The organism is Halogeometricum limi (assembly GCF_900115785.1).
Lineage (GTDB): Archaea > Halobacteriota > Halobacteria > Halobacteriales > Haloferacaceae > Halogeometricum > Halogeometricum limi.
In genome coordinates this window covers 333178-386805 of the sequence record NZ_FOYS01000002.1, presented here as the reverse complement: position 1 = coordinate 386805, position 53628 = coordinate 333178, and the positions used below count along the sequence as shown (strand labels likewise).

At 66.2% G+C, this 53628-nt stretch carries 60 protein-coding genes and 2 tRNA genes (1 of these 62 only partly in view); 30 read left to right on the top strand and 32 right to left on the bottom strand.

Going from position 1 to position 53628, the window contains the following annotated elements; genetic code table 11:
* The first annotated feature begins 166 nt into the window (after positions 1–166).
* Positions 167–238 (top strand) — tRNA-Ala (locus BM282_RS06885).
* A 285-nt stretch (positions 239–523) separates the two neighbouring features.
* On the opposite strand, the gene BM282_RS06880 is transcribed toward BM282_RS06885, so the two are convergent.
* On the bottom strand, positions 524–856 hold the full coding sequence (locus tag BM282_RS06880) for a hypothetical protein (protein WP_089878393.1): 333 nt from the start codon (positions 854–856) through the stop codon (positions 524–526).
* 124 nt (positions 857–980) lie between these two features.
* Between BM282_RS06880 and BM282_RS06875 the strand changes: the two genes are divergently transcribed.
* Positions 981–1226, top strand: coding sequence for a hypothetical protein (locus tag BM282_RS06875; protein ID WP_089878390.1), 246 nt, complete (start codon positions 981–983; stop codon positions 1224–1226).
* Between the two features lie 9 nt (positions 1227–1235).
* Here BM282_RS06875 and BM282_RS06870 read toward each other — a convergent pair whose 3' ends face one another.
* From BM282_RS06870 to BM282_RS06860, 3 genes are all read right to left on the bottom strand, one after another.
* A complete protein-coding gene (locus tag BM282_RS06870) occupies positions 1236–1967 on the bottom strand; it encodes a class I SAM-dependent methyltransferase (protein ID WP_089878387.1) in 732 nt (243 codons plus the stop codon).
* A gap of 19 nt (positions 1968–1986) precedes the next feature.
* Positions 1987–2637 carry a hypothetical protein gene (locus BM282_RS18140; RefSeq protein ID WP_139229695.1) on the bottom strand — a complete coding sequence of 217 codons (651 nt, stop codon included), beginning with the start codon at positions 2635–2637 and terminating at the stop codon, positions 1987–1989.
* Positions 2638–2765: 128 nt separating this feature from the next.
* Positions 2766–3938, bottom strand: coding sequence for a pyridoxal phosphate-dependent aminotransferase (locus BM282_RS06860; protein WP_089878385.1), 1173 nt, complete (start codon positions 3936–3938; stop codon positions 2766–2768).
* Positions 3939–4062: 124 nt separating this feature from the next.
* On the opposite strand from BM282_RS06860, the gene BM282_RS06855 reads away from it, so the two are divergent.
* Entirely contained in the window at positions 4063–4887 is an 825-nt protein-coding gene (locus BM282_RS06855) for a formate/nitrite transporter family protein (protein WP_089878382.1), read from the top strand.
* 6 nt (positions 4888–4893) lie between these two features.
* Here BM282_RS06855 and BM282_RS06850 read toward each other — a convergent pair whose 3' ends face one another.
* Complete coding sequence (locus BM282_RS06850; RefSeq protein WP_089878379.1) at positions 4894–5196, bottom strand: hypothetical protein; 303 nt, start codon at positions 5194–5196, stop codon at positions 4894–4896.
* A gap of 82 nt (positions 5197–5278) precedes the next feature.
* Between BM282_RS06850 and BM282_RS06845 the strand changes: the two genes are divergently transcribed.
* A complete protein-coding gene (locus BM282_RS06845) occupies positions 5279–6043 on the top strand; it encodes a DUF7289 family protein (RefSeq protein ID WP_089878376.1) in 765 nt (254 codons plus the stop codon).
* A 77-nt stretch (positions 6044–6120) separates the two neighbouring features.
* Here the strand turns inward: BM282_RS06845 and BM282_RS06840 are convergent, their stop codons facing one another.
* From BM282_RS06840 to BM282_RS06800, 9 genes are all read right to left on the bottom strand, one after another.
* The gene (locus BM282_RS06840; protein WP_089878373.1) at positions 6121–7602 is read right to left on the bottom strand and encodes a DUF7289 family protein; all 1482 of its coding nucleotides are present in this window, start codon (positions 7600–7602) and stop codon (positions 6121–6123) included.
* Positions 7599–8147: a DUF7266 family protein gene (locus BM282_RS06835; protein WP_089878370.1), complete on the bottom strand. Its 549-nt coding sequence runs from the start codon at positions 8145–8147 to the stop codon at positions 7599–7601. Before BM282_RS06835 ends, BM282_RS06840 begins: the two co-directional genes overlap by 4 nt.
* On the bottom strand, positions 8134–9117 hold the full coding sequence (locus BM282_RS06830; protein ID WP_245758320.1) for a DUF7261 family protein: 984 nt from the start codon (positions 9115–9117) through the stop codon (positions 8134–8136). Before BM282_RS06830 ends, BM282_RS06835 begins: the two co-directional genes overlap by 14 nt.
* The gene (locus BM282_RS06825; protein ID WP_089878367.1) at positions 9114–9725 is read right to left on the bottom strand and encodes a DUF7288 family protein; all 612 of its coding nucleotides are present in this window, start codon (positions 9723–9725) and stop codon (positions 9114–9116) included. The genes BM282_RS06830 and BM282_RS06825 overlap by 4 nt, the downstream gene beginning before the upstream one ends.
* Positions 9719–10246 carry a DUF7287 family protein gene (locus BM282_RS06820; protein WP_245758319.1) on the bottom strand — a complete coding sequence of 176 codons (528 nt, stop codon included), beginning with the start codon at positions 10244–10246 and terminating at the stop codon, positions 9719–9721. The genes BM282_RS06825 and BM282_RS06820 overlap by 7 nt, the downstream gene beginning before the upstream one ends.
* On the bottom strand, positions 10243–12285 hold the full coding sequence (locus BM282_RS06815; protein ID WP_089878359.1) for a type II secretion system F family protein: 2043 nt from the start codon (positions 12283–12285) through the stop codon (positions 10243–10245). Before BM282_RS06815 ends, BM282_RS06820 begins: the two co-directional genes overlap by 4 nt.
* Positions 12286–15576: an ATPase, T2SS/T4P/T4SS family gene (locus BM282_RS06810; RefSeq protein ID WP_089878356.1), complete on the bottom strand. Its 3291-nt coding sequence runs from the start codon at positions 15574–15576 to the stop codon at positions 12286–12288.
* A gap of 319 nt (positions 15577–15895) precedes the next feature.
* A tRNA-Arg gene (locus tag BM282_RS06805) sits at positions 15896–15968 on the bottom strand.
* Positions 15969–16035: 67 nt separating this feature from the next.
* Positions 16036–16299 (bottom strand): Sec-independent protein translocase subunit TatA/TatB, encoded by a 264-nt coding sequence (locus tag BM282_RS06800; protein ID WP_089878354.1) that lies wholly within the window; start codon positions 16297–16299, stop codon positions 16036–16038.
* A 281-nt stretch (positions 16300–16580) separates the two neighbouring features.
* Here BM282_RS06800 and BM282_RS06795 point away from each other — a divergent pair, with 281 nt between their 5' ends.
* Genes BM282_RS06795 through BM282_RS06785 form a run of 3 tightly spaced genes read left to right on the top strand, consistent with a single transcriptional unit; the run spans position 16581 to position 18371 of the window.
* A complete protein-coding gene (locus BM282_RS06795; protein WP_089878351.1) occupies positions 16581–16964 on the top strand; it encodes a DoxX family protein in 384 nt (127 codons plus the stop codon).
* Positions 16965–17007: 43 nt separating this feature from the next.
* Positions 17008–17505 carry a redoxin domain-containing protein gene (locus BM282_RS06790; protein ID WP_089878348.1) on the top strand — a complete coding sequence of 166 codons (498 nt, stop codon included), beginning with the start codon at positions 17008–17010 and terminating at the stop codon, positions 17503–17505.
* 59 nt (positions 17506–17564) lie between these two features.
* On the top strand, positions 17565–18371 hold the full coding sequence (locus BM282_RS06785; RefSeq protein ID WP_089878345.1) for an HD domain-containing protein: 807 nt from the start codon (positions 17565–17567) through the stop codon (positions 18369–18371).
* A gap of 23 nt (positions 18372–18394) precedes the next feature.
* Here the strand turns inward: BM282_RS06785 and BM282_RS06780 are convergent, their stop codons facing one another.
* The 3 genes from BM282_RS06780 to BM282_RS06770 form a co-directional block, all read right to left on the bottom strand.
* Entirely contained in the window at positions 18395–19318 is a 924-nt protein-coding gene (locus BM282_RS06780; RefSeq protein ID WP_089878342.1) for a mechanosensitive ion channel family protein, read from the bottom strand.
* Complete coding sequence (locus BM282_RS06775; protein WP_089878339.1) at positions 19315–19563, bottom strand: YhbY family RNA-binding protein; 249 nt, start codon at positions 19561–19563, stop codon at positions 19315–19317. Before BM282_RS06775 ends, BM282_RS06780 begins: the two co-directional genes overlap by 4 nt.
* 80 nt (positions 19564–19643) lie before the next feature.
* A complete protein-coding gene (locus BM282_RS06770) occupies positions 19644–19919 on the bottom strand; it encodes a ribonuclease P protein component 4 (RefSeq protein WP_089878336.1) in 276 nt (91 codons plus the stop codon).
* Between the two features lie 135 nt (positions 19920–20054).
* Between BM282_RS06770 and BM282_RS06765 the strand changes: the two genes are divergently transcribed.
* Together BM282_RS06765 and BM282_RS06760 are read left to right on the top strand one after the other, a co-directional pair.
* Complete coding sequence (locus tag BM282_RS06765) at positions 20055–21122, top strand: glycosyltransferase family 4 protein (RefSeq protein ID WP_089879476.1); 1068 nt, start codon at positions 20055–20057, stop codon at positions 21120–21122.
* Positions 21123–21170: 48 nt separating this feature from the next.
* Entirely contained in the window at positions 21171–22286 is a 1116-nt protein-coding gene (locus BM282_RS06760; RefSeq protein ID WP_089878333.1) for a glycosyltransferase, read from the top strand.
* Positions 22287–22314: 28 nt separating this feature from the next.
* On the opposite strand, the gene BM282_RS06755 is transcribed toward BM282_RS06760, so the two are convergent.
* The 4 genes from BM282_RS06755 to BM282_RS06745 all read right to left on the bottom strand — a co-directional run bounded on the left by BM282_RS06755 (position 22315) and on the right by BM282_RS06745 (position 24852).
* The gene (locus tag BM282_RS06755; protein ID WP_089878329.1) at positions 22315–22746 is read right to left on the bottom strand and encodes a hypothetical protein; all 432 of its coding nucleotides are present in this window, start codon (positions 22744–22746) and stop codon (positions 22315–22317) included.
* Positions 22747–22798: 52 nt separating this feature from the next.
* Entirely contained in the window at positions 22799–23545 is a 747-nt protein-coding gene (locus BM282_RS06750; protein ID WP_089878327.1) for a DUF2797 domain-containing protein, read from the bottom strand.
* Positions 23546–23628: 83 nt separating this feature from the next.
* Positions 23629–23805 (bottom strand): hydrogenase maturation nickel metallochaperone HypA, encoded by a 177-nt coding sequence (locus BM282_RS18135; RefSeq protein ID WP_139229694.1) that lies wholly within the window; start codon positions 23803–23805, stop codon positions 23629–23631.
* 96 nt (positions 23806–23901) lie between these two features.
* Complete coding sequence (locus BM282_RS06745) at positions 23902–24852, bottom strand: NAD-dependent epimerase/dehydratase family protein (protein WP_089878324.1); 951 nt, start codon at positions 24850–24852, stop codon at positions 23902–23904.
* A 166-nt stretch (positions 24853–25018) separates the two neighbouring features.
* On the opposite strand from BM282_RS06745, the gene BM282_RS06740 reads away from it, so the two are divergent.
* From BM282_RS06740 to BM282_RS06725, 4 genes are all read left to right on the top strand, one after another.
* Positions 25019–25618 (top strand): tRNA (cytidine(56)-2'-O)-methyltransferase, encoded by a 600-nt coding sequence (locus BM282_RS06740; protein ID WP_089878321.1) that lies wholly within the window; start codon positions 25019–25021, stop codon positions 25616–25618.
* An 81-nt stretch (positions 25619–25699) separates the two neighbouring features.
* The gene (locus BM282_RS06735; RefSeq protein WP_089878318.1) at positions 25700–26227 is read left to right on the top strand and encodes a transcription factor; all 528 of its coding nucleotides are present in this window, start codon (positions 25700–25702) and stop codon (positions 26225–26227) included.
* The gene (locus BM282_RS06730) at positions 26227–26907 is read left to right on the top strand and encodes a DUF2110 family protein (protein ID WP_089878317.1); all 681 of its coding nucleotides are present in this window, start codon (positions 26227–26229) and stop codon (positions 26905–26907) included. Before BM282_RS06735 ends, BM282_RS06730 begins: the two co-directional genes overlap by 1 nt.
* 16 nt (positions 26908–26923) lie before the next feature.
* Positions 26924–27727, top strand: a complete 804-nt coding sequence (locus tag BM282_RS06725) for a DUF5803 family protein (RefSeq protein WP_089878314.1) — start codon at positions 26924–26926, stop codon at positions 27725–27727.
* A 25-nt stretch (positions 27728–27752) separates the two neighbouring features.
* Here BM282_RS06725 and BM282_RS06720 read toward each other — a convergent pair whose 3' ends face one another.
* On the bottom strand, positions 27753–28835 hold the full coding sequence (locus BM282_RS06720) for a glycerophosphodiester phosphodiesterase (RefSeq protein WP_089878312.1): 1083 nt from the start codon (positions 28833–28835) through the stop codon (positions 27753–27755).
* Positions 28836–28975: 140 nt separating this feature from the next.
* Between BM282_RS06720 and BM282_RS06715 the strand changes: the two genes are divergently transcribed.
* The 3 genes from BM282_RS06715 (at position 28976) to BM282_RS06705 (ending at position 32162) form a co-directional block, all read left to right on the top strand.
* On the top strand, positions 28976–29674 hold the full coding sequence (locus tag BM282_RS06715) for a competence/damage-inducible protein A (RefSeq protein ID WP_089878309.1): 699 nt from the start codon (positions 28976–28978) through the stop codon (positions 29672–29674).
* 280 nt (positions 29675–29954) lie between these two features.
* Positions 29955–31028 carry an ATP-NAD kinase family protein gene (locus BM282_RS06710; protein ID WP_089878306.1) on the top strand — a complete coding sequence of 358 codons (1074 nt, stop codon included), beginning with the start codon at positions 29955–29957 and terminating at the stop codon, positions 31026–31028.
* A 102-nt stretch (positions 31029–31130) separates the two neighbouring features.
* Entirely contained in the window at positions 31131–32162 is a 1032-nt protein-coding gene (locus tag BM282_RS06705; protein WP_089878303.1) for a phosphate signaling complex PhoU family protein, read from the top strand.
* Positions 32163–32214: 52 nt separating this feature from the next.
* Here BM282_RS06705 and BM282_RS06700 read toward each other — a convergent pair whose 3' ends face one another.
* Both BM282_RS06700 and BM282_RS06695 read right to left on the bottom strand, forming a co-directional pair.
* Positions 32215–32661, bottom strand: a complete 447-nt coding sequence (locus BM282_RS06700) for a DUF7528 family protein (protein WP_175501441.1) — start codon at positions 32659–32661, stop codon at positions 32215–32217.
* A 148-nt stretch (positions 32662–32809) separates the two neighbouring features.
* Positions 32810–34027, bottom strand: coding sequence for an LEA type 2 family protein (locus BM282_RS06695; RefSeq protein WP_089878302.1), 1218 nt, complete (start codon positions 34025–34027; stop codon positions 32810–32812).
* Positions 34028–34127: 100 nt separating this feature from the next.
* Here BM282_RS06695 and BM282_RS06690 point away from each other — a divergent pair, with 100 nt between their 5' ends.
* The 3 genes from BM282_RS06690 to BM282_RS06680 are packed head-to-tail and all read left to right on the top strand — an operon-like array spanning position 34128 to position 35057.
* Entirely contained in the window at positions 34128–34310 is a 183-nt protein-coding gene (locus tag BM282_RS06690; protein WP_089878299.1) for a DUF7525 family protein, read from the top strand.
* Positions 34311–34369: 59 nt separating this feature from the next.
* Positions 34370–34594, top strand: a complete 225-nt coding sequence (locus BM282_RS06685; protein WP_089878296.1) for a DUF7123 family protein — start codon at positions 34370–34372, stop codon at positions 34592–34594.
* 40 nt (positions 34595–34634) lie between these two features.
* Positions 34635–35057, top strand: a complete 423-nt coding sequence (locus tag BM282_RS06680; RefSeq protein WP_089878293.1) for an SRPBCC family protein — start codon at positions 34635–34637, stop codon at positions 35055–35057.
* 451 nt (positions 35058–35508) lie between these two features.
* Here the strand turns inward: BM282_RS06680 and BM282_RS06675 are convergent, their stop codons facing one another.
* A complete protein-coding gene (locus BM282_RS06675; RefSeq protein WP_089878291.1) occupies positions 35509–37038 on the bottom strand; it encodes an aldehyde dehydrogenase family protein in 1530 nt (509 codons plus the stop codon).
* 125 nt (positions 37039–37163) lie between these two features.
* Here BM282_RS06675 and BM282_RS06670 point away from each other — a divergent pair, with 125 nt between their 5' ends.
* On the top strand, positions 37164–37892 hold the full coding sequence (locus BM282_RS06670; RefSeq protein WP_089878289.1) for a helix-turn-helix domain-containing protein: 729 nt from the start codon (positions 37164–37166) through the stop codon (positions 37890–37892).
* Positions 37893–37992: 100 nt separating this feature from the next.
* Here the strand turns inward: BM282_RS06670 and BM282_RS06665 are convergent, their stop codons facing one another.
* Positions 37993–38826: a proline dehydrogenase family protein gene (locus BM282_RS06665; RefSeq protein ID WP_089878286.1), complete on the bottom strand. Its 834-nt coding sequence runs from the start codon at positions 38824–38826 to the stop codon at positions 37993–37995.
* Positions 38827–39031: 205 nt separating this feature from the next.
* Between BM282_RS06665 and BM282_RS06660 the strand changes: the two genes are divergently transcribed.
* From BM282_RS06660 to BM282_RS06630, 7 genes are all read left to right on the top strand, one after another.
* Positions 39032–40342, top strand: coding sequence for an ABC transporter substrate-binding protein (locus BM282_RS06660; RefSeq protein ID WP_175501439.1), 1311 nt, complete (start codon positions 39032–39034; stop codon positions 40340–40342).
* 48 nt (positions 40343–40390) lie between these two features.
* Complete coding sequence (locus BM282_RS06655; RefSeq protein WP_089878283.1) at positions 40391–41338, top strand: branched-chain amino acid ABC transporter permease; 948 nt, start codon at positions 40391–40393, stop codon at positions 41336–41338.
* On the top strand, positions 41335–42420 hold the full coding sequence (locus tag BM282_RS06650; protein ID WP_089878279.1) for a branched-chain amino acid ABC transporter permease: 1086 nt from the start codon (positions 41335–41337) through the stop codon (positions 42418–42420). Before BM282_RS06655 ends, BM282_RS06650 begins: the two co-directional genes overlap by 4 nt.
* Entirely contained in the window at positions 42417–43253 is an 837-nt protein-coding gene (locus tag BM282_RS06645) for an ABC transporter ATP-binding protein (RefSeq protein ID WP_089878276.1), read from the top strand. The genes BM282_RS06650 and BM282_RS06645 overlap by 4 nt, the downstream gene beginning before the upstream one ends.
* A 74-nt stretch (positions 43254–43327) precedes the next feature.
* Positions 43328–44029 (top strand): ABC transporter ATP-binding protein, encoded by a 702-nt coding sequence (locus BM282_RS06640; RefSeq protein ID WP_089879469.1) that lies wholly within the window; start codon positions 43328–43330, stop codon positions 44027–44029.
* A 63-nt stretch (positions 44030–44092) separates the two neighbouring features.
* Positions 44093–44671: a cupredoxin domain-containing protein gene (locus tag BM282_RS06635; protein WP_089878273.1), complete on the top strand. Its 579-nt coding sequence runs from the start codon at positions 44093–44095 to the stop codon at positions 44669–44671.
* An 86-nt stretch (positions 44672–44757) separates the two neighbouring features.
* Positions 44758–45123 (top strand): DUF4112 domain-containing protein, encoded by a 366-nt coding sequence (locus BM282_RS06630; protein WP_089878270.1) that lies wholly within the window; start codon positions 44758–44760, stop codon positions 45121–45123.
* A 24-nt stretch (positions 45124–45147) separates the two neighbouring features.
* On the opposite strand, the gene BM282_RS06625 is transcribed toward BM282_RS06630, so the two are convergent.
* The 3 genes from BM282_RS06625 to BM282_RS06615 form a co-directional block, all read right to left on the bottom strand.
* On the bottom strand, positions 45148–46350 hold the full coding sequence (locus tag BM282_RS06625) for an alpha/beta hydrolase family protein (RefSeq protein WP_089878267.1): 1203 nt from the start codon (positions 46348–46350) through the stop codon (positions 45148–45150).
* A gap of 36 nt (positions 46351–46386) precedes the next feature.
* Positions 46387–47184: an RIO1 family regulatory kinase/ATPase domain-containing protein gene (locus BM282_RS06620; RefSeq protein WP_089878264.1), complete on the bottom strand. Its 798-nt coding sequence runs from the start codon at positions 47182–47184 to the stop codon at positions 46387–46389.
* 62 nt (positions 47185–47246) lie between these two features.
* The gene (locus BM282_RS06615) at positions 47247–47681 is read right to left on the bottom strand and encodes a universal stress protein (protein WP_089879466.1); all 435 of its coding nucleotides are present in this window, start codon (positions 47679–47681) and stop codon (positions 47247–47249) included.
* 161 nt (positions 47682–47842) lie between these two features.
* On the opposite strand from BM282_RS06615, the gene BM282_RS06610 reads away from it, so the two are divergent.
* Positions 47843–48985 carry an acyl-CoA dehydrogenase family protein gene (locus BM282_RS06610; RefSeq protein ID WP_089878261.1) on the top strand — a complete coding sequence of 381 codons (1143 nt, stop codon included), beginning with the start codon at positions 47843–47845 and terminating at the stop codon, positions 48983–48985.
* Here the strand turns inward: BM282_RS06610 and BM282_RS06605 are convergent.
* Positions 48960–49505: a DUF7500 family protein gene (locus BM282_RS06605; RefSeq protein WP_089878259.1), complete on the bottom strand. Its 546-nt coding sequence runs from the start codon at positions 49503–49505 to the stop codon at positions 48960–48962. The two genes, BM282_RS06610 and BM282_RS06605, sit on opposite strands and share 26 nt — an antisense overlap.
* A 280-nt stretch (positions 49506–49785) precedes the next feature.
* Here BM282_RS06605 and BM282_RS06600 point away from each other — a divergent pair, with 280 nt between their 5' ends.
* A complete protein-coding gene (locus BM282_RS06600) occupies positions 49786–51888 on the top strand; it encodes a histidine kinase N-terminal 7TM domain-containing protein (protein ID WP_089878256.1) in 2103 nt (700 codons plus the stop codon).
* Between the two features lie 2 nt (positions 51889–51890).
* On the opposite strand, the gene BM282_RS06595 is transcribed toward BM282_RS06600, so the two are convergent.
* Positions 51891–52277 (bottom strand): hypothetical protein, encoded by a 387-nt coding sequence (locus BM282_RS06595; RefSeq protein WP_089878253.1) that lies wholly within the window; start codon positions 52275–52277, stop codon positions 51891–51893.
* A 182-nt stretch (positions 52278–52459) separates the two neighbouring features.
* On the opposite strand from BM282_RS06595, the gene BM282_RS06590 reads away from it, so the two are divergent.
* Entirely contained in the window at positions 52460–53446 is a 987-nt protein-coding gene (locus BM282_RS06590) for a carbohydrate kinase family protein (protein ID WP_089878251.1), read from the top strand.
* 14 nt (positions 53447–53460) lie between these two features.
* Here BM282_RS06590 and BM282_RS06585 read toward each other — a convergent pair whose 3' ends face one another.
* On the bottom strand, positions 53461–53628 hold the final stretch of the coding sequence (locus BM282_RS06585; RefSeq protein ID WP_089878248.1) for a cell division FtsA domain-containing protein. Its footprint extends 903 nt past the window's final position; 168 of the gene's 1071 nt are visible here — the last part of the coding sequence; its start codon lies off the right edge, out of view; the stop codon is at positions 53461–53463.

Sequence of the window (53628 nt, the reverse complement as noted above, 5' to 3'; positions counted from 1 at the left end):
CACTTCCGCAATCCCAAGCCACGAGTCGTGGCGAGTCAGATTTGCGGCCGTGCTGTTCCCGTGTGTACCCACCTCCGACCGAGTGAAAAGGGTTGCGACACTCGCCGTGCGAAGTTCGAGTCGAAGGCCTTAATACCGGGACCGGGGAACGATTGAATGCGTTCGCGGGCTCGTAGATCAGTGGTAGATCACTCCCTTGGCATGGGAGAGGCCCCGGGTTCAAATCCCGGCGAGTCCACTCACATCCTTCCGTCGCTACGCTCCGTCAGTCGTTCGTGGACTCGCCGTAGTGCCACTCACTTCGCTCGCGGCACTCCCGACGAGTCACCGATGCTTTCTCTCGACACTATCGACGAGCGGTGCGAGTCGCGTGTGCCGAGTGAAATCGTGCCTGTCCGAGATTTGAACCGCAGGAGCGACCGAAGGGAGCGACGCCAGCCCAAGTCCGACCTAGCGAGTTCACAAAACGACAGTCTCTGCGGATCGCGCGAGAATCAGTAGCGAAGAAGGAGAGAGGCGCAGTTCAGACGTCAGCACACCATCCGCTCTGCGGGTTCGCCTCGGTGAACTTCGGGGAGTTCTCCCGTGCGGTGTCGTGGCAGCGCACTTGCGTTCCACGATTGGTGGGGACGCTCAGCTTGTCGTTCGCGGGTTTGTCCTCGTCCATCTCGACGGTGCCGCTGTCGCTACAGACCGGCTTCGTGATGAACTTCGACCCCTCCTCTGCACCCTCCGCACTGATGGTTCCTTTCGTCCCCTCACAAGCGGGATGTTCCTCGGCGGCCGCGGCTCCGACGCCGACGAAGGCGGCGACCAACAGTAACGCGAATGCCAGCACGACGTAGTGTATTTTCATTGGTATCTTGCCCCGAGGCAGTAATTGTTATTCAGTTAACATAAATGTTCGTAGGGGAGCAGGGAACTCATCCGTCGGATTTCGGCAACAACACTTACTGACGCCCGGCAATTCGGACGAGTCGATGAGTAGACACGACTCACGGTACGACAGACGAACGCTCCTCCGCGGCGTCGGAGCGACCCTGTTGGGCGTCGGACTCGCAGGCTGTACGTCCTCCGGCGGCGACGACGAAGAAGGCGGCGGAGAAGCGGGCGGCGAACAGGAAGGCGAAGAAGGCGACGAAGGTGGAGAAAAAGAGAGCGGCGGGCAGGAAGACGAAGAAGAAGAGAGTGGCCGCGTCGCGCCCTCGTCCGTCTCGGCGGACTGACGGACGCGGTCACGGTTCGGTCTGTTCTGGAAGGCGGAACGCGAGACTGTACATCTCGCCCGCCGACTCCGACCCGATGTCGTGGACGAGACGCGTGGTCTCTCTTCTGAACGGGTCGGCGAACTCGTCTGGGAGGCTGTCCGCCGCGTCGCGAACCATGTTCGCGTGGACGAGCACGTGGTGTCGGGTCCACGGGACGGGGTCTAACAACGTCCGTCGTCGGTCGAAGTGCCAACCGCGGCCGACGAAGAGGTCACGGACCGTCTCCGCGGCGTAGAAGGTGAGCGCCGGACGCCCGTCGGCCAACTCGCGGGCGGCGTTCGCGAGCGAGACGAGTTCGCGCATCGCCGCGTCGTCGGGAAGCGGTTCGTAGTCGTCGACGACGAGGCGGCTTCCGGGCGCGGCGACTCTGCGCAACTCGCCGACGAGCGACCCGAGCGATGAGGCGGGCACGACGTTCAGGAGGCCGTGCGCCGTGACGAGTTCGACGGCGTCGTCAGGGAGGGGAAGCGCGCGAATGTCGGCGCGGAGGACCGTCGTCCGCGTCGACTGCTCGGCGTCGAGTCGGTCGCGGACGAGTCGCGCGTGGTCGGCGTCGTTCGTGACGGCGAAGACGTGGCGCGCCCCCGCGTCTAACAGTCCGCACGTCGTGTTGCCGACGCCTGCACCGGCTTCGAGACAGACCGCACCCTCGACGGGTTGGTCTGCGAGCGCCGTCTTGACCGTGGTCGGAACGTCCATCCCGGTACTCCGTACGTCGCTATCGTAGGTTCTCCGGAACGGTGGCCCACCGGAGCGCCGCCGACGTGTTCGTCGGTGTCTCCGTCAGCGTCTCCGTTGGAGTCTCCGTCGCTGTCTCGGTCGCCGTCTCCGCTTCTGTCGCCGTCTCTGTGGCGGTTTGGGTCGCCGTCTCTGTGTTCGTCTGCGTCTCGGTCGCAGTCTCCGTCTCGGTGGCGGTTTCGGTCGCAGTCTCCGTCTCCGTCGGCGTCTCGATGGCCGTCTCGGTCGGTGCCACCGTCGGTGTCGGTCGTTCGGTCTCCGTCCGCGTATCCGTCTCTGTCCGCGTATCCGTCTCTGTCCGGGTGTCTCGCTCGGCGGTCGTCGTGCGGTCGCGGTCGGTCGGCGTAGACGCGTCGTTCTCGGTCGGGGTCTCCGCGTCGTTCGGTGGCGACGCCGTGTCCGCGTCGGACGTCTCGGTCTCGCTGTCGGACGCCGGCGTGGACGGTCGGTCGTCGGAGTCGGCGTCCGTGTCCCGCACGGTGAAGTCGTCTGTCGCTGTCGCGGTCACGTCGGCGACCTCCCCGGTGCTTGACTGAGTCACCGTCTCTCCCGAACTGACGGTCGACCCCGTCGAGACACATCCCGCGAGAAGGACGACGAGGAGGACGGCGACGGGCAGTGAGCGTCTCATTTGTCGACCGCGAGGGCAGCACCACCGAAGGTTACTCGGTCGATACCTCGGCCGTCGGACCCGTTCTGTCACCGTCTAACGTCGGGTGGCTGATTCGAATTCGTGGCGTGACGGTCCCTCGGCCGCGTTCAGCGTCGTGGCTCCGCGCGGACCATCGCCTCGAATCGGTCGAGGCCCGCGTCGATTCGTTCGACGTCGTTGGCGAAACTGAATCGGAGGTAGCCCTCGCCCGCGTCGCCGAAGGCGCTTCCGGGTGCGGCGACCACGTCGTAGTCGAACAGCAGTCGTTCCGCGACGTCCATGCTCGTCCCCGACAGCGCACTCACGTCGACGAACGCGTAGAACGCCCCTTCCGGTCGCGCCATCGAGACGCGCGGAATCTCTCCGAGGCGGGCGACGAACCGGTCACGCCGGCGTTCGAACGCCGACTTCATCTCGCGGGCGGGTTCCTCGGGACCGGTGAGTGCCGCGAGTGCGGCGTACTGCGCGGGCGAGTTCACACAGGAGGTGGTGCTCTCGTGAATCTTCGTCACCGCCGTCGTCACCGGTTCGGGGCCGGTCAGCCATCCGACGCGCCACCCGGTCATCGCGTACGTCTTCGAACAGGAGTCGACGGTGACGACGCGTTCGGGGTGGTCGGTGACGGCGGCGAGACTCGGTTGGGCGTCGTCGTAAGCGAGTCGGTGGTACACCTCGTCGGCGACGACGACGGCGTCGTAGTCGGCGGCCGCGGAGACGACCCGGTCCATCTCGTCGACGTCGAACACCCTGCCCGTCGGGTTCGACGGCGAGGTGAGGACGACGGCGGCCGTCCGGTCGGTGAGCGCCGCTATCACGCGGTCGGCGTCGAACGCGAAGCCGTCCTCCGCGGGCAGGGGCACTTCGACGGGAGTTGCGCCAGCCAACTCCGCCTGCGAGAGCGGGTTCGGCCACGCGGGCGTCGGGACGACCACCTCGTCGCCGGGGTCGGTCACCGTCAGGAGCGTCAGGTAGAGGGCCTCGACGCCGCCCGTCGTCACCACCACGCGGTCGGCGTCGGCGTCGATGCCGCGGTCGCGGAACTCCGCCGCGACGGCCTCGCGGAGGGGGTCGATACCGGCGTTCGGCGTGTAGTTCGTCTCGCCGCCGCGTGCGGCATCGACGGCGGCTTCGACGACGTGGTCGGGCGTCTGGAAGTCGGGTTCGCCGACTTCGAGGTGGACGGTGTCGTCGCCGCCGTGTTCGGCGGCGAGGTCGAACAGGCGTCGAATCTGCTGGGGTTCGATTCCGGCGACGCGGTCCGACACGGTGCGCTCGGTCATCGCTATCTGTCCGCACGGGAGCACCTTTGCTGTTGGGACGCGGCGTCGCCCGCGTTTCTCCCTCGGCACTCTCGTCGGCCGAAAGAGTGTACACGCGCCACCGAGAACAGCGCGAACACGACAGATGAGTTCTGACTCTCCGGACCCGTCGGGTGCTTCGCTCTCCTATCGGCGCATCCTCGAACGGGAGATGGAGAACGCGTTGCGGGAGATACACCGCCCCGTCGGCGGCGTCTTCCTCTCGGCGTTCGCCGCGGGACTCAACCTGAGTTTCGGCGCGCTGTTCATGGCGATGGCGCTGACGTTCTCCGGCGGGTTCGAGTCGACGTTCGTCCAGCAACTCGTCCTCGGCGGCGTCTCCTCCGTCGCGTTCCTCTTCGTCGTCGTCGGGCAGACGGAACTGTTCACCGCGCACTCGACGATGGCCGTCCTCCCCGTCCTCGACGGGCGCGCCTCGCTCTCGGAACTCGGGCGCGTGTGGGCCGTCACGTACGTCGGGAACCTCCTCGGATGCGGAGCGTTCTCGGTGCTCGCCGTCACCCTCGGCCCGGCGATGAACGTCGCCGAACCGTCGTCGTTCGGGACGCTCGCCGGCGCACTCGTCCCGTTCCCGTGGTGGGTGATTCTCCTCAGCGGCGTCGTCGCCGGGTGGCTGATGGGACTCGTGACGTGGTTGGCCGCCGCCAGTCGCGACACCGTCGGGCGCGTCCTGTTCGTCCTCCTCGTCACCGCGGCCATCGGGTTCGGCCCGTTCCACCACAGCATCCTCGGGACGACTGAGGTGCTGACGGCGGTGCTTCTCGGAGCGGGCGTCGGCGTCGGCGGACTCGGACACTTCCTGCTCTGGACGACGCTCGGCAACGTCGTCGGCGGGACAGTCTTCGTTGGCATCCTCAACTACGGCCACGTCACGCTCGGCGGCGAGGAACACGACGTGGAAGTCGAGTAAAGGATGTTACGTCTCGTCTCGCTCGGCGGCCGACTCTTCGACGACACCGCCGTCTCCGGCGACGAACGTCGGATTTTCTCGCTCTGCGATGGCTTCGAGCGCACTCGCGATTCGCTCGACGCCGCCGACGAACCGGGAGAACGCCTGCACGAGGTAGTACGCGAGGACGAGACTGTAGACGAACGCACAGAACATGACGCCCAAGAGAATCTGTCCCGCGATGACGACTGCGTACGCGAGGACGAGGAAACAGAGGAGGGCGAGGGCGATTTTCGTTCGACGGGAGAGCGTGGGGGGCGTCGAGGACATGACTGGCAAGTGAACTGTACGCGGTATCAATCTTGTTATCGCCGACACCACAGTTAATTACCCCCTCGCTGTACGAGTCGATGTGTCTCTGCAGGCAGACAGTCGTGGAGTCAGTGAGGTCATCGGGTTCGTCCTGATATTCGGACTCGTCCTCGCCTCCGTCGGAACGGTGTACGCCTTCGGGGTGGGGGAACTCCGCGACGTACGCGACTACGAACGCGTGAACAACGCCGAACGCGCCTTCGAGGTGTTCGCCGACAACGTCGCCGACGTCGCCCTCCGCGGCGCGCCCAGTCGGGGAACCGAACTCAAACTCGCCGACTCCTCGCTCGAACACGGCGAGACGACGATGAACGTCACGCTCGACGCGACACCGGGGCCGGGCGCGGACGTGAACAACTCGACGGGTCCCGTCTCGGTGTCGCCCGTTTCGATGACGCTTCACGACGGCAGCGAACTCAGATACGCCTCGGGCGCCGTCGTCCGAGTCGACGGCGACGGCCGACCCCGGATGGTTCACGAACCCGACTTCGTCCTCGAAGAGGACAGGGCCGTCGTCCAACTGATCCGGACCCTTCCGGGGGAGACCGGACAGGTCGGCGGCGAACGAATCGCCCGCATTCGGACGGTCCAGACGTCCCGTTCGACGCTGTTGGCCAGAGAGAACCCCGTGACGCTTCGGTTCAACGTCTCCTCGCCGTACGCCGCCGCGTGGGGCGACTACTTCGAGTCCGAGGGGTTCGACTGCGACCCGTACACCGCGTCCTCGACGAACGTCGTCTGCGACGCGGACGGCATCTCCCGGGTGTCCGTCGTTCGCGTCACCGTCGAGACGACGTTCGAGTGAGGTTGGTGTGACCGAGAGCGTCGCCGAGACGGCGTCGCGACGACGCCGCGGCCCCGTCCGTCTCTCGACTCGCGCCCTCAGTCGAGTTCGACGGTGACGTTGTTCTCCGTCACGTGCAGGTACGTGATGTACCGCGACGACGTGGTGGTGTCGTAGCGGAGTTCGCCCGTCGACTCGTCCACGTCGAGTCGCGCCTTCCCGCTGTTTCCGGGGCCGTGCCAGACGTTCAGCCCGAAGTCCGGCCCGAAGTAGCTGAGGTAGTGTCGCGTCAGGTGGCGACTCGTCGTCTGGTCGCCGGGCGCGAACGTCACGTTCTCGCCGTCGACGCCGGAGTGGTTGAACGACGGCGAGGGGTCGACGGGGTCGTCCCACGTCAGCGACGTCTCGTCGGTCGCACCCGACCCGTCGTAGGTCATCGCCATACTACTCGTGTAGTTGACCGCGATGGTGTCGTCGCTGCAGTCTATCTTGACCGGGCCGGTGCCCGCCGGGATGCTGTCGTTCGTCCAGACGTGCTGTGTGCCGGACCCGTTCCGATAGTAGACGACCATCGTCATGTCGGCGTCCTTCCCGTTCTTGCAGTAGTTCCCGATCCCATTCGGGACGTGCACCACCGTCTCGTACGCCCTCGAACCCTTCGTCGTGTAGAAGGAGAAGTCCATGTTGTTGTTGCCGCCGTTGGACTTCGCCAGCGACACCTCGAACTGTCTGATGGGGTGCTCTGGGGCCATCCCGCGAATCTCGACGCCCTTGTTCTTCGCCGGGAGGTCGAACGACCCGACCATCCCCACCGTCGCCAGTTCCAGCGTCGCCGTTCGTGCCGTGTCGTTCACCGTGACGTTCCCGGTGGTTCGCGTGCGGAAGTACTCCGCCCACCCGCGGTAGAACTCGCTGTGGACGGTGACGTTCACGGACCCGTTTCGGACGGGGTTGCGGTACTCCGTGACGCCGTTGTCGTACGTGTCCCATCCCGGTCCGGGGTCCGCGGGCTTCGGATACAGTCGCCGAACGTCGTCGCTGCGCGAGACGGTGGCGCGGACCCGACCCGACGCCGAGTCGGTGTTCTGCACGCGGACGATGGGAAGCGTGAGCGTCGCATCGCGGTAGTGGAACTCCGGCGGCGACACCATCGAGGTGCCGCCCTCGGTCTGTCGCCAGACGCCGCCGCCCTGATAGACGACGGTGGACTTCCCGGTTCGATACTCGACGGTGCCCAACGACGCGTTGTAGAGCACTTCGTCCGAGTCGCCGGAGTAGTTGTAGTGCGTGAGTCGTATCCACCCGTCGTCGTCCGACACCTCGTACTGGCCGTCCGACGAACTCTGCAACGACACCGACTCCCGGGACGTCTGTCCGAGTCCGACCATCGCCGCGACGGCGTCGAACTGCGTCATCGACTGTTCGGCGCGGTCCACGTCGACGGACTGCTGGGTCGCCGACAGCGCCGACGACCCGACGCCGACGACGATTCCGGTTCCGAGGAGCGTTATCCCGAGGAGGAGGACGACGGCGACCGTCGACGAGACGGCACGCCCGTCCGTCCGCCACGTCCGATTCATCGGCTCACACCTCTCTGGGAGACGACCGACGGCGCGAACGCCACGTCGGGTCCGACGAGTGACGCAGAGACCGACTCGTTCGATTCGAGACCGATTCGGTCGGTCGACGGGTCGTAGTCGATGACGACGGTTCCGCCCGAGACGCTCCCCTCGGCGATATCGACGCCGGTTCGAACCGTGACCGTCTCGCTGTCGCCCGCCGTCGTCGTGAGCGTTATCTCGTGCGTCCGCGGCGTCGTCACGGTCGGCTCCGACACCTCGATTCGGTACGACTGCCCGGCGATGGTCGGCGGTAACTCTGCGCGGACGCGCACCGTGCCGACCCCCTCGCCCGCCCGGACCATCCGGTCGACGTCGGCGGTTCGACCGGCGATTCGCTCGCCGACGACAGCCATCTCCTCGTGGCTCACCTGCCGTCGCTGGTCGTCGACGTACTGACCGGTGCCGACGAGGAGACCGGAGACGAGGATGGCCGTTATCGCAAGCGTGAGGACGTAGCCGAGGGTCGTCGAGACGCCCCGGTCGGCCCCTTCACGCGGTCGCATCCGGCACCCCCACCGTCGCGTTGTAGTTCGTGTTCGGACTGCGGTACGTGACGGCCACGTCCGCGTCGTATATCGCCGCCGTGTAGAACGGCGTCCCCGAGTCCAGCGATAGCGACGGGTCGACCGACGCCGTGTCCGCCCGTTCGTCGACGACGAACGAGTACGTTCCGACGGCGTTCTGCGCGTCGTCGAACCGGACGGCGAACGCGTTGTCCGCGTCGGAGAAGGCGGCGAGTGCGGGGCACGTCTCGCCTTCGAACGTCCCGGCGTGCGCGTCCAGCGACACCGCGCCGTCGTTCGCCGCCCCGCAGGTCCGAACGGTGCCGCTCGGTTCGACGACGGTGACGCCCACGTCGCCGTCGTCCCGTTCGTAGACGTACAGCGTGTGCCGCTCGCCGTCTATCTCGTCCGTCTCGACGTGGAACGCGTCGTCGTCTTCGAGTTCGGACACGTCGTCGCCGTCGTCGTCGACGGGCGCCAGCGACGCCGCGTCGAGCGTCATCGTCGGCCCGCGCACCGCGGTGACGCCGGAGACGGGCGTCCAGTACGTCGCACCGGCGGGACTCGACAGGTTCCGCGTCGACGCCTCCTGTGCGATTCGCGTCCCGTTCCGCACGTCAACCACCCACGTTCGCGTCGCCGTTCCCGACAGGGCGTCGTGTCTGGCGGCCTCGTCGCTCCAGTTTTTCACGCTCGACCGCAGAGACTCGTTCAACGCGACGTACGCGGCGTCCACGTCGGGGGTCGACTCGTTGTCGTTTCGATTGGCGTACCTCACCGTCTCGCCGGCGGCGAAAACCGCCTCGGAACGGTAGTTGACGACCTGTGCGGACTCGCTGACGTCCGACCGCGTCGCCACGTTCCCGGTGTAGATGGTCGTGTTCACGAGGAGGGCGAGGACGACGAACAGCGTCGCCATCACGAGGGCGGTGACGAGCATGAGTTGCCCGCGGTCGTCCCGCCGAATCACATCCGCCACGTCACCACCTCCACCACGACGACGGTACGAACCGGACCGCCCGGTTCCACGTCGGGGGCGAAGTAGCCGTCACCGGCGTCCGCGAGCGTCGTCCCCGTCGGGTCGCCGTCGGCGTCTCGCAACTCGTCGTCGTCGTACAGCGTCACGGTCCACGTCGCGACGGACGCGTGGTCGCTCGGTTCGCCGAGGTACACCACCTGTTCGCGGATTCGCTGGTCGTTGCGCCAGAAGTAGACGTTCAAGTTGTAGGCGACCCCCCGGTCGAGAAGCGCGTCGTTCAACGCGCGGCCGAGCGCCGTCGCCTCCGGTGCGCCGTCGTGGTAGCCGTCCCACGGCGCGCCGTGCCACTGTCGTCGCGTGTCGTTCCAGTACAGGAGGCCCGCGCTGAGCGTCTCGTTGGCGGCCTGCGAGGCGAGGACGTCTTCTGCGACGACGGCTTGGTGGTCCTCGATTCGTTGGTTCGACGTGCTGCCGGTCAGCGGCGTCACGGCCGTCACCTGCAGGGCGAAGGCGACGCTGGAGAGCAGCAGGATGCCGGCTGCGATGGCTTCGAGCGTGTGCGCCTGTCCGCGTCGGTCGGACGAAGCCGACGTCACCATGCTCTCACCACCAGTTGCCGGGTCTGTCCCTCCAAGAGGACGACGCGACGCGTCGTCACGACGGACCCCCGCGACGGAACGGGCGGCCCGGCCCGGAGTTCGCGCGCCGACCCGCCGACGCCGTCGGGAGCGTTCAGCGAGACGACCGCCCCGTCGTCGACGACGGTGACGTTCACGTCGAGTCGGTCGCTTCCGAGCGTCGCGGCCACGGTGTCTGTCCCGTCGTCGAATCGACAGGCTGCGGTCGTGTCGGTCCCCGTCTGCATCTGCCGGAAGAAGTGCCACGTACACGTCGCGTTCAGCGTCGCGGGCGTCGACGGGTCGCCGAGGACGTCGCTGGCCAACGTCGCGCCGTACCTGTCGACGGTCTGCGTCCGGTTCGTCTCCTCGAACGGGTCGAAGATTCCGGGGACGAACGCGAGGACGAAGACGACGACGAGGAGGAACACGCTGATTCCGATGACGAAGTCCTGCGTCGTCTGCCCGCGCCCGGATTCGCCGCCTCGCACGCTCGGACTCATCCGACCACCGCCCACACCGCGAGCGCGATGGTCTGGAGGATGACGACGAACTTGACGCCGGAGACGATGTCGGCGTTGCGGATGTAGCCGCTGATGAGACCCGACAGCGTCGCCTGCAGCGTCACCGCGTGCAGGAACAGAAGCGAGAGCATGTCGGTGTCGACGCCGCCGCCGAAGTCCGGGCCGCCCTGCACCGCCTGCGACCCGCCGGACGAACTCGCCTGCGAGGTGAGTCCGGCCATCACGTCGAGGAACTGCGTCTTCAGGATGGCCATCACGGCCAGAAGCGTCAGGTACGTCATGAGGATGATGGCGACTTGCATCATCGTCCGCGACTTCCGTTCGCGTTCGATGTCGTCTTGGTTCTCGGAGGCCTGCGCCGCCGTCGTCAGCACGTCCGTAATCTGACTCGACGCCTCCTGTGCCTTCGAGATGAGTTTGACCGTTCGCGCGACCCGCGGGATGTGGTACTTGTTGTTGAACTCCACGAGCGCGGACCGGAGACTCATGCCGTAGTTCACCTTCGCGTGCATCACGTCGAACTCGTCGGCGAGTTTCCCCGACGACGTGTCGGAGACGGTCTTCACCGATTCGAGGAGCGTCTGTCCGGTGTCGTTCGCGCTCGACAGTTTCCGGAGGTTCTCCGAGAGTTTGCCGACGACGGCCTTTCGTGACCGCGCGTTCCAACTGTGGAAGAACGCCAGCGGAATCCCGACGACGTAGACGGGGACGTACCACCAGACGAACGTGCCCCAGATGGGTTGGTTGAGCATCGCGTCCCACGACAGCGGTGCGCTCCCGCCGACGACGGCGGTGCCGACGAGGACGACGGCGGCGGGGACGGTGACGAACAGGGTGAAGAGCGGTTCGTCGCGGAAGAAGTGATGCGGGGCTTCGAGCAGTTTCTTCGTCTTGTACGTCCCCTCTCGCGAGCGGATGCGGTCGAAGACGCCGAACTCGCCGGTAAAACTCTCGACGAGGCCCATGTGTATCAGTCCCTCCTCGTGGCTCTGTTCGAGACGCTCCGACGCGCCGTCGGGTCGGAGGTAGCCGTCTCCGGGTTCGTCCTGCTTCACCGTCGAGACGAGGACGAGAAATCCCACGCCGGTCAGTGGAATCAGCCCGTACACCGTCCCGTAGAGAAGCGACTGCTGTGCCTGACCGAGCATGCTCATGATGACGAGGATGATGATGAGAAGGAGGGGAAACAGCGAGAGCGTCATGTACATCTCGCCGAACAGTTCCAGCGTCTCCAGCGTCATCTCCTGTTCCTGCTTTGCGGTGCGGAGGTGCTTGTCCTTCTTGTCGTCCAAGAAGCGCTCCATGTTCCCCCCGGAGTTGACGATAGAGAGCATGTCGGTGAGGAACTGCGAGAGTTCGTCGGAGGGCGTGACGACGGCCTGGTCGCGGATGGCGTTCCGGTAGTCGGTGCCGAAGTACTCCGTCTCCTGCACGATGCTCTGGAACTCGCGGGCGACTTCGCCGTAGGTGTCTTCGGCCTGTCCCATCGCCTCCAGAATCTCCAACTGGTTCAGTCCGCCCACCGAGAGCGCGTACATGAACGAGACGGCGTCGGGCAGGAGCATGTTTATCTCGCGCTTCCGACTCGACGCCGTCGAGTAGGGGATGGCGACGAGCGTTCCGAACCCCGCGCCGAACCCAAGACTGCCGAACACGAGTCCGGAGACGAGGACGGCGAACGGCATCGTCAGCGACTCGAACAGCGCGGCGGTCTGTACGTCCGGCGTCGGGAGGCCGATACTGACCGTCTCGGCCGAGACGACGCCGAACGCGAACAGCGCGTAACAGACCACCGACCCGACGAGCCACGACGCGCCGCCGACGAGGACGCCGACGGCGAGCGCACGCGAGAGGTACAACTCCACCGTCGCGGGCATCCGCGCCTGTTCGAGTTTCCGTTCGACGTCGCCGACGAACTCGCCGTCCTCGTCGAAGAGGAGACCGAAGAGCGGGTAGAACGCGTCGCCGAGGACGTCCGTCCCCTGGTCGAGTCCGCCCGCCGAGGAGTCGAGGCTCATCTACTCGTCTCCCTCGGCGTCTTCGGGGTCGGCGTTCTCGAACTCGCCGAACCCCCATCCGTCTTCTTCTATCTCTCTGGACGCCTCGTCGGAGAGGACGTCGTCGAGGGTCAGCTCTCTCCCCTCGCCCGTCTCGGAGGCGTCCCCGGACGTCGTCTCCGCGTCGGTAGCGTCCTCCGTGTCGGCGGAATCCTCGACGGTTTCAGCGTCGCCGCCGTCACCGTCGTCGGCCGCGACACCGTCACCGCCACCAGCGTCCTCGGCGTCGCCCGACCCTAACGCCGGCGCGTCGTCGCCCTCCAGTTCGCTCGGTCCGGGGTCGTCCCCCTCGTCCAGTTCCGCCGGTCCGTCCTCGCCCGCGGCGAGTTCGGGGTCGTCTCGCGTCGCTTCGTCCAGCGCGTCGAGTTCCGCGTGCTCCTCGTATCCCGCGTTCACGTCGGGGTCCTCCGCGATGTGACGCAGGGCGTCGGCGACCTCGTCGGCGTCGCGTCCGCGGTAGTCGGGGAACAGTTCCTCCTCGGCGCGGGCGAGTATCTCCCGGCAGAGTTCGAGGACGTCCTCGGGCGGGTCGGGGCGCGGGACCATCTTCTCCTTCTCGGGGTCGACGTTGATGTGGACCGACTCCATCTCGCGGAGGTCTTCGAGACTCCGTTCGAGGTCGTCTTGCGCCATCAGTGCGAGGATGGTGTCGGGGTCGTTGATGAACGCCTGCAGCGTCGCGGCCACCTGCGTGTACGTGTTGAGGCCGCGTTCGATGAGGTACGCGAGGACCACCTGTCGCACGAACAGTTCGCGTTCGAGCGTCTCGTGGGACCACCCGCGGTCGAACCGAATCTCCTCTAACGTGTTCGACGAACCCATCCGGAGGAACTCGTCGTCTTCGGCCTGCCACTGGAACACGTCCTGGACGTTTATCTCGTCGTTCTCGGCGTCGTAGTGGTTTATCTCGGTCAGCGACTTGTTCCGTCGGACCTTGTTCCCCTGCACGCGCGTCGAGGTCTGAATCGAGACCAGGTCGAGCGCGGAGAACATCGTCTTCGAGACGTTGATGGGGTCGGTCGTAAAGCGCTTCAGGACCTCGCCGACGCTGTCGGCGTGGAACGTCGTGTACGTGGTGTGGCCCGTCGACATGACCTGAAACAGCGTCCGCCCCTCCTCGCCCCGAATCTCGCCCATGACGATGTAGTCGGGTCGCTGGCGGAGTGCCGCTTCGAGGAGGTCGAACTCGTCGACGTCGCCCTTGTCGTCGTCGGAGAACGACGGACGGGTGACGGAGGCGATCCAGTTCCGTTGCGGCAGTTCCACCTCGCGGGTGTCCTCGATGGAGACGATTTTCGAGTTCGAGGGGATGAAGAGTGACACCGCGTTCAGCGAGGTGGTCTTCCCGGACGCCGTCCCGCCGGCGAAGATGAGCGACTTGTGGTTCTCGATGCAGAGCCACAGGAACGCCATCTCGTCGAGCGAGAACGTGTTCCAGTTCACCAGGTCGATGGGCGTGAACGGCACGTCCTTGAACTGGCGGATGGTGTAGTTCGTCCCGTGGTCCGAGACTTCGCGACCGAGCGTCAACTGCGCGCGTGACCCGTCGGGAAGCGTGGCGTCCACCTGCGGGCGACGCTTCGAGATACCCTTGCCGGAGCGCTGGGCGAGTTTGACGACGAAGTCGTCTAACTCCGTCTCCCCGTGGACGACGTTCGAGATTATCTGTTCGTAGTCCGAGTGGTAGACGAACACCGGCGAGTTGTAGCCGTCGCACGAGATGTCCTCGACGTTGATGTCGTGTTTGATGCCGTCGATGCGTTCGTAGCCGATGAAGTCCCGCCGGAGGTAGTAGAGCAGTTTCTCGACCTGGTACTCCGTCAGCGTGTCGGCGTCCTCTTCGAGGAGGGCGGGTTCGGGCCGGACGGCGATACCGTCGAGTCGGCCGTCGTCGCGCGGCGGTTTCGCGAACAGGCCGTCGAGTCGGCCGCCGAGCGACTCCTCGGACAGGCCGAGGCGACGCGCGAACGAGGCGAGTGCGCCGTCGCGGGTCGCCGACGTTTCGGCCTCCGAATCGGTCGCCGACCCGCCGCCGAGTCCGAAGCGGTCGAAGAGTCCGCCGCCGTCGTCTTCGCCGTCCGCGCCGTCGTCTTCGGCGGTCGTCCGCGGCGGTGCGAGCGAGAACGAGTCGGAGTAGCCGTCCGGGCCGGGGTCGAACAGGTCGTACCGTTCGAGGAGTTCGAGCGACTGCTGTTCGATGACTCGCCGTCGCGTCCCCTCTTCGGTCCCGACAGTGCTCTCGTCGTCGTACTTGATGGCCGTCCGCAACTTGCCGGTGAGAAATTCCGTCAGGTCCGCTTCGAGGCGGTTCTGGTAGGGTTCGATGACGTAGTACTTCTTCTCGTTCTCCTTGACCGAGTGGAAGACGACGACGAACGAGTGGGGCTTGTTCACCCAGTAGCGTTCGACTTCGCGGAAGTGCGTCTTCTTCTCCATCGGCACCGCCTTCTCCAGGTCGTAGCGGTTCGCGGCCGTCGTCACGCCCCGTTCGTCCGAGAAGAACGCGTCCTCGTCCATCTCTCCGTTCACGTCGACGGTCCGTTCGTCGACGACGTCGGCGAGTTCCTCGGCGCGTCGTCCGGCGCGCGCGAGGGCGTTCTCCGTCACCGACGGGTCGAAACCGAGGGCGTCTTCGGCGTCGAAGCGGTCTATCTCGCCGTCGTCGTCGCGCGGCCGACTGCCGTCGTCCTCGTAGTAGTACTCGCGCTTGTAGTGCTCCCACATCCAGACGTCCTTGACGACGGGCGTGGTCTCGGGGTCGCAGAACGCCTCGAACGCCGTCTGGATACGTTTCGCCTCGCTCGCGGCGTCCGTGAGTTCGTCTTCGGTGTCGACCGGATGGTGGCCGAGATACCGTTCCTCTGTCGGGTCGAGACTGACGTTCCGCCAGTCGTCGCGCGTCGGCCGCGTCGGAGGTGATGGGTCGTCGTCCCCGTCGTCCCAGCGCGAACTGCCGGGACGGTCACGGTCCACGCGTGGGTCGCGGCCGCGGTACAGCGACGTGACGTCGCCGTCCTCCCCGAACTCGTCGAGGAAGTGCGCCCACGTGTACGCTCCCACTGCGGCCGTCGGTCCGTCGTTGGAGTCCCCAGTCGGCGCGTCGGAGTCGCCCGCATCGGCCGTCGCGCCCCCCGGTGCGACGTCCCCTTCGAGAGCGACTCGGTCGCCGCCGACCTCCCCCTCCGACGCGTCTTCGGCGTCGCCGTCCGAGTCGTCCCGGACGGGTAAAGACGCGTCGTCGTCGGTAGCCATTGTTCCTCGGTGGTCGCCCCGCATCAAAAAGGCTTCTGGGGATTTAACGGCCTGTTTAACGAACCACTCCGAGCGATATATCCGACAGAATCGGACATGTCGGTGAAAATATTCGGGATATCTGGGCCTGATGAGAACTATCTCTCACGAAATCCGTGCGAGCTAGTAATTCTGCGAATACGGATTTTCATGTCGTCGAGACAACTCTTACACCGACGTTTAGTAGGTTGTTAATTACTTGAATCGCAACCCGAGCGCTGTCGGTTCAGGGTGGCCGGACGACGCCCGCGGGTGGGGCTACTCCGTCGGTCGCCGAAGACGAACGTGGCGGGATTCGAACCCGCGATCGAGAGGTTAGGAACCTCTCGCCCTATCCACTAGGCCACACGTTCCGTCGACCGTACGAGAGCGACCACTATATGTCGTCTGTTTTCGAGAAAGCTGGAGGAAGAAGACCGCTCAGTTCGTCTCCGAAGACGTGGTCGTGGACTTCGCCGTCTCCTCGTCCTCTTCGTCGTCGTCGGTGTCGTCTTGCCCCATCTGCTGCAGTTCTTCTTCGATCTCGCTGCGCCCGCGCTTGAACTCGCCCATGGCCTGACCCGTGGACCGAGCGAGCTTCGGAATCTTGTTCGCCCCGAACAGCAACACGAGGACGAGCAGGACGATGAGAAGCTCCGGCCCACCCGGAATCCCTGGGAACAGGGGGGTTATCGTCTGGAACATCGCTAACTGGCCCTAACCTACTCGCGACTATAGGCTTTTTGCATTTCACGGTGTCGCACGGGTGCGCACTTCGACCGTCTCACGTCAGCGTATCGGCCTTCTTCGGGCCGCTGCGCGACTCTCGGAGCGAAACAAACACGCTTCACACAATGTCTCTCTAGAGAGAGCGTACACCCCGTGATTTTCCGCGGGACGCCGAACGTCGTGTCAACGATGGTGAAACCAGTGGCGCCCGCCGGGGCCGTCAGACATTATCCTCGTCTCGCCCTGTACTCGACTGTATGATTAACCGCCTCCTACTCGTCGTCGCGCGAGTGGCGTTCGGTGCGAAGTTCGCCCGCGACGGCTACGACAACCTCTCGAATATCGACGACATGGTGGGCTACGCCGACAGCGTCGGTGTCCCGTTCCCCAACGTCCTCGTCCCCGCGGCGAGTGCGATGCTCTTGGTCGGTGGCGTGCTTCTCGCCGTCGGCCTCGCGCCCCTCCTCGGCGTCGCCGGCATCGCGGCGTTCCTCCTCGGCGTGACGCCGCAGATGCACGACTTCTGGAACATGGAGGGCGACCAGCGAGACGACGAGTTCGACGCCTTCGTGCGCAACGCGTCGTTCGTCGGTGCCGCCGCCGCCTTCGCCGTTGCGATTCGCGAACGCGGCGAGAACTGAGGCGTACAGTAAGCTTCAACCGACTCTCCTCCTACGACCCGCTATGGTCGACGTTGGCGACGAAGCCCCGGATTTCACCGTACCGCTCGCAGACGGTTCCGTCGAGACGTTCACGCTGTCGGAGAACCTCGACGACGCACCACTCGTCCTCGCGTTCTTCCCCGCCGCGTTCACGAGCACCTGTACGACAGAGATGTGCACGTTCCGCGACCGGATGGCGAACTTCGAGGAGATAGACGCGACGGTGTACGGAGTCAGCATCGACACGCCGTTCACGCTCAACGAGTTCCGTCGGCAGAACGACCTGAACTTCGCGCTGCTGAGCGACACGAACCGCGAACTCGTCCACGACTACGACGTGGCGATGGACTTCACGTCGGCGGGCGTTCGCGACGTGGCCAAGCGCGCGGTGTTCGTCGTGGACGCCGACGGAACGGTGACGTACCGGTGGGTGAGCGACGACCCGAGCGCGGAACCCGACTACGACGAAGTGGCCGAGGCGGCCGCCGCGGCGTCCGCGTCCGACTCCGCGCGCATCTGACACGTCGCCCCTGCCACGACCGGAGGTACTTTCACCTCCCGGGCGTACTACGCGACGGAATGGCTGACGTAACCGACAACGGCGGTCGAAAGTACGACCCCGACGCGGACCACAGTTTTCCGGACGAGAAACTCAACGAGATTCTGCCGGAACTCCTCTCTGACCCCGAGGTGCGGACGTATCTCAAGGCACAGAACGTCAACGCCGTCACGCGGAAGGGCTACAACGACCACGGCGAGAAGCACATCGAAATCGTTCGCAACCGCGCGCTCCGTCTGTACGACCTGTTGAAAGAGGGCGGCGTCGAGTTCAACGGCGCCGCCCAACAGGGTCTCGAAGAGGCGGACGAAGCGGTCATCGTCGCACTCGCGGCGACGCTCCACGACATCGGGCACATCGTCCACCGCGACGAGCACGCCTACTACTCGATTCCGCTGGCCGCGGACCTGTTAGACCGGTTCCTCCCGCGCTTCTACGAGACGCCCGAAGTCGTCCGCATGAAGGCGGAAGTGCTCCACGCCATCCTCTGTCACCACACCGAGGAGGACCCCCTGACGACCGAGGCGGGCGTCATCCGCGTCTCGGACGCACTCGACATGGAGCGCGGCCGGTCGCGTATCCCCTACGAGAAAGGCGGCCGGGGAATCAACACGCTCTCCAGTCAGGCGATAGACAGCGTGGCGCTGAAACCGGGAGACAGCAAACCCGTTCTGGTCGAGATTGAGATGGTCAACGCCGCGGGTGTCTATCAGGTAGACAACCTCCTGAAGGCGAAGCTCCACAAATCACTGCTGGAAGACTACATCCGCATTATCGCGGTCAACACGAAGGCAGACGACCAACTCGTCGAACGTATCGAACTGTGAGAAGAAAGCGCGAGCGCGGCGCTTCAGTCGTCAGACGGTGAGACCTCTCGTACTCCGGCGACGGTGAGTTCGCCGCTGAGGGTTCGGTTCGGGTACGGGATGTTGATGTCCTGCGCGTCGAACCGCCGTTTGACGTTCTTCACGTAGTCGGCTTTCGTCTTCACGAAGTCGGCGCGACTCGGGTTCGCTATCCAGAACCGCGAGTTGAGGACGACGGAGGAGTCGCCAAGTTCGGTCAGTCGGACCGTCGGGCCGGGGTCGGCTAAGATGTCCGGGTGCGACTCCGCCTCTTCGACGATAATGTCCGTTGCCGCCTCGATGTCGTCGTCGTAGCCGATGCCGAACGGCACCTGCAGTCGCAGGGTGTCCTTCGCGACGGGGTTCTTGATGACGCCGTCGGTCAGTTGCGAGTTCGGCACGGTCAGGAGTTCGTTGTCGAACGTCCGGACGCGCGAGACGCGGAAGCTGATGTCTTCGACGATGCCGGAGTTGCCGTCCCACTCTATCCAGTCGCCGATGCGGAACGGCTTGTCCGTGTAGATGAAGATGCCCGCGACGAAGTTCTGAAGCACGTCCTGCATCGCGAAGCCGATTGCGAGCGTCGCCGCCGCCGCGATGGTCGCGAGCGACTGCAGGAAGTTCGGGAGTCCCGCCGCCCCGAACGCCACAGTGAGGGCGACGAAGACGACGACAACGCCGAGGAGACGTCGCAGCGGTTTCTGCGCGTGGGGTTCGAGTCCGCGGCCGTCCATGACTCGGTTGACGACGGGGAACAGCGCGAGTCGTCCGAGGAAGTAGACGGCGACGAACGCGAGAACGAACGCGAGGACGCGCGCGAACGGTTCGGCCACCTCGGCCGGGACGCCGACTCCCGTCAGGAACTTCCCGATAGCGTCGAACAACCCCGAGCCCTCGCTCTGCTGGAGAAGCACCAGTCCCCTGCTCATCGGTGCACGACTCCGGTGTTACCCCGCGTCTCGACTACCTCGGCGTTCACTCGCTCGGCGAGTTCCGCGCAGAGTTCTTCGACGCTGGTTCCGGCGCGGGCCGACCGCAGGAACTTGATCTTCACGAGGTTTCGCTCTCTCAGTTGGTCCGAGAGTTCCTCCTCGACGGCGCCGATTCCGCTCTTGCCGACCCAGACGGTCACGTCCAAGTCGTGTGCCTCTTTCCGGAGGTCTTGATTGCTCATACGTGTCTGTGTGGGTCGAGCGATTTCAACGTTGAGGATTACTCCGAGCGTCGAGACGCGGGAGCGAACGCCGGCCGTCCTCAGTCGAACGGGTAGCGCTTCGTCTCGCCGCAGTCACAGCGCACGATGACGCGGCCCCGGTGGACGCGGACGCGGGCGTTCCGCCCCGGACGGAGGTAGACGTCGCAGGTGTCGCACGTCGAACGTTGGAACGACCGCGGGAGGCCACAGCGGTTCCGCTCCGCGATGCGCCGAGCGAGCCGAACGTACTCGCGAGAGCGCTCGTACTCGCCTTCTGCGGCCGCTTTTCGGGCGAGTCCGTGGAGACGCTCGATGCGCTCTTCGGCGATACTCATGTTCTCTGGACCGAGACCGTCGGGCAAAGTCGTTCCGTTCCGCGGACGGATCGCAGCCGCGAGATGCCGCCGGGAGACGCCACCGAGTCGGTAGCGTCAAACCGCCCGCCGAGAAACTCGGTGACGACAGTGAGCATTCGCGCGTTGAACTATCTGGAACTCGAATCGCACCTCGACCGAAGCGGTATCGGGACGGCGACGGCCCAGCAACGCGCGGCGCTCTCGCACACCGACGTCGACGTGGTCACCTCACCGTGGCGCGGCGGCCACCCCGCCGTGGGGAGTCTCTCGGCCGCCGTCGGACGCGGCGCGTTCCGCGACTACGACCTCGCGCACTGCAACCTCGTCGGCCCCGGGTCCGTCGCCGTCGCCCGCCACGCGACGGCCAACGGGATTCCGCTCGTCCTCCACTCGCACGTCACCCGCGAGGATTTCGCCGAGTCGTTCCGCGGTTCGACCACCGTCGCTCCCTTCCTCGGGCGGTATCTCAAGTGGTTCTACTCGCAGGCCGACCTGGTGCTCTGTCCGTCGGCGTACACGAAGTCCGTCTTGGAGTCGTACCCCGTCGACGCGCCGATTCGGTCGATGACGAACGGCGTCGACACCGACTCGCTCGCGGGGTTCGAGGAGCTTCGCGAGGAGTACCGCCGGAAGTACGACCTCTCGGGGATGGTCGTCTTCGCCGTCGGCAACGTCTTCGAGCGAAAGGGACTCACGACGTTCTGCGAAGTCGCGGAAGCCACCGACTACGACTTCGCGTGGTTCGGCCCGTACGACACCGGCCCGCACGCCTCGCGGACGGTGAACCGGTGGGTGGCGAACCCACCGGCGAACGTCACGTTCACGGGCTGGATAGACGACATTCGGGGGGCGTTCGGGGCGGGGGACGTCTACCTCTTCCCGACCAAGAACGAAAACCAGGGCATCGCCGTCTTGGAGGCGATGGCGTGCGGAAAAGCCGTCGTCCTCCGCGACATCCCCGTCTTCGAGGAGTTCTACACGCACGGGCACGACTGCCTGAAGTGCGACACCGACGCGGAGTTCCGTCGCGCCCTCGACTTGCTGTCGCGCGACCCGGAACTCCGGCGGCGACTCGGAGAGAACGCCCGCGAGACGGCCGCCGAGCACAGCCTAGACCGCGTCGGCGAGCGACTCGAAGCAACCTACGAGGCACTCCTCGACGGGCGCGTTCCGGACCCGTAGATGCGAGTCACGGCAGTTTATGAGGGCCGCCCGCGCACCCGAGAACGCATGCAGTCGGTCGCAGCGTTCACGGACACGTATCTCCCCACGGTCAACGGCGTCTCCTACACCGTCCAGACGTGGCGGGACTACTGGCGAGAGCGTGGCGGCCGGATGGACGTGGTGTTCCCCGGGACGAACGACTACACGCCCGGCGAGGGCGAGTACCCCGTCAGGAGCGTCTCGTTCCCGTTCTACGACGGCTACCGCCTCGGCGTCCCGCGCGTCCCGAGTCGGGTCGAAGACGTGGACGTCGTCCACGCGCACACGCCGTTCGCCCTCGGTCTCTCGGGGATGCGACTCGCCCGGAGCGAGGACCGCCCGTTCGTCGCTTCATACCACACGCCGACGGGAGAGTACGCGGACTACATCACCACCCGAGACTCCGTCGAGCGCCGAATCGAGGCGTTGTCCGAGCGGTACGAGCGCTGGTTCTTCGGCCGCGCGGACGCCGTCATCTGTCCGAGTGCGGACACCCGCGAGCACCTCCGCGACGACGTCGGCGTGGAGACGCCGATAACCGTCCTGTCGAACGGTATCGACGTCGAACGGTTCGGTCCCGTCGACGCGACGGCCTTCCGCGAGAAGTACGACCTCCCGGACGGACCGCTCGTCGGCTACACCGGTCGGCACGGGTTCGAGAAGAATCTCGACGAGTTCCTCCGGGCGAGCGAGGGACTCGACGTGTCGCTCGTCCTCGGCGGCGACGGCCCCGCCCGCGAGGAGTTGGAGTCGCTGGCGACGGAGTTGGGACTGGACGCGCACTTCCTCGGCTTCCTCCCGCGCGAGGAACTCGCGGCGTTCTACAGCGTCCTCGACGCGTTCGTCTTCCCGAGTCCCGTCGAGACGCAGGGGTTGGTCGCGCTCGAAGCCAACGCCTGCGGGACGCCCGTCGTCGGCGTCGACGAGGGAGCGCTCTCGGACACCGTCGTCGACGGCGTCACCGGCTATCACTACCCGCTCGGCGACCTGAGCGCCTGTCGCGACGCCATCGGCCGCGTCCTCGACGAACGCGAGGTGCTCTCGGCGTCGTGTCTCGAACGGCGCGACCAAGTGAGCGTCGACCACGCCATCGACGAACTCGCGTCGCTGTACGACCGGGTGTGCGCCGAAAAAAGCTACTGAGCGTCTCTGCGGTCCGCTCCGTCGGTTCTCAGTCGTCGTTCAGGTCTTCGACGGCCTGCGCGATGCGCTGAAGCTGTCGAGTCGCGTCGCGGACTTCGTCGCGGAGTTGGCGGACCTCTCGGACGAGTTCCTCGTTGCCGGCCGACTCCGATTCGCGGGACTCGCCGCGCGCGCCCGGCGGGCCGCCCATGCCGCCGCCCATCCCGGGGCCGCCACCGCCGCCCATCATCCCGCTCATCATCTGCGCGAAGGGGTTACCGCCCGCGCCGCCGGGGCCGCCCGGACCGCCGCCGCCCATCATCTCCTCGGGCGACGGCTGGTCACCCTCTTCGCGTTCCTCCTCGCGGCGCTTGCGAATCTCTTCGACTCGCTCGCGGAAGGACATCTCCTCGTCGTCACTCGCGTCTTCACCGGCGTCTGCGGCCGGGTCGTCGGTGGGTTCGTCCGGCTCTTCGGACATGGCTCACCGTTGACGGCCAGGCCGCAAAGGACTGTTGGTCGAGCGAGTGACGTTATCCCCACGCGCCGAGGCTCGACTGCACGTCGCGCGTCGTCGCTTCGGCGGTCACCTCGTGGCCGACCAAGTCGCGCAAATCAACGGCGTACGTGCTTCCGGCGTGGTCCAAGACGAGGAGTCGCCCTTGGACGCCGCGCACGACGCCGGTGGCGATTCGCTCGTCCACCGGTTGCGACTCCAGTCCGAGGCCGTAGTCGAAGTCGAACCGCGCTCGCACGTCGAACGCAGCACAGAGCGACTCCCACGCGTCGTCGTCGACGTCGCGGTGGAGGCCCGCGCGCTTCGTCGGGACGCGGACTCGGTCGGGTATCGACTCGGCCAGACCGGCCTCTCTCTCGCGGGCGATGCGGCCGTTGGCGACAGTTTCGAGGTGCGCGCCCCTGTCGGCGCCCTGTTCGCGCAGGCGCGTCTCCAGTCGCCACTCCTTCGTCACGCCGACTTTGAACACGTCGGGAGCGAACGCCGCGAGGTAGACGGCGTGCGGGTCGTGACAGTCCATCTCGTCTTTGAGACAGGTGCCCGTACACTTCGCGCACACCCACGTCGAGCGGTGGTCACGGCAGTAGGGGACCGTCTCGGCCCCGCACGCGCGGTGTTCGTCGTCGACGACGACGCCCGCGCAGTGACGGTCGCCGAGCGTGTACCGCAACCGGTCGCCCGGTTCGACGGAGACGTACTCGACGTCGCCGTCGCTCGCGAGGAAGAGTCCCGGACCGGCCGTGTCGTACCCGACGAACTGCACGTCCGGGGGTAGTGGCCCGCCGGTAAAAGCCGTACCGCTCGCGGCGGGTCGCGAGCGACGCCGCGCGAGGCGGTGCCGTCTCGTCAGCCCGCACTCCGCACGTCCGGCGACCCACAGTCCGGACATCTGACGCGGGTCATCTGTCGCTTCGGCCGCCGGAACTCCGCGTCACAGTCGACGCAGCGATACCCGAACGAGTCGTCGCCCGCCGTCTCCTCGTCGGGCGACAGCACGTTCACGACTGCCGTGAGCACGCCCATCTGTACTCACCCGTCAGGGGCTTGGGAAGTGGCGGCCCTTCAATGCTGGTGAACGCGCAGGCGACGGTCCGAAGAACCGACTCGTCGGCCCGTCGCTCAGGCTTCGACGCCGTACTCGGCGCGGAGTTCCGCGGCGAGTTCTCGCGCCGCCCGGCGGACGGCGTCGTCGCTGGACGAATCGGGGTTCCAACCGAGCGCAGAGAGCTTCTCGATGGAGAGACGCATCCGCGGCACGTCGCCCTCCCAGCCTCTGTCGCCGCCGGTGTACTCGTACTCGGGGTCGACGTCCATCACGTCGGCGACGATGTCGGCGATGGTCGTGACGGAGGTGGTCGTCCGCGTGCCGAGGTTGTACGTGTTCATCGACGCGTCGGCGTGTTCCACGACGTGCGAGATGGCGCTCACGCAGTCTTCGACGTGGAGGTACGACTTCTCCTGGCGGCCGTCGCCGAGGATGGTGAGCGTCTCGGGGTCCTCCAGCAGTTTCTCGATGAAGTCGGGAACGACGTTCCCGCGCTGTTTCGGCCCGACGATGTTGGCGAAGCGGAACAGCCAGACGGTGAAGTCCTTCGAGTGTGCGTACGTCGAGAGGAGGCCCTCGTCGGCGAGTTTCGACGCGCCGTAGACGCTGATGGGTTCGAGGGGGGCGTAGTCCTCGGGCGTCGGGCGGGGTGCCTCGCCGTACACCGTCGACGACGAGGTGAACGCGAGGTTGTCGGCGCCCACCTCTTCCATCCGTTCGAGGACGTTGTACGTCATCTCGGTGTTCTCCTCGAACAGTTTCCGCGGGTGCGCGTAGTTCGTGTCCGTGTAGGCGGCGAAGTGGAAGACGACGTCCACGTCTTCGGTGATGACTTCGGCCACGTCGTCGGCGTCGGTCAGGTCGCCCCGCACGAACTCGACGCCGTCGGGGACGCGTTCTCGCGTGCCCTTCGACAGGTCGTCCACGACGACGACGTCGTTGTCGTCGCGGAGTCGTTTCGCGAGGTGAGAGCCGACGAGTCCCGCGCCGCCGGTGACGACGACGCGCTTGTCGATGAGGTCCATACGGCCACTCCCGTTCGGCGGAGTAAGTTCGTTCTGGTCCGGTGCGCGCGTTGCGACAGGTTTTCACGGCCCGTCTCCCGTGTGACAGCCTCTCTCGGGGTTCTCGAAGGTCTCGGGAAGCGGGCGAAGCGAAGGGCCTTAGCGCCCGCACCGACGATGCCGTCTCATGCAGGACGAACCCGAAGTCACCGTCCTCCGGTACGGCCACCGACCGGGACGGGACGACCGGATGACGACGCACGTGGGGCTGACCGCCCGCGCACTCGGCGCGGACCGGGTCGTGTTCCCCGACAACGCCGGGCAGTCGCTGGAGACGGTCGAAGACATCACCGGGCGCTTCGGCGGTCCGTTCACCGTCGAACTGACCGACCGACTGAACGCCTTCATCCGGGACTGGGAGGGCGTCGTCGTCCACCTGACGATGTACGGCGAACGCGTCCAGGACGTCGAGGAGGCGGTCCGAGAACGCCACCAGTCCGAACCCATCCTCGTCGTCGTCGGCGGCGAGAAGGTGCCGTTCGAGGTGTACGAGGAGGCCGACTACAACGTCGGCGTGACGAACCAACCACACTCCGAGGTGGCCGGCCTCGCGGTGTTCTTAGACCGCCTGTTCGACGGCCGCGAACTCGAACGGGAGTGGGAGGACGCCGACAGAACGGTGATTCCGAAGGCGACGGGTAAGAAGGTGGTCGAACCCGGGTCGGCAGAAGCGGCGGCGGTCGGTGACGCGGACGCGGATGCCGACGCGAACGCGGACGACGCGTAGCCCAACTGGGTGTGGTACCGACACTCCATCGGAACCCCGTATTCGGTGCTTTTAAACTCCTCAGCGACGCAAAGACAGGTAATGGCTTTTGAAGGGCTGCTGAACGACCCTGTCATCCAGAAGTACCTCCACGAACTGGTTGGACCGACGGGGATGCCGGTTGCGGCCGCGCCGCCCGACGGCGAGGTCACCGACGAAGAGTTGGCCGAGGAGTTGGGACTCGAACTCAACGACGTGCGACGGGCGCTCTTCATCCTCTACGAGAACGACCTGGCGTCGTACCGCCGCGTCCGCGACGAGGACTCGGGGTGGCTGACGTATCTCTGGACGTTCCACTACGAGAACATCCCGGAGAACCTCGAAGAGGAGATGTACCGACTGCTCGACGCACTCGACGAACGACTGGAGTACGAACGAACTCACGAGTTCTACCTCTCGGAACCCGCGGGCATCCGTTTCGAGTTCTCCGAAGCGATGGAACTCGGCTTCCAGTGTCCCGAGACGGGCGCACCGCTCGAACCGATGGAGAACGACGACATGGTCGGAGCGATGGAACGACGTATCGAGGAGTTGCGAGACGAACTCAACGTCGAGGCGAAGGCTAACTGATGGTCGTCCTCGCCACCAAGTGCTACGTCGAGGGCGACGCGCGAGAACGGTCGCTCGACAGTCTGGACTCGCTAGTCCGCAACGACATCGGCGACCTGGACGTGACGTGGGACATCGGCGTCCGCGACGACGACTTCGTCTCCGTCACCGTCGACGGCGACGACGCCACCGCGGCGCGAAACCTCCTCGCCGACGAGTGGGGAGAGATAACGCCGCACATGGAAGACGGAGAGACGTACGTCGGAACGCTCGACCAGTGGGACGAAGACGGCTTCGTCCTCGACGTGGGCTTCCACGAGTACATCCGCATCCCGGCCGACGAAATCGGTCTCGGCACCGGGTCGCCGACGCAGATTCGCGACCGGTTCGGCCTCGTCCAACACGTCCCGTTGTCGTTCGTCTACGGCGACACCTGCCGTCTCGCCGACGAGACGCGCGACGAACTGTACGACTGGACCCGTCAGGAGGGCTCGAGCGGCCGCGTCAACGTCAACAGCGCCACCCGCGGCGAGGTTCGCGCGACGGTCAACCGCGCCGGCCACGCCCAGGACATCGTCACCGTCGAACGACTCGGCTTACTCGAACAGAGCATCGTCTGTCCGGAGGGGACGGACCCGCCCGGACTCCTCGCCAGCATCGGTAAGTATCTGCCGTCCGAACTGAAGTGCGTCCTGACGTGACGACCGGAGCGCACACATGAACCGAAGGCTGCTCCTCGCCCTCGTGGCGTTCGCCCTCCTCGCTGTCACCTCCGGGTGTCTCGGGTTCGGCACGGGTGACGTGGCGGCCGAGCGTATCGACGCCGAACCGCCCGCGGAGTACGCGTGGGAGTCGAACGCGACGACGCACATCGAGATACTGGAGAGCACGAAGTTCGCCGCGGTGTACGAACTGAACCAAAGCGAGATACAACTGTTCCGTCGAGACGGCTTCGGCGGGCGCAACCCCCTCTCCGTCGAGGCGGTCCGCTACCAGTACCCCAACGGCACCGTCGTCAACGGGACGGAGATTCGCGCCCGGGGCGGTGCTGTCCGGCAGAACCGCGACGTGACGACCATCGCGCTCCCGAGCGACGCACCGCCGGGCGGCGGCGGCCACCTCGCGTTCACGAGTAGCGGGTCGCCGAAGCGGTTCTCCCTGCCCACGTACGTCGAGGGGTCCTACGAAATCGTGCTCCCGCCGGACCGAAGCATCGACGCGCCCATCATCGGGCAGGCGCGACCCGGCGGCTACGACAAGTCCGTCGAAGACGGGCAGGTCCACCTCTACTGGCCCGACGAGGAGGTGGGACAGAACGTGGACACCATCTCCGTCCAGTTCTACCTCGAACGCGACCTGTACGTGTTCGCGGGCATCTTCGCCCTGTTCGGCGCCATCGGCCTCGGCGGCCTGTTCTACTACCGCCGCCAGATAGAGGCCCTCCGCAAGCAACGCGAGGAGATGGGCCTCGGCGTCCAGACGGACGACGGGGACGACGGCCCGCCGCCGGGGATGCGCTGACCGCGGCGCCGTCGAAACTCCGTTCTCAGTCCTCCGTTTCGGTCTCGGTCGTCTCCGTCGCAGTTTCCTCCTCTGTCCCCGTCTCGGTACCCGTCTCCGTCTCTTCCGCCGTCTCGGTCGGCGTCTGACCGCCGTCGTCCATCTCGTCGTCTGCGGACCACAGGAGGTTCGGATAGTCCGCGATGAGACCGTCGACGCCGGCGGCGGCGAGTCGCTCGGCCTCGTACCACGTCTTGACGGTCCAGACGTTCAGCGTCCGGTTCTCTTCCCGTGCGACGGAGACGAGGTCGACGTCCTCGCCCTCGTACGGGCCGTACACGTCGCCGTAGAACGGCGACCCCTGAATCATGTCGTACGGCGGATGCATCGCCTCGCAGTCGTAGTCGCGGGTTATCTCCAGTCCGGTCTCGATGGAGTCGAAGAACAGGTACGCGATGGGAACCTCCGGGTCCACGTCGCGGACGACGGCGAGAGCCGCCTCCGCGAACGAGGAGACGAGTATCTCGTTGTCGTACTCGGCGGCGACTTCGAGGGCCCGTTCGGCCAGCGGTCGCCACCGCTCCGTCCGCTCTGCGAGCTGTTCCTCCGAGAGGCGTCCTGAGGTGACGATATCCGTCGTGTCGGGGTTCTTGAACTCGATATTGACCGTGACCGAGTCGGGAATGAGGTCCAACACCTCGCCGAGCGTCGGAATCCCCTCACCGCTCTGCAGGACGTTCGCCTCGGAGAGTTCGTCCGCGGAGTACTCCCAGACGTAGCCGTCGAGGTCGGTCAGTCCGCGCGTCCCGTCGTCCCGACTGCTGAGGTCCGGGTCGTGGACGACCATGACCTCCCCGTCCGCGGAGGGGATGACGTCTATCTCTATCATCTCGGCGCCGTCGCCCCACGTCGCCCGTCCAATCGCGCCGAGGGTGTTCTCCGGATACGCCCCGGCGAACCCGCGGTGTGCGATAATCTGCGGGTCGGTGTGTTCGTCCTGCTGGTGGTTCGTCACGCTCTCGTCTGTGTCCGCCGCGCCCGTGACGCTGCTGAGTGCCGTCGCACCGACGAGTGCGCCGGTTCCCGCGAGGACCGTTCGCCGATCGACCGTGGGTGTGTCTCGTGACATCGTTCAGACACTCTCGGTCGGGAATGAAAAGCGCTCGTGAGCGTGAGATATGTGTCTCGGAACCGAACAGGTTTCGCTCGGTGAAGGTGTCGTCGTTCGCGTGCCGCGTCGCTTTTCCGCACCTCCGCCCAACTGTGGGCATGCGAATCGCAGTCGTGACCGTCGGCGACGAACTCCTCGCGGGAGACACAGTGAACACGAACGCCTCGTGGTTGTGCGAGCGACTCACCGCGCGCGGCGCGCGCGTCGAACGTGTGACGACGGTGCCGGACCGCGTCGCGGACATCGCTCGCGTCGTCAACGAGTACCGCGCGGAGTACGACGCCGTCGTCGTCACCGGCGGACTCGGCCCGACGCACGACGACCTGACGATGGCGGGCGTCGCCGCCGCCGTCGGGCGCGAGTTGGTCCAACACGAGGAAGCGCTCCAGTGGTTGACCGAACAGGGCGGCTACGTCTCCGAGGAGTTGGCCGACGGGACGACGCACCTGCCCGCGCGTGCGCGGATGCTCCCGAACGAGGAGGGCGTCGCCCCCGGTGCCGTCGTCGAGGGCATCTACGTGCTTCCGGGAGTCCCCGCGGAGATGCAGGCGATGTTCAAACTCGTGGAGGACGAGTTCGACGGCGAGGAGACGTTCACCGAGACGGTCCACGCGGCCGAACCAGAGAGCAAACTGTTAGACCGAATCGCGGGCGTCCAAGAGGCGTTCGACGTGACCGTCGGAAGCTACCCGGGCGAACACGTCCGACTGAAGTTGACGGCGACGGACGAGGCGGAACTCCGCGACGCGGCGGCGTGGCTCAGCGCGCGGGTCGAACTCGTCGAGACAGAGGAGTGACCTACCGGTAGAGGTAGAGCAACCAGCCGACGGTCATCAGGATACTCACGAGCAGAATCGTCGCGCCAGTCTCCATGATGGGGAACGGTTCGCCGGTGACTTCGAGCGGAAGCATCATTGCCACTCTGTTTCCCGCCGCCTTTCTTAAACGTTCGAGTTCCGACGACGCGGCGACGGCGAACGTCGTCCGCCGGGGGTCGGCGCTCGCTCGGTGGTGACGCCGGACGCGACGGCGACGCGCACCGTCGCGCTTTTGTCGCCGCCGTCTCTCGACTGGAGTATGCGAATCGGTGTCGTCGTGAACCCCATCGCGGGCATGGGCGGTCGGGTCGGTCTGAAGGGGACCGACGGGAAAGTCGCGGAGGCGCGCGCCCGCGGGGCGGAACCGCGCGCGCCGAACCGCGCCCGCCGGATGTTCGAGACGCTCCGCGACGAGGGCGACGCGGACGTCGAACTGTTCGTCTGGGGCGGCGAGATGGGCGAGTCGGCGGCGCGCGCCGCCGGATTCTCGCCGACGGTCCTCGGCGGCCCCGACGACGAGGAGACGACCACCGACGACACCAGACGGGCCGTGGAGGCGTTCGTCGAGGCGGCGGTGGACCTCGTCCTCTTCGTCGGCGGCGACGGCACCGCCGCGGACGTGGCCGAGGCGTTGGAGGGGACGGAGACGCCGATGCTCGGCACGCCCGCGGGCGTGAAAGTTTACTCGTCGGTGTTCGCCGTCTCGCCGGAGGACGCCGCCGTCGTGGCGACGACGTTCGACCGGACGGAGCGACGCGAAGTCGTCGACATAAACGAGGACGACTACCGCGAGGGGGAGGTTCACCCCGAACTCCGCGGCGTCGCCGTCGTCCCCGTGGCGGACGACATGCAGTCCTCGAAGCAACTCGGCGGCGGGACGGTGGACGCCCTCGCCGCGGGCGTCGCCGACGACATCCGCGACGCGCCGGGGAAGACGTTCGTCCTCGGCCCCGGAAGCACCGTCGGCGCGGTGAAAGCCGAACTCGGGTTCGAGGGGTCGCCCATCGGCGTCGACGTCTGGCGCGACGGCGACGTCGTCGCCCTCGACGCCACCGAACGGGAGATTCTGGACCACCTGGGACCCGACGGGGAGAACGTCGTCGTCGTCTCGCCCATCGGCGGACAGGGGTTCGTCTTCGGACGGGGCAACCCGCAACTCTCTCCGGACGTGATTCGGCGCTGCGACGTGGAGATAGTCGCCTCCCGGGCGAAACTCGACGGCGTCGGCGAACTCCACGTCGACACCGACGACCCGGAACTGGACGACGAACTCCGCGGGTGGACGCGCGTCCGCGTCGGGCGCTTCGAACGCCGGATGATGGAAGTGGTCTGAGAGCCTGCCGGGTCACTGACACTCGTATTCGGTTCTATTTCTGAGTGTACGTATAATCGGCATATAGTGAGGATTAAGGTCATCCCCAACAAGGGGGTAGACATGGAGACGCGTAAGGTACAGCGATTGGGTCCCTCGACGCTGGCGATGACCCTCCCGGCGGAGTGGGCCAAAGAACACAACGTGAACAAAGGCGACGAGGTGTCGTTGCGGATGGGCGGGAAGGGAACGCTCACCGTCCTCCCCGAGTCCGCGAGTCAGGAAGACGCCCTCGCGACCATTCGAGCGGACGCACTCAACGCGGACGCACTCGAACGCGCCATCGTCGCACAGTACGTCCTCGGACGACGAGTCATCCACATCGAGAAGGGCGAGGGCGCCCTCGACTCCGAACACATCAACGCCGTCTACAAGGCGGAGACGCAACTGATGGGTCTCGGCGTCATCGAGGAGACGCCCGAGCGAATCGCCATCCGGTGTTCTGTCGACCCCGAGGACTTCAACCTCGACAACCTCTTGGAACGACTGGAGAACACCGGGAGCACGATGCGCGGCGAGGCCATCAAGGCCCTCGCGCACAGCAACCCCGACCTCGCACAGCGTGCACTCAACCGCGAACGGCAGGCGAACAAGATATTCGTCCTCCTCCTTCGCCTCATCTTCACGGCCTACCAGAACCCGAACCTCTGCCGCGCGGTCGGTCTGGAGTCCGGATTCCCCCTCATCGGCTACCGGTCGGTCGCGAAGAACCTCGAACTCACCGCCGACAACGCCGAGGACATCGCCAACATCGTCATGGACGCGGACGGGCACACCCTCGACGTCGACCAGACGACGATGCGGCGCATCCGCGAGTTCACGGACCAAGTGGACGACATAACGTCGAAGGCGGTTCAGTCCGTCGTCGAACGGGACTACGACCTCACGGTGGAGTGTCGCGAACTGTTCCGCGACATCCGCGACAAGGAGCGAGACATCCTCGACGACTTGCCGGAGATGGACAACCAGAAACTCCTCCAGATTCGCGAAGTGCTGGTCAGCCTCCAGCAGACCGCACAGTACGCGATGCGGAACGCCGAAATCGCGGCGAACCTCGCACTCAACGAAGAGTCCGACCACGTCACCATCGGCTGAGTCGGCCTCGTCGCTCTTCTCTCGGAAACCGTCGCTCTTCGCTCGAAACGAGTCAGTCGGCGTCGGCGTCTACGGTGTCTCCCTTCGACGGGTCGAGACCCTCGGCTTTGACCGCCGTCAGCGGGTTGCGACTGGCGATGTCGCAGTCGAACTCCGGATGCTCACCGAGGTGACGGACGACCATGTGTCGCCGAGACCCCGTGATACCCGTTCGTCCCACGTCGTCGGCGGTGAACTCCTCGGGCAACCGGTCGAACAGGCGGTGCAACGCTCCGAACGTGGCGAAGACCTTCGTGTTGCCAGACGACTCGGAACTGCGACGCGAGACGACGTAACTCCCGTCCGGGCGGTGTTCGCCCGCGGTTCGGAGGAACTCTCGTTTGGTCGTAATCGCCGTGCCGAGGGCGTCTTGTAGCGCCGCGGCTTCGGCTCTGGACAGCACGCAGGACTGCTCACCGATGTCGACGACGACGCGTTCGCCGTCGGAACTCACCGAGATGGGGTCTTCATCACGGGCGCAGAACTCGACCAGGAGCGTTGGAACCCCGATTCATTATACTCCACTCATCAGAGACCGACAATAAAAACGTATCGCCTATGAGAAAAATTACCAACTGGTGACCGGTGTCGTGAGAGAGGTCGCACACTCACAGAGACACGGAGAACAGGCCGTCGTCGGTGGTCGTCTGCGTCCCCGTCGTCTCCGTCTCCGTGGCGGTCGGTTCCGGTGCGCTCGTCGGTTCGGCCGTCTCCGTCGGCGTCGCCGTTCCGTCACCGAGGAGGCCGCCGTCGTCCGTCTCCGTCGGCGTCGCCGTCGGTGTGGCCGTCGCGTCCGAGTCGTCACCCGTCTCCGTCTGCGACCCGGACTCCGCGCCCGCCGCGGAGTCGTCCGTGGCGTTCGCCGTCGTCGGTTTGGTGCCGAAGATGTCGGTTTCTATCTCCTCCTCGTACGTCAGTGCGTCGAGGGGTATTCGGACCGTCTGCCCGCCCACGTCGAGTCGGGCGTGGAAGTCTATCCGCAGGTCGGTCACCTGATTCCGTTCGAGGTGGCTCACCCACCACTCGTCGAGGTTCTCGTTGCGGATGTACGTCGTCGTCTCGATGGTCTTCGTCGACTTCGCGGGAATCACGTACCCCGACTCGCTGGTACCGTCGCCGACGGCCACGTCGTTCATCGCGATGTCGTAGCCGAGTCGGCTGACCGTGATGGGGTACGACTTGGGGTTGTAGACGACGAACCGGAGGTTCAGCGGCGTCACCGACTCGTTGACCTGCCCCCACGAGGCGTTCGTCTGGTTGATGTAGAGGACGGGGTCGGAGACGACGGGCGAACTCGCGTTCACCGGGCGCGTCTCCGAGGAGTTGAACTGCGAGAGCATGTCGGTGTTCACGTCTCGGGTGACGGTCGGCGCCTCGAACGTCCGACCGAGCGTCGAGGAGTGGACTTCCGGCGAGATAGTCACCACCGTGTGCTCGCCGTTTCGGACGTGCGAACGCCACCACGGAACGATGCGCTCGTTTCGCATCTGCGTCGCGGTGTTCACCGTCGCGTTCCCGGCGTCGATGGCGACGCCCGACTTCTGACCGCTCGCGATGCGCACGTCGTTCATGTCGACGGTGTAGTTCACGGTGACGCCGCCGAGTTCGATACCCAGGGGGTTCGGGTTCGAGACGGAGAGGTTCGTGTGGATGGTGGTCGTCTCGTCGGTGACGTCGCCGAAGCGGTTCTCCACGCCCGTGACGGCGGGCGCGCCGAGGACGCCCGTCGCGAACAGGCCCCCGGTCACGGCGAGGAGTGCGACGACGACCGTCGCGGCGATTCGGAGTTTGCTCCCGGCGAACACCGACGCGATCTGCCCGGACATATCCGACGCGATTCGTCCCTCCTACAAATGTGGTCCGACTCCGTCGCCGCGTGTCAGGGGCTGTCGAATGAACTAAGTCGGTGCCACCGAACGCGAGAGTATGCAGACTAAGAGTGTCCAATCGGACAAAGGAATCGGCTTCGCTGTCCTCTTCTCCGTCGTCACCGTCATCGCCGCGGCCGGGATGGTCGTCTCCGGCGACCAACTCACCACCGCCGTCGCGTTCGCCGTCGCCGTCGTCGCCGCCTCCCTCGCCGTCGTCGCCGCGCAGGCGTTCTGGTAATCTAACCGGTGTCTGACGAGAAACCGTTAAGGCATGAAACCCCTTACCAACGGCTCAGAATGAGTGAGTACACCGACGAAGAACAGCGGATCATCGCCTACCTGCGAGAGAGCGTCGGCACGGGCGAGCGATACTTCCGGGCGAAGAACATCGCCGAGGCCATCGGCCTCTCCGCGAAGCAGGTCGGTTCTCGTCTCCCGCGACTCGCCGAGAAGTCCGAAGACGTCGAGATAGAGAAGTGGGGGCGCGCCCGGTCGACGACGTGGCGCGTCACGATGGGATAGGTCGGGTGGCTTTTTTACTCTCCTCTCGTAGGCTGCGAGTATGACCGTCCGTGTCAGGCGAGCGTTCGAGTTCGACGCTCCGCCGGAGGCCGTCTGGGAGTTCATCGCCGACCCGGCAAAGAGAGCGGAGGCGATAAGCGTCGTCGAACGGTACGAAGTCGACGAGGACACGGGGTCGGCGACCTGGCACGTCTCGCTCCCGATTCCGCTGGTGAAGTCGACGGCGCCCGTCGAGACCGAAGACGTCCAGCGTGACCCGCCGCGCTACGTCAAGTTCGTCGGCAAGTCCAAACTGATGCGCGTCACGGGCGAACACACCATCGAGGAGACGGAGACGGGCAGTCGTCTCGTCAACGAGTTCATCGTCGACGGCCGACTACCCGGCGTCGAACAGTTCTTCAAGCGGAACCTCGACCGCGAACTCGAAAATCTCGAAGCCGCCCTCAGAGCGGAGCTATCCTGAGAAAGAGGGTTCGGACGAGGAGTCTCGGCCGCGGCCCTTTCTCGCAGTTTCCGACGCCGTTCGGGGTCGATATCGCACGTCCCGAAGACGGCGTCCGTCGCTGTGGGATGCCAGCCATTCTCCCGGAGGGTTTATCCATCTGTCCTCCTTAGCCAGCAGTGCCGACAGAAAGACGCTTTTCTCGTCTACGTCGGCACGACCCGCCGCACCACGCCGTAGTGAACGGGGTCCGCTACGGCATATCGACGCGACATGGCGTCGACACGGACCGTCCTCGAACCCGGCGAGGACCGTCCGCCACCCTCACTCGCCGCGACACCGCACTCGTCGGACCGTACGCTGGCACAGGAACGCCGCGTACGGTACGGACTCGTTTCAGAACCACGCGACCGACGCCTGCAAAAAGTCACGGTACGAGGGTTTCTCTCGACGATTCTCCGCGTCGACTGCCTCAGTCGTCTTTCGTCTTGATGTCCGCGGAGAGTCCCTGCGCCATCTGGATGTCCTTCGAGTTGTTGAGCGTCCACGCCGTCCGTTCGGTGACGGCTTCGATTATCTCGCGGGCGCTCGGGTAGCCGTTCCCGGACTTCTTCACGCCGCCGAACGGCAGGTGCACCTCCGCGCCGATGCAGGGGAGGTTGCCGTAGGCGAGGCCGACTTCCGCGTTGTCGCGGTAGTAGTTTATCTGGCGGTAGTCCTCCGAGATGATAGCGCCTGCGAGGCCGTACTCGGTGTCGTTGTGAATCTCGACGGCCTCCTCGATGTCGCCGGAGTACTTGAGCAAGGCGACGTGGGGACCGAACACTTCCTCGTGCGTGCAGCGCAGGTCATCGTAGGGGTCCGCCTCGTAGACGAACGGGCCGACCCAGTGGCCGTCCTCGTGGCCCTCGGGAATCTCGTCGTCGTCCAGGTCCGTGCGGTCGACGAGGACGTTCACGTCCTCTTTCTTCGCGAGTTCGTTGTACTTGCGGACCTTCTCTAAGTGCTCCGCCTCGATGAGCGGACCCATGAACGTGTCCTCTTCGAGGGGGTCGCCGACGGCGACGTCCTTGGCTATCTCGACGTATCGCTCTTTGAACTCGTCGTAGACGTCCTCGTGGACGACGAGTCGTTCAGAGGAGACACAGCGCTGACCGGTCGTCTTGAACGACGACATGACGGCCGAGTGGACGGCGATGTCGAGGTCGGCGTTCTCGGTGACGACCACGTTGTTCTTGCCGCCCATCTCCGCGGCGACGAGTTTGCCGGGTTCGCCGCCGACCTTCGAGGCTATCTCGTGGCCGACTTCCGCAGAGCCGGTGAAGAGGACGGTGTCGACGCGGTCGTCGTCGACGATGGCCTCGCCGGCGTCGCCGAAGCCCTGAATCATGTTGAACACGCCGTCCGGGATGTTCGTGTCGTCGAACATCTCGGCGATAATCTGCGCGCACCACGGCGTCTGCTCGGCGGGCTTCCAGACGACGACGTTGCCCTCGACGAGGGCGACGGCCATGTGCCAGAACGGGATGGCGACCGGGAAGTTCCACGGCGTGATACAGCCGACGACGCCGCGCGGCTTACGGCGCATGTAGGCGTCCTTCGCGGCGATTTCGGAGGGGACCACGTCGCCCTTCGGGTGTCGGGCGTCGCCCGCGGCCCACTCGACCATGTGCCACGCTTCGGTCACGTCGGCCTTGCCCTCGCTTATCTCTTTGCCGCACTCTTTGGTGACGACTTCGCCGAGTTCCTGGTGGCGGTCCTTGAGTTCCTGATAGATGTCCCAGAGATACTCCGCGCGGTCGATGTGCGAGAGGGCGCGCCACTCCTCGTAGGCGTCTTCGGCCGCCGCGAGGGCGGCGTCCACGTCCTCCGCGGTTCCCTGACGGAACTCGCCGAGTGACTCCCCCGTGGCCGGGTTCTCGCTCTCGAACGTCTCCGTGCCCGTCCCGTCTGTCCACTCGCCCGCGATGTAGTGCTGATAGACTTCGTCTTCGTTCGCCATACTGGCAATATTCACGAACCTCACTTAATAACCGCCGTCCCTCCCATGGACGGCCGGCGTCCGTGCCACCGTCGGTCATGGGAACAACAAACACTATATCTCCGAGTAGACCAACAGAGTCGTACATGGGTGTACGTGGAGTCACGAGAGCGGGAACGCGGTTGACGCTCGACCTGTGGCATCCGAACTGTTGGGCTATCGAAGCGACGGAGAAACATCCCGGCGGCATCCTCGCGCACGCTATCTACCACGCCCCGGAAGCGGGAGCGTCGACGGTGAACGGCCTGTTCACCGCCTACGGCGACAGTGCCGCCGAGGTGGAGACGCTCCTCGACGCGGTGGCGGCGTCCGAACACGGCGGGGACGTCCAGGAGTTACAGGAGCGGTTCGGGCAGACGGCCGCGCGCGTCGCCCCCGGACGGGTCGCCCGCGAGTTTTTCTTGGAGTACGACCCCTGCGACATGATCTGTCCGACGCTCCTCAGACACGGGTTCGTCCACAGTGCGCCGACGCGCATCGAAGGCGGCAGAGAGTACTGGAAGGTGTGCTTCGCCGGCGAACGGACGGAGATAGAGTCTGAACTCGACGCGGTGAGCGAGGAGACGGGCGCGGAGATAGCCATCGAGCGAATCGCCACCTCGGACACGGTCGAACCCGAGCGCGAACGCCGACTGGGGACGCTGACGCCGACCCAACACGAGGTGTTCGAGTTGGCCCGCGACCGGGGGTACTACCAGTGGCCGCGCGGCGTCTCCACGCGCGAACTCGCCGCCGAGTTGGACATCTCGAAGACGACGCTGTTAGAACACCTGCGGAAGGCCGAAGCGAAACTGCTCGACCCCGAGTCGCACTGAGACTGCGGCCGTCGACTGCGACTGACACTACGACTCCGACCACGATTGAGACTGCGACTGACACTACGACTCCGACCACGATTGAGACTGCGGCCGTCGACTACCCGAGGACGGCCCGAAGCGCGAACAGCGCGTTCTCCTTGCGTTCGCGCACGCGGCGGTAGAAGTACGAGGCCCACTTGCCGCCGTAGGGGACGTACTGGTAGACGGGGACGGTGTCGACGAGTCGTTCTTGCACGTCCTCGCGCACGCCCATCAGCATCTGTACCTCGAACGGCGTGCCGTGTTCGCGGTGCAAATCGAGGGCGTGGTTTATCATCGCCAGGTCGTGACTGCCGACGCCAATTCCGCCGTCGAACTCGCGGAACATGAACGCGAGATACTCGCGGTACTTCTCGTCCACCGTCGCCTTGTCGGTGTAGGCGACCGACTTCGGTTCGTCGTACGCGCCTTTGACGAGTCGGACCTTGCCCGGGACGCCCGCGAGTCGCTTCAGGTCGGCTTCGGTCCGCCGCAGGTTCGCCTGCACGCACACCCCGAGGCCGCCGTCGTACTCGCGGGCGTTCGCCTCGAACGCGTCCAACGTCGCGTCGGTCGTCTCGTGGTCCTCCATGTCCACCCAGACGAAGACGCCGTGGTCGTCGGCGCGGTCGGCGATGCGCGCGAGATTCCCCGCGAACACGTCGTCACCGATGTCGAGTCCGATCTGCGAGGGCTTCACGGAGACGCACGCGTCGAGGTCGCGTTCGGCGATCTGTTCGACGAGTTCGCAGTAGGTGTCGGCGTCGGCGGCGGCGTCGGCCTCGTCGTCGTAGTGTTCGCCGAGGAGATTGACGATGGCAGAGATTCCCGTCTCGTTCGTCGCGGCGACGTGCGAGAGGACACCGTCGACGTCCTCGCCCGCCACGAAGTTGTTGGCGACCGGTGGTATCATCACTCGTGGCTCGGGAGTCCGGGGTATTAGTGGCTCACCCGACCATAGAAACCCCACCCTCCGAAATCATCAACGGCCTCACAATCGCCGCTGAGTGGTGTTCTCGGACGTCTGATAGATATACCCGACCATGGTAGGTTCTACCCTTATCCGGGAACACCGGCGACGATACTCTGTCATGCAATCTAATGGCACGGGCGGACGTGTGGACCGCCGAACGCTTCTCAAACTCTCTGGGATGGGGCTCGTCGGCGGGTTGGCTGGCTGTCTCGAAGACTCCGAATCGACGCCGACCAGTGGCGACTCCGGGTCGGGTGGAGAGTCGGGAGGCGGCGACAGCACGGACGCCGAGACGGCGACCGAGAGCGAGGGCGACTCCGGCGGACAGGGGTCGTACACCATCGGGATGGTGGACGCGCTCACCGGGTCGCTCGCACCGTACGGCAAACGCAACCAACGCGGCAAGGACCTCGCCTTGGAGGCGATAAACGAGGTCGGAATCGGCTCGGAGAGCGGACAGCTCAGCATCAGCGTCGAGGACTCCGAGTCGTCGAACCAGTCCGGCGTCACCGCGGCGCAGAAACTGGTCGAACAGGACGGCGTCCCCCTGTTCATCGGCGCCGTCGGCTCCGGCGTCTCCATCGCGATGTACGACTCCGTCACGGAGGGGTCGGGCGTCGTCCAGATATCGCAGAACTCCACGAGTCCCGAACTGACGACTCGCCCGGGCCTCATGCGGACGAGTCCCTCCGGGTCGGCGAAGGGGCAGGCGCTCGCGCAGTTCATCGCCGACGAGGGCCACGACACCGTCGCCGTCACGTGGATCAACAACGACTACGGCACCGGCCTCTCCGAGGTGTTCGCCGAGAGCTTCGAGGGCGACGTCGTGTTCAACGAACCCCACGACCAGGGGCAGTCCTCGTACAGTGGGACGCTCACCAGTATGGCCTCCACGAACGCGTCGGCGTGGCTGTTCCTCACCTACGCGAACGAGATGACGGTCATGGCGAACGAGGCGTTCGACCAGGGCTACAACACGAACGTCGACTACTACGGCGCGGAGTCGACCGTCGCCGAGGAGATTCTGGCGAACACGCCGGAGGGGAGTCTCGACGGGATGAAGGGCATCACCGAGTCCGCCCCGGCCGACCAGGACAACTACAAGAACTTCGTCTCGAACTTCGAGGAGGCGTACGACTCGACGCCGACCGTCTGGGCGGCGTACGCGTACGACGCCGTCACCATCTCGGCGCTCGCCATCGAGGCGGCCGACGACTTCACCGGCGATGCGTTGAACGAAGTCGTGCGCGACGTGACGCGCCCCGAGGGCGAGGAAGTGTTCTCCTTCGAGGAGGCTGCGGCGATTCTGCGCGACGGCGGGTCACCGAGCGACGTGAACTACCAGGGCGTCAGCGGTCCGGTCGACATCGACGAGAACGGCGACCCGCCGGGTCTCTACCAGGTGTACTCCGTACAGGACCACAGCTACGAGTACGGCGACTACGTGACGAGCTAAGATGGCACGAACGGGTGGACAGACGGGGACCGACCCCGGGAGGGAGCCGTGACGCTCCTCGTCCCGCTACAGGGGCTGAACCCGGTCCAGTTCCTCGTCAACGGTCTCGTCTTCAGTAGCGTCATCGTCTTGGCGTCCATCGGCCTGTCGTTAGTGTACAGTATCGCCGACTTCGCCAACTTCGCGCACGGCGACACGATGACCGTCGGCGCGTTCGGCGCACTCGCGGCGGCGGGCGTCCTCGCGCCCGCGATGGAGGGAATCCTCGTCTTCGGGTTCCCGGTGTGGATGTTCGCCGCGTTGTTCGTCGGGATGGCACTCGCCGCCGTCGTCGTCGTCGCGACGGAGTTCGTCATCTACCGCCCTCTCGACACGGGGTCTATCGAACTGCTCATCACGAGTATCGGCGTCGCCCTCGCGTACCGCGCGGTCATCTTCCTCGGGTTCGGGACGGACGCCTCGCGCTACGGCGTCCCCAGAGCGGGACCGATTCCGGAGATACGCGAGACGCTGAACCTCGCGGTGACGCCCCGACAGGTCGTCGCCGTCGTCTCGGCTATCGTCCTCGTCGGCGCGCTCCACGTCCTCTTGCAGTACACGACGCTCGGACGGAAGATGCGCGCGACGGCGGACGACCCGACGCTCGCACGAGTGAGCGGGATTCGAACTCGCGAAGTCATCATCGCCATGTGGGTCATCGGCGGCGTCCTCGCCGCCGCGGGCGGCGTCTTCCTCGGCCTGGAGACGCTCGTCCGTCCGCGCATGGGGTTCGACATCCTCCTCATCGTGTTCGCCGCCGTCATCCTCGGTGGCATCGGCTCCGTCTACGGCGCGATGCTCGGCGGACTCGTCATCGGGATGCTGTACGAACTGACGCCGTTGTTCAGCATGGTCGGCATCCCCATCGGTAACGAGTACGCCGAAGCCGTGGCGTTCGTCATCATGGTCGTCATCCTGCTCGTTCGGCCGCAGGGAATCGCGGGTGATGCCACGTGAGCGACGACACCGGCACCGGAACGCGAACGCGCGGACGCGGGTTCGTCGACTCGCTCGTCCGTTCGCGCGGCGAACGAAACGTCCTCGGCGGCGTCGCCGTCGTCGCAGTCGGCATCCTCGTGTTGACCGCACTCGGCGTCGTCCGCCTCCCGTTCCTCCTGTCGTTGCTGTCGCTCGCGGGGATGTACGTCCTCCTCACGCTCGGACTGAACGTCCAGTGGGGCTATGCGGGCCTCATCAACTTCTCCGTCGCGGCGTTCTGGGGCATCGGCGCCTACTCCGCGGCGCTGTTGAGCGCGCCGAACTCGCCGCTGGGACTCGGTCTGAATCCCATCGTCGGGTTCGTCGCTGCCATCGTCGTCAGCGCGATACTCGCCGTCTTCATCGGCATCCCGACGCTGCGACTGCGCGAGGACTACCTCGCCATCGCCTCGTTGGGACTCGCCGAGGTGGTCCGTCGAATCATCCTCAACGAGGAGCAGTGGACCGCCGGGTCCAGCGGTATCTCCGGCATTCCGCGACTCCTCGAGGGACTGCCGCTGACGCAGAACGCGACGAACCTCGCCGTCGTCGTCGTCCTCATCGGTCTGGTCTACGCGTTCCTCCGGCGGGTCCACCGCTCGCCGTGGGGACGCGTCCTGCGGACCATCCGCTCGGACGAGGACTTGGCGAAAGCGCTCGGGAAGGACACGTACGCCTACAAGATGCAGGCGTTCGTCCTCGGGTCGATAATCATGGCCATCGCGGGGGCGTTCTACGTCCACGTGAACCTCTACATCGACCCCTCCGACCTGATTCCGCTGACGACGTTCTACATCTGGGTCGCCGTCATCCTCGGCGGCACCGGGTCGAACCGCGGGGCCGTCCTCGGCGCGGCGACGGTCATCGCCATTCGCGAGGGGACGCGCTTCCTCAACGACGTGCAGGCGTTCGCGTCGCTGGGACTCAACCTCGCGCCGCTCAGACTGTTGTTCGTCGGACTGCTCATCATCCTCGTCGTGCGTCTCCGACCGGAAGGACTCCTTCCGCCGCGCGACGAACTCATCTGGCCCGGCGCGCGCCGGGAGGAGGGCGAGGAATGACCGAGCACGCCGGACAGACGGGGAGCCACGAGGACATGACGTACGAGGGCGCGAACCTCGGAAAGTCCGACCCCGTCCTCAGAACCGAAGACCTGCGCAAGACGTTCGGCGGCCTCGTCGCCACCGACGGCGTCTCCGTCGAAGTCGAACGCGGCTCTATCACCGGGATGATCGGTCCGAACGGCGCGGGCAAGTCCACGCTGTTCAACCTCATCTCGGGGTTCTACGACTTGGACGGCGGCCGCGTCTGGGTCAACGACACGGAAGTGACGGAGAAGGAACCGCACGAGACGGCGCAGTCCGGACTGATTCGAACGTTCCAGACGCCGCGGCGACTGGAGGGGATGACCGTCCGCGAGGCGATGCTGGTCGGCGCGAAGGGACAGACCGGGGAGTCGATTCTCCCCCTCTGGCTCTCGCCGTCGAAAGTGACGCGAGAGGAACGCGCGAACGTCGAACGCGCCGAACGACTGTTAGAGCGCTTCGAGATAGCGCACCTCATCGACCAGCCGTCGACGGACCTCTCCGGGGGCCAGTTGAAGCTCGTCGAACTCGCGCGGGCGTTCACCGCCGACCCGGACGTGATGCTGTTGGACGAACCCGTCGCGGGGGTGAACCCGACGCTCGCGAACGACATCAAGCGGTTCATCCGCGAACTCAACGAGGAGGGACAGACCTTCCTCATCATCGAACACGACATGCCGTTCATCATGGACCTCGCAGACCCTGTCATCGTCCTCGACCAAGGGAAGGTACTGATGGAGGGGACGCCCGACGAAGTCCGCTCCGACCAACGCGTCATCGACGCCTACCTCGGAGGTGCCGGGCCGTGAGTTCCGGTTCCGGTTCCGGTTCCGACGCGTCCACCGACGCCGCCGCGGCGTCTCGCGCGGAGCGTGCGCTCTCGGTGTCGAACGTCGACTCGGGGTACGGCGAGGCGCAGGTGCTCTCGGACCTGAACCTCCACGTCGACCGCGGCGAAATCGTCTGTCTCATCGGTCCGAACGGGGCCGGGAAGTCGACGGTGCTGAAGACCGTCTTCGGCCTCCTCAAACCGTGGGAGGGGACGGTGATGCTCGGTGACGAAGACATCACCGGCACCGACCCCGAGGACCTGGTCCGGATGGGCGTCGGCTACGTCCCGCAGGTGGACAACGTGTTCGGTTCGCTCACCATCGACGAGAACCTGCGGATGGGCGGCGTCGCCCGGAAGGGCGGCGTCGACGAGGTAATCCGCGAACTGTACGACCGGTTCCCCATCCTCGACAACAAGCGCGAGGCGAAGGCCCGCACGCTGTCCGGCGGTCAACGACAGGTGCTCGCGTTCGCCCGCGCCCTCGTGATGGAACCGGACGTCCTCCTCATCGACGAACCCTCGGCCGGACTCGCGCCGAGTATCGTCGAAGAGGTGTTCGAGGACGTGCAGACGGTGAACGAACTCGGGACGGCCATCCTCATGGTCGAACAGAACGCCCGCGAAGGGTTGGCCATCTCGGACCGCGGCTACGTCTTAGACCAAGGAACGGTCGCCTACGAGGACGACGCCGACGGACTGCTGGACAACCCCGAGGTGTCGCAACTCTACCTGGGCGGCGCGGACTACGAGTAGTCGGCCCGGAACCGGGCCGAATTTGGGAAATCGCTTTTTGCCGCTGTCGTCGCCGGTTCGCGTATGGATTCTACGCGACGGCACGTCCTCGAACTCGGCGTGGGCCTCGTCTCGGCGGTCGGACTCGCTGGCTGTCTCGGAAGCGGCGACGACGCCGCGACGACGGAACCGACGGAGACGGGCACGACGGCCGAGGCGACGCCGACGGCAGAAGAGACGCCGCCGACGACTGCCACGGCCGAACCGACGCCGCCGACGACTGCCACGGCCGAACCGACGCCGACGGCGTCTCCAACGCCGGAACCGACGACGTCCCCGACGCCCGAACCGTCCGGGGAGTCGGAGACGGTGACGCTCCGGAACAGTCGGTTCCGTCCGCATCGGCTCTCCGTCGCGACCGGAACGGCCGTCGAGTGGCGGAACGAGGACGGCTACCCGCACAACGTCAAGAGCACGCGGTTCAACGACTCGGCGGCGGAGTGGTCGTACTTCTCGAAGAACTTCGACGAAGGCGAGTCGGTTCGACACCGGTTCGACGAACCGGGCGCGTACGAGTACTTCTGCACAATCCACGGGACGGCGATGTGCGGCGTCGTCGTCGTCGGCGACGTCGACTACGACGGGACGCTCCCCTGCGAGTGAGTCGGGCGGACCGACGCGGACCCGGTGGACGACATCTGGTATATACGGCCATCACACCTTCCCGTGTGACCGGTGTAGCGAGTAGTATGACAGACCCAGCACTCTCTCTGGAAGAAGAGAACGTGATGAAGCGCGTCCGACTCGTCGCCGACTTGCTCGACGACGCGGTGAAAATTCCGGGCACCGACGTCGGCGTCGGCCTCGACTCGCTCGTCGGTCTCCTCCCCGTCTCGGGTGACCTCGTGGGCGGCGCGGCGTCGCTGTACACCGTGGCCGAAGCGGCCCGTCTCGGCGTGGAACCGAAGGTCATCGGCAAGATGCTCCTCAACATCGGCGTCGACGTCGGCGTCGGGTCGATTCCGGTTCTCGGCGACCTGTTCGACGTGCTGTTCAAGGCGAACGTCCGAAACGCCGACCTGCTCGAAGAGCATCTGACGAACCGAAGCGCGTAGTTCGGCCGCTCCCGGGCCGACGGCTCAGAGCGTCTCGTCCATCCAATCGTACACGACGCCGTGTGCGAGCGAGAGGTTCCCGAGTTGGCAGTGTTCCGCCGCGCCTTCTTCTTCGGTGAACACGCGGAGCGTCGTCTCGCCGGCGACGGCGTCGACGAACTCGTACGCGAGCGAGAGCGGAATCAGGTGGTCGTCCGCGCCCGCGAGGGCGAGCGTCGGGCACGTGATTCGGTGCGCCACGTCGCGCAGCGAGTAGCGCTTCAACACGTCGCGGAGGCCGGCCATGTCGGTGCCGAACACCCACTCCGAGTTCTGCCGTTGCCACCGCGCGCCCGGACTCATCCGGGCGGCGAGGGCGGCGGCGGCGTTCACGACGGAACCGGGGAGTCGGTCGAAGACGGCGGCGACCCGCTCCTGTCCCGTCGCCGACGCCGCCCAGAGGTCGACGCAGTGGTCGAACGCGACGACGGCGGCGACTCGGTCGTCGAACGCGGCGGCGCGGGGAGCGTAGTACCCGCCCATGCTCGCGCCGACGAGGGCGAGTCGGGCCTCGTCCACTTCCGGCCGGGCACAGACCGCGTCGAGGACGGGGGCGACGACGTGTTCCCAGTCGTGTCGTGCGACCAGTCCCCCCTCGCGAAGCGGTGCCCCCTGTCCGGGGCCGTCGAACGCGACGCAGACGTACCCGCGTTCGAGGGCCTCGGGAACGCCACAGAGGAAGTAGAGTTCCTCGGCGGTGGCGTCGAATCCGCCCACGAAGACGAGCGTCGGGTGTGGGTCCGCGCCGTCTCCGTCTCCCGGCGGTTCGGCCGGACGGTACACCGTCGCCGGGAGCGTCGTCTCCTCGTACGGGACGGCGAGGCGGTCGTATCGAACGCCGAGGCGGTCGAGACCGGCGAAGAACGTCTCCCTGCTCAGGTCGTACGTCGGGCGGCGGCGCGCGTCGTCCGCCGCGAGGAAGAACTCCGCCGTCCGGTAGTACGTGTGCGCGCGGTGGAACGCCCGACCCGCGGTTCGGTCGCGTCCGGCGGCCGCGGCCGACTCCGCCACTCGACGGACCCGGTCCGCCGTCCGTCGCCACTCGGTGTGCCACGCCTCGAAGTCGCCCTCGGGGATGCGTCCGACCGTCGCTCGGACTTCACCGAGCGCCGACCCGCCGTACGGCGCGTACGCCGCGGCGCGTCGCGCCTGATAGTCGAACGTCTGGTCGTCGAAGTAGGCTCGCACGACGTCTCCTTCGCGCCGCGAACGGATAGGTTTCGCTCACGTCGCCCGTTGCTCGATGACGCCTTTCAGCGCCGCGGCGTCGAAGTCGTGGTCCGGGCGGATGTTGACGAAGTCGAGGAACTCGAAGGCCGCGAGGAGTTCCACCGGCGTGTACGAGTCGAGTGCGGCGTCGACGGTCGCCTTCGGCCCGATGAGCGGTTCCATCGCCGCGAGCGCGCACGCGACGTCGTAGGACTTCGAGTCGGCGGCCCCCTCGTCGCTCACGTTCGTCGCGTCGATGAAGTAGACGTCGTCGTCGACGATGAGGACGTTCTCCGCGCGGAGGTCACCGTGCGCGAGTCCGTGGTCGTGCATCGTGCGGAGCGCCGAGAAGACGACCGGTGCGAGTCGCACTTCCGACTCGCGGTCGAGCGTGTCCAGCGACCGGAAGTGGGGGAGGTACTCCAAGACGAGGACGCCGAGACCCTCGACTTCGAAGGCCTCGACGGGTTCGGGGGCGTTCAGACCGATGTCGCGCATCCGGCGGGTCGCCTCCAGTTCGTGTTCGGCCATCTCCATCGGCGTGCCGAAGTGTTCGAAGAAGCCTTCGGTGCCGGAGGAGAACGCACCGAGGTTCCGGCCGGTAGTGAACAGGGCGTGGACCAGCGAGTTCTGCTTCGAGATGACCTTGACGAACCACTCGTCGTCGACGACCATGGGGGTGGAGAGCCAGTTGTCGGCGTCGAGGAACCGAACGTGTAACTCCTCGCGTCCGTAGCGTTCGCGCAGTTCTCGGACGACCGCCTCCAAGCGGGGCCAGTCCACGCGCCCCCGGACGAGGCGGCGGAATTCCATTGACCGTGATAACGAGCGCCGAGGCTATAACTGTCCGGGCAGATGCGGGGCGACGACCGGGGTCAGGACTCGGCGCGCACGGTCATCACCGGGGCGTCGGACTGTCGGACGACCCGTTCTGCGACGCTTCCGAGGAGATAGCGGCTCAGTCCGCTTCGGCCGTGCGTCCCCATCACCACGAGGTCACAGCGCTCCTCGTCCGCGTAGTCGCATATCTCGGTGGCCGGGGTGCCGGTCACGACTGTCGTCGTCACCGGGACGTCCGCCTCGCGAACCTTTTCGGCCACGCCCTCGACGACGGACTCGCCGTGTTCTCGAATCGCCTCGAACACGTTGTCGGCGTCCACCGCCCAGTTTCCCTGTCCGCCCATCCGCACGTCCACGACGAAGAGGACGTGCACCTCGGCCTCGTAGCGTCGCGCGAGTTCGAGTGCGTGCTCGATAGCCACCGCCGCACAGTCGCTTCCGTCGGTCGGCACGAGGATTCTGTCGTACACGATTTGCTGTTCTCGCGCTGACGTCTTAGTCGCGGCGGCGGTTCTCGAACCGCGAGAGGCGTGACCGAAAGCGACGCCGCGAAGCACCGACGCGACGCGGTCCGGGGATATTCATCACGGTCGTTCGATTACTTTATTGCGGTAACGTAGAAAGAAGCGCTATGGACTTCGAGTTGCCCTCCGAGCACCGGATGATTCGCGACACCGTCCGGGAGTTCTGCGAGGAGGAGATTTCGCCCATCGCACAGGAGATAGAGGACGAGCATCGCTTCCCCGAGGAGGTGTTCGACGAACTGGCCGACCTGGACATGCTCGGCGTCCCCATCTCCGAGGAGTACGGGGGACTCGGCGGCGACCAACTCATGTACGCGCTCGTCACCGAGGAACTGGGCCGCGTCTCCGGCGGCATCGGCCTCTCCTACGCGGCGCACGTCAGCCTCGCGTCGAAACCCATCGAACTGTTCGGAACCGACGAGCAGAAAGAGCGGTGGCTCCGTCCGCTCGCGGAAGGCGACTATCTCGGCGCGTGGGCGCTCACAGAGCCCGGTTCCGGGTCCGACGCCAGCGACATGGACACCGTCGCCGAGAAGGATGGCGACGAGTGGGTTCTCAACGGAACGAAGCAGTTCATCACGAACGCGAACGTCGCAGGGTCCGTCCTCGTCAAGGCCGTGACGGACCCCGGTGAGGGCTACGACGGCATCTCCACGTTCATCGTCGACCCGAGAAACGACGACGGGTTCGAGGTGACGTCGGTGTGGGACAAGATGGGGCTGAACTCCTCGCCGACGTGCGAACTCGCGTTCGACGACGTTCGACTCCCCGAGGACCGACTGCTCGGCGAGGAGGGCGAAGGCTGGACGCAGACGATGAAGACGTTAGACGGCGGCCGCATCTCTATCGCCGCGCTCTCGACGGGCCTCGCGCAGGGCGCGTACGAGGCGGCGAAGACGTACGCCGCGGACAGAGAGCAGTTCGGCAAACCCATCTCGAAGTTCGACGCCATCCGCGACAAACTCGTCGACATGCACCGAAAGACCGAGCGTGCGCGACTCCTGACCCACAAGGCGGCGACGCGCTACGACAACGGCCAGTCGGTCACCCAGGAGTCCGCACTCGCGAAACTCGACGCGTCGGAAGCGGCCCGAAAAGTCGCAGAAGACGCCGTGCAGGTCCTCGGCGGGTACGGGTACACCGAGGACTTCGCGCCGCAGCGATTCTACCGCGACGCCAAACTGATGGAGATCGGAGAGGGGACGAGCGAGATTCAGCACCTCGTCATCGGTCGGCAGTTGGGCCTCTGAGGCCGAACTCCGAGCGCGAGAGGAGGACCGAGAGCACTTTCTTCGGGTCGTCGGACGGTGAGACCTGCCGCGCGTACCAGCGGAGCATCGACGCACACACCGCGCCGATGTCGTCGCCGTCGATGCGCGTCTCGAACGTCCCTTCGTCCGTCCGCGCCGCGAGTTCGACGAAGTACTTCGGGTCGTCTCGCGACTCGCGCGCGAGAGCCGTCTCGTCCGGTACCGCGGTCGGTGTCGCCGCGGCGTCCGCGCCGTTGCCGGCGGTGTCGACACCGCCGTCGGTCTCCGCATCAACGTCGGTCTCCGTATCGGCGTCGGCGGCATCGGTACCGACGTCGGTCTCGGCGTCGACGTCACCTGGTCGTCCTCGAACGCCCGTCGAGAGCGGCCGTCTCGGGGTGGGTGCGGGGTCGGTGCTGGTGGCGACGACGTACCGCCCGTCGCCCAGTGCGGTCACTCGGTCGTCCCGTCGAAAGTCCAGTTCGTCCGGTGTGAGGGGTTCGCGGTCCGCTTCGTCCATACCGGTGACACGACACCACCGGGTATCGTTATAGACCGTGTGATTCACCGTCGAGACGGCGTAACGAGTGGTTTTGTCGGCGATTCGGGCGGTTAGCCGGTCCGTTCTCTGCGGTCCGAACGCCCCGTCTCGACGGGGGCGAATTATCACACTCGATACCGCGAGGGAACTGCTTAAGTAGTTGTTTTTCATCGATTCCCGTGAGGACGTGCGCCGCCGTTTGGGGAGTGACGGCTACCGTTATCGAGGGTGAAACTCACGAACCGATGCAACCGAACCGATGATACGGACGACTATCGGCCTCTCGCTCGTAGCGGGAGCGCTCTGCGCGTCCGTCACCGTCGTCGTGCTCCTTCGATACAACTTCTACTCGCGTCGCGTTCGCGTTCCGTTCGCCGTTCTCTCGTTGGTGTGCGCCGTCTGGGCGACGGCGTACGGGTTCAAACTGATGGCTCCGACGCGGACGGGGTCGCTTCTGTGGTACCAACTCACGTGGGTCGGCGCGGCGTTCGCGCCGACCGCGTGGTTCGTCTTCGCCCTCGCGTACGCCGGTGACAGGACGACGCTCACGCGGCGGAACATCGCCGCACTGTGCGTCGAACCCGTCCTCGTGGTGCTCCTCGTCGTCACCGGCGTCGCGGGGACGAACGACCTGTTCGTCGCCGGATTCGACCACGTGACCGTCGGTTCGTGGAGCTACGTCGTCGCGGCGCAGGGTCCGTTGTACGACGTCCACCTGCTCTACGTCACCACGCTGGCACTGGTGGGTGCCGTCGTCATGGGACGACTCCTCGTCCGCGGCGACGGCACCTACCGGCGGGGAACCCTCGTTCTCCTCGCCGCCGCGGCGCTCCCGTTGCTCGGGTTCGCGGTGGACCTCCTCGGTCGGTCGCCGACGGAACTCCAGTCGGTCCCGCCCGCACTAGGTCTGTCGGCGCTCGTCGTCCTGTTCGGCCTCCAGAGCGACGAACTGTTCGACGTGACGCCCGTCGCACGCGACCTGGTCCTCACGGAGATTCGCGACGGTATCGTCGTCCTCGACGACCGGGCGCGCGTCGTCGAGTTGAACCCCGCGGCCCGGCCGCTCTTTACCGTCCCGCGGTCGTCGGCCGTCGGGTCGCACGTCGCCGACGTGTGCCACAACTCGCTCGGGATGTACGCGCTCTTAGACGGCGACAGAGACCGACTCGACCTCAAAATCGAAGACGACGACGAACGACGGTACTACGAGGCGACGGCGACGCCCATCGGCGGGACCGAGGGCCACGACCGCGGGTGGACGGTCGTCCTTCGCGACACCACCGAACGGCGACGGACCGAGGCGAAGTTCCGCGCACTCATCGAGAACTCGCGCGACCTCATCACCGTCCTCGACGCCGAGGGGACGCGGACGTACGCGAGTCCGTCGTCCGAACAGGTGCTCGGCGTCCCTCGGGAACGACTCGAAGGCAACGGCGCACTCGACCGCATCCACCCCGACGACTACGAAGCGGTCGCATCGACGTTCGAGGAGGGAATCGCGACGAGCGACGCCGTCCGCGCGGAGTTCCGAACGAAGCACGCCGACGGGACGTGGCGGACCCTCGACGCCGTCGCGGTGAACCTCCTCGACGACCCCGCCGTCGGTGGCGTCGTCGTCAACTCCCGCGACGTGACCGAGCGTCGACGCTACGAACAGCGACTCCGGGTCCTCAACCGCATCCTCAGACACGACCTCCGGAACGACATGAACGTCATCCTCGGACACACGGAGTTGCTGGCGGACAGACTCGACGACCCCGACGAGATGGCCCACGTCGAGACGATACGGCGGAAAGCGCGGTCGCTCGTCTCGCTCGGCGAACGCGCCCGACAGATAGACAAGACGCTGCACAGCGACGAGCGAGAACGAGTCCCCGTGGAGATTACCGACCTGCTCCGCGACCGGTTGGCGGCCGTCCGAGACGAAAACCCGTCCATCGTCCTCGACACGTACCTCCCCGAAGAGGCGTGGGTGCTGGCGACGAACCAGGTCGGAACGGCGGTGACGAACGTCGTGGACAACGCCCTCGAACACAACGACCGGGTGCTCCCGCGGGTCGGCGTCTCCGTCACGACGCGGCCGGCGGACGACGAAGTCGAGGTCCGCGTCGTCGACAACGGACCGGGCATCCCCCCCTCCGAACTCGCCGCGTTGGAGTCCGGCACCGAGACGCAACTGCAACACGCCAGCGGACTCGGCCTGTGGCTGGTGAAGTGGATTCTCTCGGTGTCGAACGGGTCGATATCGTTCGAGGAACGAGACGGGAGAGGAACGGCCGTCGTGATGCGGTTCGAGTGCGCGTCCGCCCCGGCGGATTCGGCGCGCGACGGCGACGAGGAACTCGCGCGTTCGGACGACTGACCTCAGGGCCGCGTGAGCACGAACGCGCTCCGGCCGCCGGTCGGAACGCGCTCCCCACCGAGGTGTTCGACCGCCTGTTCGTGGTGCACCGCTCTGAGAGCGTCGCCTTCGCCGGGAGGGCAGTCGAGTGCGTCGAGGAACTCCTCCCAGACGGCGTCCTCGACGGCCAAGAGATACACGTCCGGACGACGTTCGAGGAGTGGGTCCCGGGGAAGCGTCCGCCGCCACTCGTACACGATGTCGTCGACACCCGGAAGCGACCGAACGCCCTCCTGATGCGCTCTCAGGACGTCTCGAAGCCTCGCCTCGTCGAGTTCGCGTTCGCGCGCGACGCGCCGAATCACCCCGTCGTCGAACGCCGAGAGCGGCGGCCGCGACCCTGTGTCCATAGCTCCTCGGAGGCGACGCACCGACTTCAACGCGGGCGGTCGAGGGAGCGAGCGGTGGGCGCCAGTCGACGACGGAGCGACCGAGCGAGAGGAATCGAGAGAGCGACCGAACGCCGGCAGACCCGGACGTGGATACTGCCGTCGTGAGTGGTTTCAACTACCCCGTGACCGTACGACGTGCCATGAATTCAGACAGACTCGCGGCCGACGGGGGGTCACCCCGCGTCGTCGTCGCCGGTGAGACGCTCATCGACTTTCTCCCCGACCGAGAGGGTTCGTTGCGGTCGGTCGAATCGTTCAGCAGACGTCCGGGCGGCGCGCCAGCGAACGTCGCCGTCGCCCTGTCGCACTTGGACGAGACGCCGGCGTTCTCCACCCGCGTCGGCGACGACCCGTTCGGTGACTTCCTCGTGGAGACGCTGGCAGACGCCGGACTCGGGACGGAGTTCGTCGAACGGGACCCCGAGGCGAAGACGTCGCTCGCGTTCGTCGCCCTCGGCGACGACGCCGACCGGGGGTTCTCGTTCTACCGGGACCGGACCGCGGACACGCGGATGGAACCCGGCGCGGTCCCGGACGCGACGCTCGAAGCGGCCGAGTGGGTCCACGTCGGCGGCGTCACGCTCACGAACGAACCGTCCAGAGAGGCGACGTTCGACCTGATGCGCCGCGCCCGCGACGCCGGGGCGACGGTGTCGTTCGACCCGAACGCCCGTCCCGAACTGTGGAGCGAGTTCGACTACGCCGAGTCGGTACAGGAGGCGTTCGAACTGGCTGACGTGGTGAAGGCGACGCCCGAGGACCTCGACGAACTCGACTACGACGGCGACCCCGAGTCGGTCGGGCGCGAAATCACCGAAGACGGTCCGCACACGGTGTTTCTCACCCTCGGAAGCGAGGGCTCGCTCGCCGTGACGACGGAGGCGTCGCCGTGGTCCGACGGCGGCGACGTCGTCTCACACGGCGGCTACGACGTCGACCCGGTCGATACGACCGGCGCGGGCGACGCGTTCACCGCCGGCGTCGTCGCGGCCCTCGTCGACGGCCGGTCGCTCTCGGAGTCGCTGGCGTTCGCGAACGCCGTCGCCGCGGTGACGACGACTGCCGCGGGCGCGATGACGGCACTGCCGGACCGCGAGGCGGTCCGAGAGTTCGTCGCCTCGCAGTAGCGCTCCGACGACCCTCACTTGACGAGTCGTTCGGCGATGCGGCGGGCACCCTCCGCGGGTGCGAGGTCCGGCCGGTCCGCCGAGATGCACTCCACGTCGCGGTTGAGTTCCTCGGAGAGTCGCGTCTCGAACTCCTCGACGATGCCGGGGATGCAGGCCATCCCGCCGGTGAGGACGATGGG

What these genes read in the sequence shown, in the direction of transcription:
- BM282_RS06880 (WP_089878393.1), bottom strand. Translation starts at nt 856, where the DNA reads ATGAAAATACACTACGTCGTGCTGGCATTCGCGTTACTGTTGGTCGCC.
- BM282_RS06875 (WP_089878390.1), top strand. Translation starts at nt 981, where the DNA reads ATGAGTAGACACGACTCACGGTACGACAGACGAACGCTCCTCCGCGGC.
- BM282_RS06870 (WP_089878387.1), bottom strand. Translation starts at nt 1,967, where the DNA reads ATGGACGTTCCGACCACGGTCAAGACGGCGCTCGCAGACCAACCCGTC.
- BM282_RS18140 (WP_139229695.1), bottom strand. Translation starts at nt 2,637, where the DNA reads ATGAGACGCTCACTGCCCGTCGCCGTCCTCCTCGTCGTCCTTCTCGCG.
- BM282_RS06860 (WP_089878385.1), bottom strand. Translation starts at nt 3,938, where the DNA reads ATGACCGAGCGCACCGTGTCGGACCGCGTCGCCGGAATCGAACCCCAG.
- BM282_RS06855 (WP_089878382.1), top strand. Translation starts at nt 4,063, where the DNA reads ATGAGTTCTGACTCTCCGGACCCGTCGGGTGCTTCGCTCTCCTATCGG.
- BM282_RS06850 (WP_089878379.1), bottom strand. Translation starts at nt 5,196, where the DNA reads ATGTCCTCGACGCCCCCCACGCTCTCCCGTCGAACGAAAATCGCCCTC.
- BM282_RS06840 (WP_089878373.1), bottom strand. Translation starts at nt 7,602, where the DNA reads ATGAATCGGACGTGGCGGACGGACGGGCGTGCCGTCTCGTCGACGGTC.
- BM282_RS06835 (WP_089878370.1), bottom strand. Translation starts at nt 8,147, where the DNA reads ATGCGACCGCGTGAAGGGGCCGACCGGGGCGTCTCGACGACCCTCGGC.
- BM282_RS06825 (WP_089878367.1), bottom strand. Translation starts at nt 9,725, where the DNA reads ATGGTGACGTCGGCTTCGTCCGACCGACGCGGACAGGCGCACACGCTC.
- BM282_RS06820 (WP_245758319.1), bottom strand. Translation starts at nt 10,246, where the DNA reads ATGAGTCCGAGCGTGCGAGGCGGCGAATCCGGGCGCGGGCAGACGACG.
- BM282_RS06815 (WP_089878359.1), bottom strand. Translation starts at nt 12,285, where the DNA reads ATGAGCCTCGACTCCTCGGCGGGCGGACTCGACCAGGGGACGGACGTC.
- BM282_RS06810 (WP_089878356.1), bottom strand. Translation starts at nt 15,576, where the DNA reads ATGGCTACCGACGACGACGCGTCTTTACCCGTCCGGGACGACTCGGAC.
- BM282_RS06800 (WP_089878354.1), bottom strand. Translation starts at nt 16,299, where the DNA reads ATGTTCCAGACGATAACCCCCCTGTTCCCAGGGATTCCGGGTGGGCCG.
- BM282_RS06795 (WP_089878351.1), top strand. Translation starts at nt 16,581, where the DNA reads ATGATTAACCGCCTCCTACTCGTCGTCGCGCGAGTGGCGTTCGGTGCG.
- BM282_RS06790 (WP_089878348.1), top strand. Translation starts at nt 17,008, where the DNA reads ATGGTCGACGTTGGCGACGAAGCCCCGGATTTCACCGTACCGCTCGCA.
- BM282_RS06785 (WP_089878345.1), top strand. Translation starts at nt 17,565, where the DNA reads ATGGCTGACGTAACCGACAACGGCGGTCGAAAGTACGACCCCGACGCG.
- BM282_RS06780 (WP_089878342.1), bottom strand. Translation starts at nt 19,318, where the DNA reads ATGAGCAGGGGACTGGTGCTTCTCCAGCAGAGCGAGGGCTCGGGGTTG.
- BM282_RS06775 (WP_089878339.1), bottom strand. Translation starts at nt 19,563, where the DNA reads ATGAGCAATCAAGACCTCCGGAAAGAGGCACACGACTTGGACGTGACC.
- BM282_RS06770 (WP_089878336.1), bottom strand. Translation starts at nt 19,919, where the DNA reads ATGAGTATCGCCGAAGAGCGCATCGAGCGTCTCCACGGACTCGCCCGA.
- BM282_RS06760 (WP_089878333.1), top strand. Translation starts at nt 21,171, where the DNA reads ATGCAGTCGGTCGCAGCGTTCACGGACACGTATCTCCCCACGGTCAAC.
- BM282_RS06755 (WP_089878329.1), bottom strand. Translation starts at nt 22,746, where the DNA reads ATGTCCGAAGAGCCGGACGAACCCACCGACGACCCGGCCGCAGACGCC.
- BM282_RS18135 (WP_139229694.1), bottom strand. Translation starts at nt 23,805, where the DNA reads ATGGGCGTGCTCACGGCAGTCGTGAACGTGCTGTCGCCCGACGAGGAG.
- BM282_RS06745 (WP_089878324.1), bottom strand. Translation starts at nt 24,852, where the DNA reads ATGGACCTCATCGACAAGCGCGTCGTCGTCACCGGCGGCGCGGGACTC.
- BM282_RS06740 (WP_089878321.1), top strand. Translation starts at nt 25,019, where the DNA reads ATGCAGGACGAACCCGAAGTCACCGTCCTCCGGTACGGCCACCGACCG.
- BM282_RS06735 (WP_089878318.1), top strand. Translation starts at nt 25,700, where the DNA reads ATGGCTTTTGAAGGGCTGCTGAACGACCCTGTCATCCAGAAGTACCTC.
- BM282_RS06730 (WP_089878317.1), top strand. Translation starts at nt 26,227, where the DNA reads ATGGTCGTCCTCGCCACCAAGTGCTACGTCGAGGGCGACGCGCGAGAA.
- BM282_RS06725 (WP_089878314.1), top strand. Translation starts at nt 26,924, where the DNA reads ATGAACCGAAGGCTGCTCCTCGCCCTCGTGGCGTTCGCCCTCCTCGCT.
- BM282_RS06720 (WP_089878312.1), bottom strand. Translation starts at nt 28,835, where the DNA reads ATGTCACGAGACACACCCACGGTCGATCGGCGAACGGTCCTCGCGGGA.
- BM282_RS06715 (WP_089878309.1), top strand. Translation starts at nt 28,976, where the DNA reads ATGCGAATCGCAGTCGTGACCGTCGGCGACGAACTCCTCGCGGGAGAC.
- BM282_RS06710 (WP_089878306.1), top strand. Translation starts at nt 29,955, where the DNA reads ATGCGAATCGGTGTCGTCGTGAACCCCATCGCGGGCATGGGCGGTCGG.
- BM282_RS06705 (WP_089878303.1), top strand. Translation starts at nt 31,131, where the DNA reads ATGGAGACGCGTAAGGTACAGCGATTGGGTCCCTCGACGCTGGCGATG.
- BM282_RS06695 (WP_089878302.1), bottom strand. Translation starts at nt 34,027, where the DNA reads ATGTCCGGGCAGATCGCGTCGGTGTTCGCCGGGAGCAAACTCCGAATC.
- BM282_RS06690 (WP_089878299.1), top strand. Translation starts at nt 34,128, where the DNA reads ATGCAGACTAAGAGTGTCCAATCGGACAAAGGAATCGGCTTCGCTGTC.
- BM282_RS06685 (WP_089878296.1), top strand. Translation starts at nt 34,370, where the DNA reads ATGAGTGAGTACACCGACGAAGAACAGCGGATCATCGCCTACCTGCGA.
- BM282_RS06680 (WP_089878293.1), top strand. Translation starts at nt 34,635, where the DNA reads ATGACCGTCCGTGTCAGGCGAGCGTTCGAGTTCGACGCTCCGCCGGAG.
- BM282_RS06675 (WP_089878291.1), bottom strand. Translation starts at nt 37,038, where the DNA reads ATGGCGAACGAAGACGAAGTCTATCAGCACTACATCGCGGGCGAGTGG.
- BM282_RS06670 (WP_089878289.1), top strand. Translation starts at nt 37,164, where the DNA reads ATGGGTGTACGTGGAGTCACGAGAGCGGGAACGCGGTTGACGCTCGAC.
- BM282_RS06665 (WP_089878286.1), bottom strand. Translation starts at nt 38,826, where the DNA reads ATGATACCACCGGTCGCCAACAACTTCGTGGCGGGCGAGGACGTCGAC.
- BM282_RS06645 (WP_089878276.1), top strand. Translation starts at nt 42,417, where the DNA reads ATGACCGAGCACGCCGGACAGACGGGGAGCCACGAGGACATGACGTAC.
- BM282_RS06635 (WP_089878273.1), top strand. Translation starts at nt 44,093, where the DNA reads ATGGATTCTACGCGACGGCACGTCCTCGAACTCGGCGTGGGCCTCGTC.
- BM282_RS06630 (WP_089878270.1), top strand. Translation starts at nt 44,758, where the DNA reads ATGACAGACCCAGCACTCTCTCTGGAAGAAGAGAACGTGATGAAGCGC.
- BM282_RS06620 (WP_089878264.1), bottom strand. Translation starts at nt 47,184, where the DNA reads ATGGAATTCCGCCGCCTCGTCCGGGGGCGCGTGGACTGGCCCCGCTTG.
- BM282_RS06610 (WP_089878261.1), top strand. Translation starts at nt 47,843, where the DNA reads ATGGACTTCGAGTTGCCCTCCGAGCACCGGATGATTCGCGACACCGTC.
- BM282_RS06605 (WP_089878259.1), bottom strand. Translation starts at nt 49,505, where the DNA reads ATGGACGAAGCGGACCGCGAACCCCTCACACCGGACGAACTGGACTTT.
- BM282_RS06600 (WP_089878256.1), top strand. Translation starts at nt 49,786, where the DNA reads ATGATACGGACGACTATCGGCCTCTCGCTCGTAGCGGGAGCGCTCTGC.
- BM282_RS06595 (WP_089878253.1), bottom strand. Translation starts at nt 52,277, where the DNA reads ATGGACACAGGGTCGCGGCCGCCGCTCTCGGCGTTCGACGACGGGGTG.
- BM282_RS06590 (WP_089878251.1), top strand. Translation starts at nt 52,460, where the DNA reads ATGAATTCAGACAGACTCGCGGCCGACGGGGGGTCACCCCGCGTCGTC.